General features: G+C 50.0%; 56 protein-coding genes and 1 pseudogene (1 of these 57 only partly in view). 17 read left to right on the top strand and 40 right to left on the bottom strand.

Translation table 11 applies throughout. The features are described 5' to 3' along the window. Window positions 1-1,567, top strand: partial view of a TonB-dependent receptor gene (locus M2133_RS11890; protein WP_277466361.1) — the 3' portion only. The gene continues 1,526 nt to the left of window position 1, outside the view; only the last 1,567 of its 3,093 coding nucleotides appear in the window; the start codon falls outside the window, past its left edge; it ends in the stop codon at window positions 1,565-1,567. Between the two features lie 28 nt (window positions 1,568-1,595). After that, complete coding sequence (locus M2133_RS11885; RefSeq protein WP_277466360.1) at window positions 1,596-3,068, top strand: RagB/SusD family nutrient uptake outer membrane protein; 1,473 nt, start codon at window positions 1,596-1,598, stop codon at window positions 3,066-3,068. A gap of 82 nt (window positions 3,069-3,150) precedes the next feature. Here M2133_RS11885 and M2133_RS11880 read toward each other — a convergent pair whose 3' ends face one another. The 10 genes from M2133_RS11880 to M2133_RS11835 all read right to left on the bottom strand — a co-directional run bounded on the left by M2133_RS11880 (window position 3,151) and on the right by M2133_RS11835 (window position 11,415). After that, window positions 3,151-3,519: a diacylglycerol kinase family protein gene (locus M2133_RS11880; RefSeq protein WP_277466359.1), complete on the bottom strand. Its 369-nt coding sequence runs from the start codon at window positions 3,517-3,519 to the stop codon at window positions 3,151-3,153. 786 nt (window positions 3,520-4,305) lie between these two features. Further along, window positions 4,306-5,415 (bottom strand): 4-phosphoerythronate dehydrogenase PdxB, encoded by a 1,110-nt coding sequence (gene pdxB / locus M2133_RS11875; RefSeq protein ID WP_277466358.1) that lies wholly within the window; start codon window positions 5,413-5,415, stop codon window positions 4,306-4,308. A 2-nt stretch (window positions 5,416-5,417) separates the two neighbouring features. Next, window positions 5,418-6,080: a ribonuclease H family protein gene (locus tag M2133_RS11870; RefSeq protein ID WP_277466357.1), complete on the bottom strand. Its 663-nt coding sequence runs from the start codon at window positions 6,078-6,080 to the stop codon at window positions 5,418-5,420. Then, entirely contained in the window at window positions 6,080-6,856 is a 777-nt protein-coding gene (locus M2133_RS11865; RefSeq protein ID WP_277466356.1) for a GDSL-type esterase/lipase family protein, read from the bottom strand. Before M2133_RS11865 ends, M2133_RS11870 begins: the two co-directional genes overlap by 1 nt. Window positions 6,857-6,881: 25 nt before the next feature. After that, a complete protein-coding gene (locus tag M2133_RS11860; RefSeq protein WP_277466355.1) occupies window positions 6,882-7,517 on the bottom strand; it encodes a DUF3256 family protein in 636 nt (211 codons plus the stop codon). Further along, window positions 7,514-7,801: a virulence protein gene (locus M2133_RS11855; protein WP_277466354.1), complete on the bottom strand. Its 288-nt coding sequence runs from the start codon at window positions 7,799-7,801 to the stop codon at window positions 7,514-7,516. Before M2133_RS11855 ends, M2133_RS11860 begins: the two co-directional genes overlap by 4 nt. Next, window positions 7,789-7,977, bottom strand: a complete 189-nt coding sequence (locus M2133_RS11850; RefSeq protein WP_277466353.1) for a hypothetical protein — start codon at window positions 7,975-7,977, stop codon at window positions 7,789-7,791. Before M2133_RS11850 ends, M2133_RS11855 begins: the two co-directional genes overlap by 13 nt. 43 nt (window positions 7,978-8,020) lie before the next feature. After that, the gene (locus M2133_RS11845; protein ID WP_277466352.1) at window positions 8,021-8,917 is read right to left on the bottom strand and encodes a DMT family transporter; all 897 of its coding nucleotides are present in this window, start codon (window positions 8,915-8,917) and stop codon (window positions 8,021-8,023) included. A gap of 90 nt (window positions 8,918-9,007) precedes the next feature. Then, window positions 9,008-9,772: a tRNA pseudouridine(38-40) synthase TruA gene (truA, locus tag M2133_RS11840; protein ID WP_277466351.1), complete on the bottom strand. Its 765-nt coding sequence runs from the start codon at window positions 9,770-9,772 to the stop codon at window positions 9,008-9,010. A 131-nt stretch (window positions 9,773-9,903) separates the two neighbouring features. Then, complete coding sequence (locus tag M2133_RS11835) at window positions 9,904-11,415, bottom strand: NAD(P)H-hydrate dehydratase (protein WP_277466350.1); 1,512 nt, start codon at window positions 11,413-11,415, stop codon at window positions 9,904-9,906. A 144-nt stretch (window positions 11,416-11,559) separates the two neighbouring features. Between M2133_RS11835 and hpt the strand changes: the two genes are divergently transcribed. From hpt to M2133_RS11780, 11 genes are all read left to right on the top strand, one after another. Further along, window positions 11,560-12,099: a hypoxanthine phosphoribosyltransferase gene (gene hpt, locus M2133_RS11830; protein ID WP_277466348.1), complete on the top strand. Its 540-nt coding sequence runs from the start codon at window positions 11,560-11,562 to the stop codon at window positions 12,097-12,099. 91 nt (window positions 12,100-12,190) lie between these two features. Next, entirely contained in the window at window positions 12,191-12,763 is a 573-nt protein-coding gene (locus M2133_RS11825) for an adenylate kinase (protein ID WP_277466347.1), read from the top strand. Window positions 12,764-13,000: 237 nt separating this feature from the next. After that, window positions 13,001-14,158 carry a GTPase ObgE gene (obgE, locus tag M2133_RS11820; protein WP_277466346.1) on the top strand — a complete coding sequence of 386 codons (1,158 nt, stop codon included), beginning with the start codon at window positions 13,001-13,003 and terminating at the stop codon, window positions 14,156-14,158. Further along, window positions 14,136-14,954, top strand: a complete 819-nt coding sequence (gene pgeF / locus M2133_RS11815) for a peptidoglycan editing factor PgeF (protein WP_277466345.1) — start codon at window positions 14,136-14,138, stop codon at window positions 14,952-14,954. The genes obgE and pgeF overlap by 23 nt, the downstream gene beginning before the upstream one ends. Window positions 14,955-15,046: 92 nt before the next feature. After that, window positions 15,047-15,736, top strand: coding sequence for a phenylalanine--tRNA ligase beta subunit-related protein (locus tag M2133_RS11810; protein WP_277466344.1), 690 nt, complete (start codon window positions 15,047-15,049; stop codon window positions 15,734-15,736). 122 nt (window positions 15,737-15,858) lie between these two features. Further along, window positions 15,859-16,059, top strand: coding sequence for a winged helix-turn-helix domain-containing protein (locus M2133_RS11805; RefSeq protein WP_277466343.1), 201 nt, complete (start codon window positions 15,859-15,861; stop codon window positions 16,057-16,059). A gap of 166 nt (window positions 16,060-16,225) precedes the next feature. After that, on the top strand, window positions 16,226-16,519 hold the full coding sequence (locus M2133_RS11800) for a hypothetical protein (protein WP_277466342.1): 294 nt from the start codon (window positions 16,226-16,228) through the stop codon (window positions 16,517-16,519). 5 nt (window positions 16,520-16,524) lie between these two features. After that, complete coding sequence (locus M2133_RS11795) at window positions 16,525-16,821, top strand: cell division protein ZapA (RefSeq protein WP_277466341.1); 297 nt, start codon at window positions 16,525-16,527, stop codon at window positions 16,819-16,821. Between the two features lie 105 nt (window positions 16,822-16,926). Beyond that, the gene (gene rny / locus M2133_RS11790) at window positions 16,927-18,462 is read left to right on the top strand and encodes a ribonuclease Y (protein WP_277466340.1); all 1,536 of its coding nucleotides are present in this window, start codon (window positions 16,927-16,929) and stop codon (window positions 18,460-18,462) included. 16 nt (window positions 18,463-18,478) lie between these two features. Then, window positions 18,479-19,291 carry a TrmH family RNA methyltransferase gene (locus tag M2133_RS11785; protein WP_277466339.1) on the top strand — a complete coding sequence of 271 codons (813 nt, stop codon included), beginning with the start codon at window positions 18,479-18,481 and terminating at the stop codon, window positions 19,289-19,291. Between the two features lie 12 nt (window positions 19,292-19,303). Next, a complete protein-coding gene (locus M2133_RS11780; protein WP_277466338.1) occupies window positions 19,304-19,678 on the top strand; it encodes a 2-amino-4-hydroxy-6-hydroxymethyldihydropteridine diphosphokinase in 375 nt (124 codons plus the stop codon). A 109-nt stretch (window positions 19,679-19,787) separates the two neighbouring features. On the opposite strand, the gene M2133_RS11775 is transcribed toward M2133_RS11780, so the two are convergent. From M2133_RS11775 to M2133_RS11735, 9 genes are all read right to left on the bottom strand, one after another. Beyond that, complete coding sequence (locus M2133_RS11775; protein ID WP_277466336.1) at window positions 19,788-20,906, bottom strand: glycosyltransferase family 1 protein; 1,119 nt, start codon at window positions 20,904-20,906, stop codon at window positions 19,788-19,790. Continuing rightward, the gene (locus tag M2133_RS11770) at window positions 20,899-22,170 is read right to left on the bottom strand and encodes a glycosyltransferase (RefSeq protein WP_277466335.1); all 1,272 of its coding nucleotides are present in this window, start codon (window positions 22,168-22,170) and stop codon (window positions 20,899-20,901) included. Before M2133_RS11770 ends, M2133_RS11775 begins: the two co-directional genes overlap by 8 nt. Then, on the bottom strand, window positions 22,167-23,258 hold the full coding sequence (wecB, locus tag M2133_RS11765) for a UDP-N-acetylglucosamine 2-epimerase (non-hydrolyzing) (protein WP_277466334.1): 1,092 nt from the start codon (window positions 23,256-23,258) through the stop codon (window positions 22,167-22,169). Before wecB ends, M2133_RS11770 begins: the two co-directional genes overlap by 4 nt. Then, window positions 23,255-24,556 carry a polysaccharide deacetylase family protein gene (locus M2133_RS11760; protein WP_277466333.1) on the bottom strand — a complete coding sequence of 434 codons (1,302 nt, stop codon included), beginning with the start codon at window positions 24,554-24,556 and terminating at the stop codon, window positions 23,255-23,257. The genes wecB and M2133_RS11760 overlap by 4 nt, the downstream gene beginning before the upstream one ends. Beyond that, window positions 24,553-25,497: a GNAT family N-acetyltransferase gene (locus M2133_RS11755; RefSeq protein WP_277466332.1), complete on the bottom strand. Its 945-nt coding sequence runs from the start codon at window positions 25,495-25,497 to the stop codon at window positions 24,553-24,555. Before M2133_RS11755 ends, M2133_RS11760 begins: the two co-directional genes overlap by 4 nt. After that, the gene (gene recA / locus M2133_RS11750) at window positions 25,494-26,516 is read right to left on the bottom strand and encodes a recombinase RecA (RefSeq protein ID WP_277466331.1); all 1,023 of its coding nucleotides are present in this window, start codon (window positions 26,514-26,516) and stop codon (window positions 25,494-25,496) included. The genes M2133_RS11755 and recA overlap by 4 nt, the downstream gene beginning before the upstream one ends. A 24-nt stretch (window positions 26,517-26,540) precedes the next feature. Further along, window positions 26,541-26,993 (bottom strand): thioredoxin-dependent thiol peroxidase, encoded by a 453-nt coding sequence (bcp, locus tag M2133_RS11745; RefSeq protein ID WP_277466330.1) that lies wholly within the window; start codon window positions 26,991-26,993, stop codon window positions 26,541-26,543. A 6-nt stretch (window positions 26,994-26,999) separates the two neighbouring features. After that, complete coding sequence (locus M2133_RS11740) at window positions 27,000-27,719, bottom strand: class I SAM-dependent methyltransferase (protein ID WP_277466329.1); 720 nt, start codon at window positions 27,717-27,719, stop codon at window positions 27,000-27,002. 116 nt (window positions 27,720-27,835) lie between these two features. Beyond that, window positions 27,836-29,032: a saccharopine dehydrogenase family protein gene (locus M2133_RS11735; protein WP_277466328.1), complete on the bottom strand. Its 1,197-nt coding sequence runs from the start codon at window positions 29,030-29,032 to the stop codon at window positions 27,836-27,838. 148 nt (window positions 29,033-29,180) lie between these two features. On the opposite strand from M2133_RS11735, the gene M2133_RS11730 reads away from it, so the two are divergent. Beyond that, a complete protein-coding gene (locus tag M2133_RS11730) occupies window positions 29,181-30,371 on the top strand; it encodes an SAM-dependent methyltransferase (protein ID WP_277466327.1) in 1,191 nt (396 codons plus the stop codon). Between the two features lie 125 nt (window positions 30,372-30,496). On the opposite strand, the gene M2133_RS11725 is transcribed toward M2133_RS11730, so the two are convergent. From M2133_RS11725 to M2133_RS11685, 9 genes are all read right to left on the bottom strand, one after another. Next, a complete protein-coding gene (locus M2133_RS11725; protein ID WP_277466326.1) occupies window positions 30,497-30,997 on the bottom strand; it encodes a hypothetical protein in 501 nt (166 codons plus the stop codon). A 49-nt stretch (window positions 30,998-31,046) separates the two neighbouring features. Continuing rightward, complete coding sequence (locus M2133_RS11720; protein ID WP_277466325.1) at window positions 31,047-31,430, bottom strand: hypothetical protein; 384 nt, start codon at window positions 31,428-31,430, stop codon at window positions 31,047-31,049. 47 nt (window positions 31,431-31,477) lie between these two features. Continuing rightward, on the bottom strand, window positions 31,478-32,029 hold the full coding sequence (locus M2133_RS11715; protein WP_277466324.1) for a sigma-70 family RNA polymerase sigma factor: 552 nt from the start codon (window positions 32,027-32,029) through the stop codon (window positions 31,478-31,480). A 47-nt stretch (window positions 32,030-32,076) separates the two neighbouring features. Next, window positions 32,077-32,883, bottom strand: coding sequence for a nucleoside triphosphate pyrophosphohydrolase (mazG, locus tag M2133_RS11710; RefSeq protein ID WP_277466323.1), 807 nt, complete (start codon window positions 32,881-32,883; stop codon window positions 32,077-32,079). Between the two features lie 114 nt (window positions 32,884-32,997). Further along, window positions 32,998-34,965: a cytochrome c biogenesis protein CcdA gene (locus M2133_RS11705; protein WP_277466322.1), complete on the bottom strand. Its 1,968-nt coding sequence runs from the start codon at window positions 34,963-34,965 to the stop codon at window positions 32,998-33,000. 99 nt (window positions 34,966-35,064) lie between these two features. Further along, complete coding sequence (locus M2133_RS11700; RefSeq protein WP_277466321.1) at window positions 35,065-35,934, bottom strand: nucleoside phosphorylase; 870 nt, start codon at window positions 35,932-35,934, stop codon at window positions 35,065-35,067. Window positions 35,935-35,941: 7 nt separating this feature from the next. Next, window positions 35,942-36,937 carry a flotillin-like protein FloA gene (gene floA, locus M2133_RS11695; RefSeq protein WP_277466320.1) on the bottom strand — a complete coding sequence of 332 codons (996 nt, stop codon included), beginning with the start codon at window positions 36,935-36,937 and terminating at the stop codon, window positions 35,942-35,944. Between the two features lie 30 nt (window positions 36,938-36,967). Beyond that, window positions 36,968-37,456: an NfeD family protein gene (locus M2133_RS11690; protein ID WP_277466319.1), complete on the bottom strand. Its 489-nt coding sequence runs from the start codon at window positions 37,454-37,456 to the stop codon at window positions 36,968-36,970. Between the two features lie 12 nt (window positions 37,457-37,468). Then, a complete protein-coding gene (locus M2133_RS11685) occupies window positions 37,469-38,917 on the bottom strand; it encodes a tetratricopeptide repeat protein (RefSeq protein WP_277466318.1) in 1,449 nt (482 codons plus the stop codon). A gap of 112 nt (window positions 38,918-39,029) precedes the next feature. Here M2133_RS11685 and M2133_RS11680 point away from each other — a divergent pair, with 112 nt between their 5' ends. Both M2133_RS11680 and M2133_RS11675 read left to right on the top strand, forming a co-directional pair. Beyond that, window positions 39,030-39,776 carry an ATP-binding protein gene (locus M2133_RS11680; RefSeq protein WP_277466317.1) on the top strand — a complete coding sequence of 249 codons (747 nt, stop codon included), beginning with the start codon at window positions 39,030-39,032 and terminating at the stop codon, window positions 39,774-39,776. Window positions 39,777-40,022: 246 nt separating this feature from the next. Further along, a complete protein-coding gene (locus M2133_RS11675; protein WP_277466406.1) occupies window positions 40,023-41,423 on the top strand; it encodes a C1 family peptidase in 1,401 nt (466 codons plus the stop codon). Between the two features lie 96 nt (window positions 41,424-41,519). Here M2133_RS11675 and M2133_RS11670 read toward each other — a convergent pair whose 3' ends face one another. The 11 genes from M2133_RS11670 to M2133_RS11620 form a co-directional block, all read right to left on the bottom strand. Further along, the gene (locus M2133_RS11670; protein WP_277466316.1) at window positions 41,520-43,007 is read right to left on the bottom strand and encodes a RagB/SusD family nutrient uptake outer membrane protein; all 1,488 of its coding nucleotides are present in this window, start codon (window positions 43,005-43,007) and stop codon (window positions 41,520-41,522) included. 10 nt (window positions 43,008-43,017) lie between these two features. Continuing rightward, entirely contained in the window at window positions 43,018-46,200 is a 3,183-nt protein-coding gene (locus M2133_RS11665; RefSeq protein WP_277466315.1) for a TonB-dependent receptor, read from the bottom strand. Between the two features lie 689 nt (window positions 46,201-46,889). Further along, window positions 46,890-47,834: a tRNA (adenosine(37)-N6)-dimethylallyltransferase MiaA gene (gene miaA / locus M2133_RS11660; RefSeq protein ID WP_277466314.1), complete on the bottom strand. Its 945-nt coding sequence runs from the start codon at window positions 47,832-47,834 to the stop codon at window positions 46,890-46,892. Next, a complete protein-coding gene (locus tag M2133_RS11655; RefSeq protein WP_277466313.1) occupies window positions 47,834-48,391 on the bottom strand; it encodes a hypothetical protein in 558 nt (185 codons plus the stop codon). The genes miaA and M2133_RS11655 overlap by 1 nt, the downstream gene beginning before the upstream one ends. A gap of 47 nt (window positions 48,392-48,438) precedes the next feature. Continuing rightward, a complete protein-coding gene (gene lpxA, locus M2133_RS11650; RefSeq protein WP_277466312.1) occupies window positions 48,439-49,227 on the bottom strand; it encodes an acyl-ACP--UDP-N-acetylglucosamine O-acyltransferase in 789 nt (262 codons plus the stop codon). Window positions 49,228-49,229: 2 nt separating this feature from the next. Further along, window positions 49,230-50,615: a bifunctional UDP-3-O-[3-hydroxymyristoyl] N-acetylglucosamine deacetylase/3-hydroxyacyl-ACP dehydratase gene (locus M2133_RS11645; protein WP_277466311.1), complete on the bottom strand. Its 1,386-nt coding sequence runs from the start codon at window positions 50,613-50,615 to the stop codon at window positions 49,230-49,232. 8 nt (window positions 50,616-50,623) lie between these two features. Continuing rightward, entirely contained in the window at window positions 50,624-51,667 is a 1,044-nt protein-coding gene (gene lpxD / locus M2133_RS11640; RefSeq protein WP_277466310.1) for a UDP-3-O-(3-hydroxymyristoyl)glucosamine N-acyltransferase, read from the bottom strand. Between the two features lie 89 nt (window positions 51,668-51,756). Next, complete coding sequence (pyrF, locus tag M2133_RS11635) at window positions 51,757-52,599, bottom strand: orotidine-5'-phosphate decarboxylase (RefSeq protein WP_277466309.1); 843 nt, start codon at window positions 52,597-52,599, stop codon at window positions 51,757-51,759. A gap of 24 nt (window positions 52,600-52,623) precedes the next feature. After that, window positions 52,624-53,709 (bottom strand): peptide chain release factor 1, encoded by a 1,086-nt coding sequence (gene prfA, locus M2133_RS11630; protein WP_277466308.1) that lies wholly within the window; start codon window positions 53,707-53,709, stop codon window positions 52,624-52,626. Beyond that, complete coding sequence (locus M2133_RS11625; RefSeq protein WP_277466307.1) at window positions 53,702-54,871, bottom strand: AIR synthase related protein; 1,170 nt, start codon at window positions 54,869-54,871, stop codon at window positions 53,702-53,704. Before M2133_RS11625 ends, prfA begins: the two co-directional genes overlap by 8 nt. A gap of 39 nt (window positions 54,872-54,910) precedes the next feature. Continuing rightward, window positions 54,911-55,828: a glucosaminidase domain-containing protein gene (locus M2133_RS11620; RefSeq protein WP_277466306.1), complete on the bottom strand. Its 918-nt coding sequence runs from the start codon at window positions 55,826-55,828 to the stop codon at window positions 54,911-54,913. Window positions 55,829-55,923: 95 nt separating this feature from the next. Between M2133_RS11620 and M2133_RS11615 the strand changes: the two genes are divergently transcribed. After that, a complete protein-coding gene (locus tag M2133_RS11615; protein ID WP_277466305.1) occupies window positions 55,924-56,388 on the top strand; it encodes a cytidine deaminase in 465 nt (154 codons plus the stop codon). Here the strand turns inward: M2133_RS11615 and M2133_RS11610 are convergent. Then, window positions 56,365-57,342, bottom strand: a pseudogene (locus M2133_RS11610) (tetratricopeptide repeat protein); the annotation flags it as partial. The gene M2133_RS11615 and the pseudogene M2133_RS11610 sit on opposite strands and share 24 nt — an antisense overlap. Window positions 57,343-57,429: the final 87 nt, after the last annotated feature.

The raw sequence follows: 57,429 nt of genomic DNA, 5'->3' as shown, positions 1-57,429 counted from the left end.
CGGTTATGGAGGAGAAGTATATAAAGAATCGAGACAGAATCTTTCGTATACGATCAACAACCTGTTGACTTACGATAAAACTTTCGGCGATCATCGCGTGAACGTATTACTGGGACAGGAGGCGTATTCCATGCATTACAAATATCTGCAAGCCGCCAAAAGAGGTCTCCCGTTCCTGGGACTGACCGAGATCGATTCGGCTTCCGAAATGAGTTCCATGCGTTCGTACTCCGACAAATACCGCCTGTTGAGCTGGTTGAGCCGTGTGGAATACGAATACAAAGACCGTTACTATGTGTCGGGTAGCTTCCGTACCGACGGTTCTTCCCGTTTCCATCCGGACAGCCGCTGGGGTGAATTCTGGTCGATAGGTGCCTCCTGGCGTATGTCGAATGAAGATTTCATGGACGCCTACCACTGGATCGACAACCTGAAACTGAAAGCCAGCTACGGTGCCGTGGGTAACGACCAGCTGAGCACGTATTATGCTTATCAGGGACTCTATGCTACCGGCAACAACGACTATAGCGATGCCGGTGTAAAGATCAGCCGCCTGGCGAATAAAGACCTGAAATGGGAAACCAACCTTCAGTTGAATGTCGGATTGGAATTCGCTTTGTTCAACAAGCTGAACGGTGAATTCGAATGGTTCAAGCGCAAATCCAAAGACCTGCTCTTCGGTATGCCGATGGCGCCGTCGACCGGTTTCAGCAGTATCGACCGTAACATTGGCGACGTGCAAAACCAGGGCGTTGAGTTCCAGCTGAGCTATACCCCGTTCCAATCCAAAGACTTCCGCTGGAGCATCGATCTGAACGGTACACACTACACGAACAAGATCACCAAACTGCCGCAGGATGAGATCAACTCCGGTTATTTCAAATGGCGGGAAGGCGAATCGCGCTACAACTTCTGGGGCATCGAATATGCAGGAGTCAATCCGGAAAACGGACGCGACCAGTATTGGAAGAATATTTATGAAACCGTTGGAGGAGAAGAAGTATTGGTTGGCCGGGAGAAAACGGAAGACTATAACGCCGTAACCAGCGACAAGCATAAAAAATACCTGGGCGACGCCATTCCAAAGATCTTCGGCGGATTGACAAACAACCTGTATTATAAAGGTATCGACCTGTCGTTTATGATCTATTACAGCATTGGCGGCAAACTCTACGACGGCGACTATTCTCAGATGATGGCCTACCGTACCGGTTACAGCATGCACCCCGATATGTTGGACGGTTGGAGTGAATCCAATACCAACGCTTCGCTGCCGCGTATCTCTACCCAGTATGCCAGTTATATGGGATCGTACACGAGCAAGTTCTTGTACGACAATACCTTCTTCCGCTTGCGCAACCTGACCGTGGGTTACACATTGCCCAAGTCGCTGACTTCACGTTTCGATGTCAACTCCCTGCGCCTGTTCGTTCAGGGCGATAATATCCTGACGTTAGGAAACGCACAGAAACGGGGAACCGACCCGGAACAATCTGTTTCCGGAACGACAGACAACCGCTTCCCGACCACCAAGTCGATCTCTTTCGGTATACAGATAAATCTATAAGACATTCATCCATAAAAGAATATAAGTTATGAAAAAGATAATATATTCACTTCGTTTGACCGGCCTCCTGGTATTGACCGCGCTCGTGGTCTCCTCATGCAGTGATTTCCTCGAGACCTCTCCTTCCACTTCGGTGGCCGACACCGACGTGTTCAACACCATCGCCGGGGCACAGGCTGCCCTGAACGGATCCTACTACCATATGCGCGCCTACAATAGCGGAGGTGCCAACCGGCAAGACGACTACGGTATTCCTTCCATCCAGATGATCTCGGACGCTTGCGGCGAAGATGTCATCATGTGGGGTGGATGGTACGTGTACAACTATAACTACTGGGGAGAAACCCGTGGCGATATCTACCGTTCCAGCCAGTTATGGCAATTCCTCTATCGGTTGATCAACAATGTCAACTCCATTTTAGCGTATACCGACAATTGCTCGGGCTCGGATCTCGAAAAGCAATACATCAAAGGACAGGCACACGCGATCCGCGGTTGGGCTTACTTCACTCTGGCACGCCTCTTTCAGCAAACCTATATCATTGCGAAAGATATGCCCGGCGTTCCTCTCTACCTGGAACCAACAACCGATCAGACCGAAGGCAAACCTCGTGGCACACTGGAAGATACTTACCGCCAAGTATTGGCCGACCTGACCGCTGCCGAAACCATGCTGGAAGGCTACAACCGCGGCAGCCGGATCAATACGTTCGACCAGTCGGTCGTACAGGGTGTCCTGGCACAGGTTTACCAGGTGATGCACAACTGGTCGAAATGTGAAGAATATGCCAAAAAGCTGTTAGCCAAGTATCCATTGACCACCAATGAAGAATACTTGGGAGGTTTCAGCGACGAGACCGTTCCGTCCTGGATCTGGGGGATGCGTCAGACCGAAGAGCAGAACATGGGCGACTACTCACCCTATGCGATGTGGGCTAACGGTTCGCGCAAATGTTTCTCGTTCGTCGGCTGGTTCTCTGCCGATAAGTTTGTGGAATTGTTCGACCAGGACGATATCCGCTATCAGTTCGAAGTCTGGTGGGATATCATCTATGCCTCTTACAAATTCCGTGATAAAGAGGATTGTCGGGGATCGATTGTTTTCATGCGTACGGAAGAGATGTTGCTCACCGCCGCCGAAGCTTGCGTTTACCTGGGCAAAGAAAACGAAGCGAAAGAACTCCTTTGGAGCCTTCAGGATATGCGTAATGCCAAACGCACAGAAGCATCCGGCGATGAATTGTTGAAAGGCATCTGGCTCGAACGCCGCAAAGAGATGTATGGCGAAGGTCATGCCCTGTTCGATCTGGTCCGCACACAGCAACCCCTGTTGCGTGAAGGCAACCACGATGCCTATGGCGGTAGCCACCAATTCCCGGCCCGTTCCTGGCGCTTTATCTTCCAACTCCCATCAAACGAGTTGAAGAACAACGACGCCTTAGTGGATGATATCTGGCCCGCCGGCGACCAGAATCCGTATAGCGGAGTCTACACGCCCTGATCAGTCAGAAAAAAACCATGAGGGTGTATCAAAAGGTTCCTAAAACTTAGGAACCTTTTGATACACCCTCATATTTTCTTTTTTACAATATCTTCGGAAGAAAAACAATCAACCCGACTACCGCCGCCATGATTGCCGCCAATAAGACCGCACCGGCCGCCAGGTCTTTGGCCTGTTTGATGTATTCATTGGGCGCCTCCGACACCGCATCACCCAGCGCTTCGATCGCCGAATTGAATGCCTCGGCAGCCAAAACCAAACCGATCACCCCCACAACGGCCACCCATTCCCAGGCAGCAATGCGCAGCCACCATCCGGCAATCAACACACAAACCGTCGCAAAAAGATGAATCCAACTATTCGGCTCATGCGTAAACAACCGCGCAATCCCCCGGAAAGCATATTTGAAGCTATTCAATCGCTTACGAAAAGTAAACCCATTGTTTTTCATAAAAATCATTTTTTACAAAGATAAAGAAAGCCGAACGCAGAACCAAGCTCGCTTGAGTTATGCTGAGGCGTATCCTATCTTCGATTCCATTTATGGAATCAAAGATAGTGAAAGCCGAATACAGATCCAAGCTTGCTTGGGTATGCCGAGGCGCATAAGCCAGACTTTCGCCGGGAGTATTCACTTGTTGATAACCGTCAACACATTTGTTGATAACTATCAACAGATCTGTTGACAATTATCAACAAATATGTTGATAGTTATCAACAAATACCTACTCTTTATAATGGATTGATTTACTGTTTCTTATACTTGCCTAAAATCAAGGGTAAAAAACTTCCGGTACTTTGCGCGCAAACTACTAATAGTTTGTCGACAAACTACCGGTAGTTGGTGCACAAACTACCGGTAGTTTCTGGAGAGAATATTAATGCTTCATTTTCAATGGTTTAGAAATTGCATTAAAGAAAATCTTCCGATTTTCTTCAGTAGTTAGTAGTGGGTAGTTAGTAGTTAGTAGGCGCGGAGCGGTAAATAGAAGGGAATTTGAAGATGGGCTGGTGATAGCAGATGGACATTCTTGGCTCCCCTTCTTAGAAAAGAAGGGGGTGGACCAGAGCCGTAGGCGATGGTGGGGTAGTTTGATCCTAATTTTGTATGAGATAGGTGTTTATCTTTTATTCCAGCATTCAAACTACCCCACCGCTGCAAGCAGCGGTCCCCCCCTTCTTTTCTAAGAAGGGGAGCGAGAATGTCCATCTGCTATCACCGGAAAATCTTCACTTCTCAAAAAACCCGAAACCCCAGCCTTTTCAAAACCCCTGCCTCCGTCGCTGTAGCATGAGTAACGGTATAGGCTTTGAATTCGCGGGGATGGTGGTAGTTGGCGCGGAAAGATTCAAACTGATCGGGCGCCTGACGCAGGGCGTGATCGACCGGGCGGGGATCGAAAACAGAAAGGATCGCCTGTTCCACCCGGTTTTCCGCATAAGCGTTCAGGTCGATCACCGGCTGGAGGGGCGCGGGTGGGGCCACCTTATCGAGGCCGTTGATGGTGATCCGGAAGAAACGGCTGATTTCTTCGAGACACATACGGGTGGCATTGGCTTTGCCGTCGGCGGAGAAGCCGGCGATATGCGGGGTGGCAACTGCCGTTTGCGCCAATAAAGGAAGGGAGATTCGGGGTTCACCTTCCCAGCAGTCGAGGATCAGGGCGCCGATCTTTCCGGTTGCCCTGCCTTGCAACAACGCGTCGGTATCGGTGACAGCCCCCCGGCAGGTATTGATCAGCCAGGGCTTGCGGGCAAACGAGTCGACCAATCCGGGATGGATCAGATGAGCGGTCGGGAACTGCCCTTCGCGTGTCAAAGGCGTATGCAGAGTGATAATATCCGCTTCCTGAGCGATCGTTTCCAGCGAGACGAAACCCTCCGGCCCTTCCTCTTTCGCCCGGGGCGGGTCATTGCGCAAGACACGCATTCCATACGCCGTACAGAGCTGTTCGACCCAACGGCCGACATGGCCTACGCCAACAATCCCAAGGGTTTTATCCGCCAGCGGTTCGCCCGTTTGCAGCGACAACAGGATCAGCGAAGCCAATACATATTCGGCAACCGAGCGTGCATTGCTGCCCGGCGCGTTCTTCCAGGTGATGCCCGCCTCTGCGCAATAGGCCGTATCGATATGATCGAAGCCGATCGTCGCCGTGGTGATCAGCCGCACCCGGCTGCCTTCCAACACCGCCCGACTACATTTATCTATGCTGCGCACAATCAACACATCCGCCTGGCGAACAGCCTCCGCAGTAAACTGCCCGGATGAGAGGTACGTCACTTCCCCTATCGATTCAATGACTCCCTTAAGAAAAGGGATGGTATTATCGGCTATAATCTTCATATTCATTTCCTCCCGAAATCCGCCGGGATCTCTCCCCATTCGGCGGTGTTCCATTTGAGAATCTTGTTTTTGTAGGTGTGGGTTTTGAGCCATTTCTCGGCGCGTTCGATCAGGTCGAAGATGGGTTCGTTCGCGGGGACACGCTCCAACAGGGTCTTGGCTTTCTTGTTCTTCACCCATTTGATGGCGTTCATGCTGTCGGAATAGACGGGCAGGTCGCTCTTTTTCTGCTGAAGTAAAGCCAGGCCATGCACCAAAGCCAGGAATTCACCCACGTTGTTCGTGCCTTTCTTGTACGGGCCGATGCGGAAAAGTTCTTGTTTGTTGGCGGTGTAGACGCCCCGGTACTCCATATCGCCGGGGTTACCGCTACAGGCGGCATCGACGGAGATGCTGTTCCATACAATGGAAGCCCCCCCACCCCCCGAAGGGGGGATTGAAGAGATGTCCGCACTTTTAAGCCTCTCCTTGGGGGAGGTGGGTGGGGCCGTCTTTAAATATTCGAAGTAGCCCGCCTCATAAGCATTTACCGCGGCTTCCCGGCTCTCGAACGATTTATATTTGGCGCCTTCGTAGCCTTCGACCTGCAGTTTGCAGTCCGTCCAGTTCTCATAGATACCCGGATTGACCCCGTTCCAGACGACGTAAAACTTTTTTTTTGCCATCAGTGATTGCCTGTTTTTAGGATGCGATAGATGGCTTTGCCCCAGAACTCACCCAGGCGGGCAGCTCCCGTTTCGTTGGGATGCAGGTAGAAAGTACCGGCATTGCCGTCTTCCGGGATCAGGAACTCCGCGTAATTCGCCTGAAAGAAATCGGAGGCTTCGGTATCTCCGATAAAGACATGGCCGGGATGGGTCTGCCCATACGCCTCGACCAGGGCTTCCAGTTGCGGGAAATAATTATTCAACCGCTCCAGTCCGGCTTTCAGATACATCGAACTATTATAGGTATTGGGGCTATACCAGATCGGTTTATGCAATACGATCTTCGCCTGCGGATACAGCCGGAGGAGTTCATCGAGGATCACCTGCATATTGGTATAATACTGTTGCGGGGAGACCGGCGAACCGTTGGGTCCTTTGATGGCGCTGTCGTTCGTGCCGAGCATGATCGAGAAGATCAGTTCCGCCCAGTCTTCATCGGCGAACGCATCGGCGGCTTCGCGTACCTTCGGGAACAAAGTTTGACTGGCGGGCAGGAAGTCCACGGTTGTCTTTCCGCTTACCCCCTGGTTGGAGTAACGCACGCTACCGATATCCGCCTGGTTCTTCAGCCAAAGGCAGGCTTTGACCGGGGGAGCCTGGTGTTTCGGCTTGTCGATCAGTACCCCTTGGGTAATGCTATTCCCGATATACACGATATTCAGATACTTTTTCGTCTCTTGGGCGGCTGCGGACAAACAACAGACAGCCAATAGGATCATACATAATTTGCGCATAACCAGCTCAGATTAAGGAAAGAAATTATTTCAAGCGATATTTATTCCAGGTGTAGACTTTCGGCTCTTCCCGAAGAAAAGAGGCGACCTTCGTCCGGGCTTCTTCCGACAGGTAAGAAGGCGTTGTATAGGTAGCCGACAAGGTGAGCGACTCCGGATTCAATTGGTAATGGATCAGTTCCATATCCAAGAGCGACAAGGCGTCGAGCCAGGCCGCACTTTGCCGATCGGCATCCGCGTGTAGGAACTCCTCCCGGGAGGCCGGCGTAAACAACTCCTCGGCATCCAATGGTTCCCATTCCGGCGAATAGAAATCCACCCGGCTATCCGCCACCGGACCATATACGGTCGTGACCACACAGATGATCGGCGTATTATTCACCAAGGGAAAGAGCTTCATCTCCAACGTGCTCCGCTCGGTCGTCTGCAACAACAGATAATCCGGCGTCAGCTTCTTCAGTTCGGAATGCCCCGCGATCATATTCTGCAAGCGGGCTTCCTTTCCGGAATTATACAAATCGACCAGGTCCTTGCGCCAAGCCGTCTCCAACTGCGGCAGATAACTATCCGGCATCCCCGAAAAGAGGGTGGCCATATCCTGGGCGTAAGTATTTAGAGAGACAAAATATGAAAGGAAAAAGACTAAAAGTGTATGTTTCATTTTTGTTTTCTTTTTACAGAAAGTGTAAAGTCTGACCAGTCTTCCATACGGAAAGCACGAATATCTCTGACTGAACTCACAAACCATTCAATCTCTTTTAAGGTGTTAATAGCATCGAAGAGATTAGACATATCCCGGTTTTGTGAAACATAAACACTACCTTGTATATTATAGAATTCATATTTTCTTAATATCTTACCAATCTCAAAGTATGCGTTATTGTAGGGTTCACCATAATGAACTTTCAGATCAGCAACAGCCATATCAAATGCTATAGCGTACATAGTTCTATCTTTTTGAAGTATTCTGCTTCTCCAAAGAAGATTCTTCCCTGATCGTCTTTTATAGCAATAACCAATCCCCTAAACGGATTCTGTTCCAAATCTATAACCACACCTTCTACCCACTCGTCCAATCCGGTAAGACGTGGATTTACTTTTGCTCTATCTCCTATTTTCATAAATAAACACGTTAATGTATGTACAAAGATAACGCATTCCCTCTTACCGTGTTCCCCAATAAATAAATAACATTCCTAAAAACACCAAAAAGAGGTCGAAAGCTTTGCGCTTCAGGTTCTTTTCGTGGAAGAAAAGGGCGCCGGCGGTGAAGGTGACGATCACATTGCTTCGGCGGATCATGGAGACGATGGAGATCATGGACTCGGGGAAACTCAAGGCGTAGAAATAGATCCAATCGGCCGCTAAGAGAAAGACGGAGATAAAGATGATATTCCAATGCCAGACAAAAGGCGTTGATTTTTTTCGCCGCGGATACCATAAGAATAACAAGATCACCGTCATCATCAGGCATTGATATACATTGAACCACACCTGTACGGTCATCACATCCAGGCTTTTCATCAGGTGTTTATCGTATAATCCACTAAGCGACCCGGTGATCACCGACATGATGGTAAAGAAGATCCATTTGTTATGCGCGAAATGGAGACCTTCCTTTTTGCCGGCATTCGACAACAGGAAGAAAGAGAGAAGAGCCAAAAGCACACCGATCCATTGGTAAAGGTTCAAGCGTTCGCCGAAAATCAACATTGCACCCACCAGCGTCAGGATCGGTTGTGTCGCTTTGATCGGTCCGGTGATGGTCAACGGCAGATGTTTGATCCCGAAATAGCCGAACAGCCAGGACGACAAGACAATCACCGCTTTCAGAAATACGGCAGCATGCACTTCGAATGAAACACGGGGCACCTCAAACATCGTCCCGTCCAGTACCGGTGTGAAATAAGACAATAGAATAAACGGCAACAAGATCAGGCTACTGATCAAGGTATTAAGAAACAATACCGGGATAACCGCGTTACCCGTCAGCGAGACTTTCTTATTGACATCATAACATCCAAGCAGGAAGGCGGAACAAAAAGCTAAGAGTAACCACATACACTTCGTGTAAATTGACAATTGACAGTTGACAATTGACAATTAATAGTTTTAGTTTATACTTTGTTATTAGAATTATGCATTCAATTGTCAACTGTCAATTGTCAATTCGAAAATATCGTTTGGATAAACGATATTTTCCAGGAAGAGGGCGTGTCCGGGAGCTGAAGTACCGGCTTCTCCCCGGTCTTTCGATTCGATAACGCGGCGGAAACCTTCCGGTGTGAGTTTGCCCCGGCCGACTTCGAGTATGGTGCCGACGATGGCGCGTACCATATTACGCAGGAAGCGGTCGGCAGTAATCGTAAAGACCCATATTTCTCCTTGCTTTTCCCAGCCGGCATGGGTGATGCGGCAATTATTGGTTTTCACATCCGTATGCAGTTTGCTGAAACTGGTAAAGTCGAGGTAGTCGTACAGGATCGGACAAACAGCGTTCATCGCTTCAAAGTCGAGCCGGCTATGCACCCGGTACACCCATTCGTAAGTGAACGGATCTTTCTTTTCCGTCAGGTAATAGCGATAGGTACGGGCAGTGGCGTCGAACCGGGCATGCGCGTCGGAACGTACCGGAACGATCCGGTACACCACAATATCTTTCGGCAGGATACGGTTCAGTTTATCGGCCAGAAACGCCGGATCGGCAATCGGCTCCTCCCAGTCGAAGTGGGCCACCATCAAGCGGGCATGGACCCCGGCATCCGTACGCCCGGCACCGGTCACCGGCACCTCCCGGCGCAGATAAGTAGCCAATGCCTCCTCCAGCGTTTGCTGCACGGTCACCCCGTTAGGTTGCACCTGCCACCCGCAATAATTCGCTCCGTTATAGGCCAGATAAATAAAGTATCGGTTCACAATTTCTTTTTTGCTGTTTAATACTGTTTTCACAGTGCAAAGGTAGAGAATTTATAGCGTTTATTTTTCTCCATTGTCTGAATCAGCAACCTGTATTGTTCGGGCAGGTGAACAGACGTGGGATGGGGTTGTTAATTGATCTGCTTGAAAGCTTTGCCGAGCATTTCGGTGATATCACCGGCCAGCATGCTTTCTTCGGAATAGAAGGCGGCGGCCAGGTCGCCGGCGACTCCGTGCAGGTAGACACCCAGGAGGGCGGCGTGTTCCGCCGGGTAGCCGTGGGCGAGCAGCCCCAATAGTACGCCCGTCAGTACGTCACCGCTGCCGGCGGTGGCCATGCCCGGGTTGCCGCTATTGTTGAAATAGACCTCGCCTCCGGGTGTGCACAAGGCCGTGTACGCACCTTTTAATATAATGTAAACATTCTTTTCTGTGGCAAAGGTGCGGGCTTTCTCCAGGCGTTCGTAGCCGCTCTGACTGTCGCCGGCGATGCGGTCGAACTCTTTCGGATGCGGGGTGAGTAGGGTTCCGGCTGGGATTTTGGCGAATAGATCGGGGTTGGACGATAAGATATTGATACCGTCGGCATCGATGACCAGGGCTTTTTCGGCGCGCTCGAGCACTTTCTCAAAAGCGATGCCGGTCTCGAAGCTGCTTCCCAGTCCGGGACCGATGGCAATGGCGGCATAGGGCGCCAACTCGGGCACCTGGGTGAAGCGTTCCATATGCAGATCAAAGCTCAACATCGCCTCGGGAAGGGCGGTCTGGAAGATTTGCTCTCCCCGCTGAGGGATATGGGCGGTCAACAGTCCGGCGCCACTCCGCAGGCAAGCCTTAGCCGACAACAGGGCGGCTCCCATCTTGCCTTTGCTGCCGGCAATCAGGAGGGCATGGCCGAAATTCCCTTTGTGGGCAAACCGCTCCCGGGGATGGATCAGGCCGACGATATCGTTTTCCGTAACCATCCGGTAGGGCGTCTGCATCTCTTCGGTGATCACCGGATGCAGGCCGATATCGATCACTTTCCATTCGCCGGTATAAGCGGCATTCTCGGGCAGGAGGAAAGCCAATTTGGGCGATCCGAAGGTCAGGGTGAGATCCGCCTGGATAATGGCATCCGCATGGTTGGCTTGGTTGTCTTCGCCGAAGAGTCCGGACGGAATGTCAATGGATACCACGGTGGCTTCCGTTTGGTTGATGTATTGCACTACGGCAGCGTAACCGCCTTCCAGCGGACGGTTGAGTCCCGATCCGAAGAGCCCGTCGATCACCACATCCCATTTGCCCAGGGTGGGCGGGATAAACTCGCCGGAAACTTCCGTAAAGTCCACATTGCTCTCGTTGATCAGCCGGAGCCGATTCTGCTCACACTCGGGTGAGAGTTGGCGGGTGGGGTTGAACAGGTAAGCTTCGACCGTATACGAATCTTCGGCCAACAGGCGGGCGATCGCCAACGCGTCGGCGCCGTTATTGCCTTGTCCGGCAAAAACAATCAGGCGGGTCTGCCGGGAATAGCGGCGACAAAACTCCTGTACAAACGCAGTGGATGCACGTTCTACCAGATCGATGGAAGCTATCGGTTCGTTCTCAATGGTGTATTTGTCCAGCTCTTTCTGTTGCCGGGTAGTGAATATCTTTATCATGGAAGTTCAAAATTAATGGGTACATCTATTTTGCACACAAACGTACAAAAAACTATCAAGGCGTAGCCCGGAAACCTGAACCTTTTTTAGGCTTACCCGGAAAAAAAGCTTTACCTTTGCCGATCAATAATAAATTACGAGTTTATGGATCGGATTCGTTTATGGGATAAGGAATTTGAACTGTTTATCCCAGAGCAGAAAATACAAAATGCCATTGCGGAAATGGCCCAAAGAATCAAAACAGATATTGCGGACAGCAACCCTTTGTTTGTCAGTATACTCAACGGAGCGTTTATGTTTACTTCCGATCTGATGCGCGAACTGAATGGTCCTTACGAATTGACTTTTGCCCGTTATTCCTCTTATCGGGGAACTTCGACGACCGGAAGCGTTCAGGAGATCATGCCGGTGAAGGTGGATGTGAAAGACCGGATGGTATTCCTTCTGGAAGATATCATCGATACGGGCACCACGATGCAATATGTGATGAATAAGTTGCGCGAGCAAGGCGCACGGGAAGTCCGCCTGGCTACGATGCTTTATAAACCTGAGGCTATGAGATGTAACTTGGTTCCAGACTATGTTGGTCTGGAGATCCCAACAGATTTTATCGTCGGATACGGATTGGATTACGACGAGTTGGGACGGGCTTATCGGGATATTTATAAACTTAAATCGGAGTAGCTGGTAGTTAGTAGTTGGTAGTTAGTAATCGCAATGCAGGATTTTCTACTAACTACCAACTACCAACTACTAACTACTAAATATTAAAAATATGTTGAATATAGTAATTTTTGGTGCTCCCGGATCAGGGAAGGGAACCCAGAGCGAGCGATTAATTAAGGAATTTGGATTGGACCACATCTCTACGGGCGATGTATTGCGCAAAGAGATCAAAGAAGGCAGCGAGCTGGGCCGGGTAGCAAGCGAATATATCAATAAAGGCCAATTGGTTCCGGATGAACTGATTGTCGATATGCTGGCCAAGGTGTTGGATGAGAAAGAGAATGCCAAAGGAGTGATCTTCGATGGCTTCCCCCGTACGATCCCGCAGGCCGTTGCCCTGAAGAAGATGCTGAATGAGCGCGGAACGGATGTTTCGGTCATGCTCAACCTGCATGTCGAAGAAGACGAACTGATCCACCGGTTGTTGGAACGCGGAAAGGTATCCGGCCGTTCGGACGACAACCTGGAAACGATCAAGTCGCGCCTCGAAGTGTATCACAAACAGACGGCTCCCCTGGCGGATTTCTATATCCAGGAAGGCAAGCACGTCTCTATCGTCGGCAACGGTACGATCGATGATATCTTCGACAAGATCAAGAAAGCGTTAGAAGACATTAAATAGTTCTCTCACTACCCCGTCAGGGGTAGAATATGGATAACCCCGGGTGCAACCCGGGGGAAGGGCTCACCCCCTCTCTCTGAACCCCGTAGCGGGTTCAACCCCTTTCGGGGTTGCTTTGAGTGAGATGGATCCCCCCCCCCGGGTTGCACCCGGGGTTATCCATATTAAAGCCCTTCCGGGCTTCCCCAGTTCACGATATCCTTATCATTAACAATTAATAATTTAACAATTAGGAAAATGGCTGAATCAAACTTTGTAGATTACGTAAAGATCTATACACGTTCCGGAAAGGGGGGGAGGGGCTCTTCCCATTTCCGCCGGGAGAAATATATTCCCAAAGGTGGCCCTGACGGAGGTGACGGAGGGCGAGGAGGCCATGTGTGGTTGCGTGGAAACCGGAACTACTGGACACTCCTTCACCTGAAGTACGAACGGCATATCATGGCGACCAATGGCGGTGGCGGTGGTGCCAAGCGCAGCACGGGCAAGGACGGTGAAGACCGGGTGATCGACGTGCCGTGCGGTACGGCGGTCTACGATGCGGAGACCGGTGAGTTTATCTGCGACGTGACCGAAGACGGGCAGATGGTTATGCTGCTCAAAGGCGGACGAGGCGGACAGGGCAACTGGCATTTCAAGACTTCGACCAATCAAGCTCCCCGCTATTCGCAACCCGGCGAGCCGGCACAGGAACGGACCGTGATCATGCAGCTCAAGCTTCTGGCCGATGTCGGTCTTGTGGGATTCCCCAATGCCGGGAAATCGACCTTGCTCTCCGTCGTTTCGGCAGCCAAACCGAAGATCGGCAATTATCCGTTTACCACGCTGGAACCCAACCTGGGAATTGTCAGCTACCGCGACAACCGCTCGTTTGTCATGGCCGATATCCCCGGTATTATCGAAGGTGCCAGCGAAGGCAAAGGGCTGGGGCTTCGTTTCCTCAGGCATATCGAGCGCAACTCGCTCCTGTTGTTTATGATCCCCGCCGACTCGGACGATATCCGGAAGGAATATGAGATCCTGCACAATGAACTGGTCAAATACAATCCGGACCTATTGACCAAGAGTCGCGTACTGGCGATCACCAAGAGCGATATGCTCGATGATGAGTTGATCGATGCCTTGACGGAAGAATTACCCGAAGGCATTCCTTATATCTTTATCTCCGCGGTGGCGCAGACGGGGCTGGTGGCCTTGAAAGACCTCTTGTGGCGCGAACTGAATACGGAAACCTTCCACGAGGTGGAACGTATTGTGCAGAAGAGTATCGATGTGAACGCCCTGCAGTTCGACGATGATTTTGTTGTTCCGGTCATGGAAGAAGACGATGACGACTGGGATGAAGAAGAGTATGAAGCATACGACTGGGACGATGAAGAGGATCCGACACCATAATGCATTACAAGTATTTGAATCTCCTTTATTAAGTACTTCTGACGGCCTGGTTCATTTCGTTACGACCCGTAGCGGTGGCGTGAGCCAGGGCGAGTATGCCTCATTGAATCTCGGCGAATACTGTGGCGATGAGGCGGCAGCCGTGGCGGAAAACCGGAAACGGTTATGTCGTGCGTTGTGCATTGCGGAAGACGCTCTTTTTGTGCCTTACCAAACCCATGAAAGCCGGATACGGCTGATCGATTCCTCCTTTTTAGCTTTATCGAAAGAGCAACAGCGCGCAGCTTTGCAGGGCGTGGATGCTTTGATTACCCGGGAACCGGATGTTTGCATTGCGGTGACTACGGCGGATTGCGTGCCTCTCCTGTTGTATGCTCCGGAGAAGAAGGTGATTGCGGCGGTGCATGCCGGCTGGCGGGGCACGGTCTTGCAGATTGCTGCCCAAACGGTTGCGTATATGGTCGAGCGCTTCGACTGTGACGTGCGGCAGTTGCGCGCCTTTATAGGTCCGGCTATCGGTTTGGCCGATTATGAAGTAGGCGATGAGCTGGTCGATGCCTTCCGCCGGATCGAACCGGAAGTGGAGCGGGTGATCAAAGAAGATCCATTGACCGGGAAACCCCATGCCGACCTCTGGGAAGCGAACCGTTTGCAGCTCTTACGATCCGGTTTATTTGCGGAGCATATCGAAGTGTCCGGCCTTTCCACCTATTCCCATCCCGAAGATTTCTTTTCCGCCCGGCGGCAAGGGGTACGAAGCGGGCGAATGCTGACGGGAGCCGTGTTACAGAATTGAGAATTAAGAATTAAGAATCGGAGATCGCTTAGCGAAGCGTAAAGCAATGAAGAGCTCTCTCCATTATCCATTATCAATTATCCATTAAAAGAATGCTTTCCATTTCTCTTTCCAACGAAATACTGAGTATTTGTCCGGGTTTGCATGTACTGGCGCTTTCGGCAGAGGTCCGGAATGCAGAGCCGAACGCGAAGATGTGGGCGCAGATCGACCGGCTTGCCGAAGAGATCCGATCGACTTCTGCGATCGAAGAGGTGAATAAATGGGCTCCCATCCGGGCAACCCGTCAGGCGTATAAAGCTTTGGGCAAGGATCCGAACCGTTACCGCCCTTCCTCCGAGGCGTTACACCGGCGCATTCATCGGCAACTTCCGCTTTATCGAATCGATGTATTGGTGGATCTGATCAATTGGGTCTCTATCCGGAGCGGTTATTCGATCGGTGGTTTCGATCAGGATAAGATTGTCGGCGACCTGGTCTTGGGCGTCGGACGCGAAGCCGAACCCTACGAAGCGATCGGGCGCGGATTGATGAATATTGAAGGCTTGCCCGTCTACCGCGATGCAGTAGGCGGAGTGGGGACGCCGACCAGCGACGAAGAGCGCACGAAGATCGATATACATACCCATAAACTGTTAATGATAATTAATGGCTACTCCGGACCGGACGGACTGGAAGAAACCGGCCGCTTTGCCGCCAATTTGTTAAGGACATTTGCGTTAGCCGATCCTCTGGAAGCTGTCTATCTTACGGCTGACGGTTCGCGTAATATAGCTTTATAAAGTGATAAATTTTGTTATCGAATCAAAAAATAACCAACAAACATGCTAAATAACATGATTTTCTTTGCTTGTAAGTTTAAGAATGTCTACTTTTGTGTTGTTAAACATATTTATTAAGCAAAATGATTGAATTAATCGGAACAAATGCCGGCCTTGTTTGGAATACTTTGAACGAAGGTGGCAAGCAAAATGTAAAAGCAGTAAAGAAAGCAACCAAAATCAAAGCTGACAAAGATTTGTATGCCGCTCTGGGCTGGTTGGCAAAAGAAGGTAAACTGTCTTTCGAAGAGGTTGAAGGTGAGTTATTCGTTGCTTTGGTGTAATCGAGCGACGAACGAAAAAATCAGATGAGGGCTGTTCTATCCATTGAACGGCCTTTGTTTTTTAATAGCCTTTGTTTTATCGATATGGCCTTGCTTTTAAAATAATCCGGGCGTTTATTGCTTTATTCAATTCAAAGTTCTACTTTTGTATAGAATTTGGCAGGAAATGACCGAAGAACATAATAAACTGTTAGCTGTATTTGAAGTCCGGGTTCGTGATTTGATGGCGTTGTGTGACAAACAAGAGCGGAAAATTAGCGAACTGCATCGTGTGTTGGAAGAGAAAGACACCGAGTTGGATAAGGCGAAACAGGTGATCGACGAACTGAATGTCAAATGCGACAACATGCTGACGGCTCGAGCTGTTTTTATGAATGAAGGGGACATCAAGAGTGCGCGGACGCGGTTGTCTAAGTTAGTGCGGGAAGTAGATAAGTGCATTGCACTATTAAACGAATAGAAGCGATGGACGAAAAATTTCTTATACATGTAGAAATAGGTGATAAAACGTATGCTCTCCGGATTAAGCGGAGTGAAGAGGAGCAGGTTCGCCAGGCGGCCAAGCAATTAAGAAAAACGCTCCTTCAATACCGGCAGAAGTTTTCTCAATCCGAGCTCGAGATAAAAGATTTGTTAGCCATGGTTGCTTTGCAGTACGCAGTTCAGACGCTGCAACTGAAAGATCAGGATAGTGTTACGCCTATCGCGGATAAATTGCAACAACTGACCAGCGAATTGGAAGTGTATTTGGAAGGTAAATAGATTCTTTTTTGAAAGAATGGTTTCCGCACTGCTTTACATGGGTTTCCCATGGTAGAGGTAGTGCTTTTTTTATTTAAATATAAACTGAAAATTAATTGTTGTAAAATGGAAATGTCTATAATAATAGCAATAGTCACCTTTATCTTAGGAGGGATGCTGGCGTGGTTGGTTATGCGTTTCTTACTCAAATCCAAGTATAAAAATATACTTGCCGAGGCAGAGAAAGAAGCGGAAGTAATGAAAAAGAATAAGTTGCTCGAAGTGAAGGAAAAGTTCCTGCATCTGAAAGCGGACCTGGAGAAACAGGTCTCTCAACGGAATGCCAAGATACAGTCTGTCGAAGCGAAGTTGAAACAACGGGAATTGACGATCAATCAGCGTCAGGAAGACCTGCAGCGCAAGAACAGTGAAGTGGAAGCGGTCAAAGAAAACCTGTCGAACCAGATTGAACTGATCGAGAAGAAGAAACAAGAATTGGATCGGATCCACCAACGCGAGGTCGAACACCTCGAAGCCATCTCCGGTCTCTCCGCCGAAGATGCGAAAGAACGTTTGATCGAGTCGTTGAAAGACGAAGCCAAGACCGATGCCGCCTCGTATATCAACGAGATCATCGAAGAGGCGAAGCTCTCTGCCAATAAAGAAGCGAAGAAGATCGTGATCCAATCGATCCAACGGGTAGCGACGGAGACGGCTATCGAGAATTCGATCACCGTATTCCATATCGACTCGGATGAAATCAAAGGACGCATCATTGGTCGCGAAGGCCGTAATATCCGTGCGTTGGAAGCGGCTACCGGTATCGAGATCGTTGTCGATGATACCCCGGAAGCGATCGTTCTTTCCGGCTTTGACCCCGTTCGCCGCGAGATTGCCCGTTTGGCATTGCATCAACTGGTACAAGACGGACGTATCCATCCGGCGCGTATCGAAGAGGTGGTGAATAAAGTGCGTAAGCAAGTCGAAGAAGAGATTATTGAAACCGGTAAGCGGACGGCGATCGATATGGGTGTGCATGGTTTGCACCCGGAACTGATCCGTTTGATCGGTAAGATGAAATACCGTTCCTCTTACGGGCAGAATCTGTTGCAGCATGCCCGCGAAACGGCTAACCTTTGTGCCGTGATGGCTTCCGAACTGGGCTTGAACCCGAAGAAAGCCAAGCGTGCCGGTCTGTTGCACGACATCGGTAAGGTACCTGATGACGAGCCGGAATTGCCACATGCCATCCTGGGTATGAAGTTGTGCGAGAAATACAAAGAGAAACCCGATATCTGCAATGCCGTAGGTGCTCACCACGACGAAACAGAGATGCAAACCCTGTTGGCACCGATCGTACAGGTCTGCGACGCCATCTCCGGAGCCCGTCCGGGTGCCCGCCGCGAGATTGTAGAAGCCTATATCAAACGTTTGAACGACCTGGAACAATTAGCTCTGGCTTATCCGGGTGTTGTCAAGACGTATGCGATCCAGGCTGGCCGCGAACTGCGTGTGATCGTCGGAGCGGATAAGATCGATGATAAGGATACGGAAAGCCTGTCGAACGAGATCGCGAAAAAGATCCAGGATGAGATGACTTATCCGGGCCAGGTGAAGATCACGGTCATCCGTGAGACCCGTGCCGTCAGCTACGCGAAATAAATAAACCGAACAGCCGATGATCACCCCTATTTCCAGTCCGAAGAATCCGCTGATCAAAGAGATCGCGCTTATGCAAAGTAAGGCGAAAGAGCGGAAACGTGCCGGGATGATCGTGATCGAAGGAAAAAAAGAGATAAGCCTGGCCGTAAGTGCCGGGCTTTCTTTTGTAAAGATACTCTATTGTCCGCAAATCATTGCTTTGGAAGAAGCCCGAACACTGATTGGTGCGGCATGGGAGCGGGCGGAAATCTTCGAAGTCTCCGAAGCAGCCTTCTCCAAAATCTCTTACCGGGAGACGACCGGCGGGGTAGTGGTGCTGGCTACCGAGCCTTCGAAACAATTGGCCGACCTGCCGGTGAACGAACAATCTGTTTATATCATTCTGGAGGCGGTAGAGAAACCCGGCAACCTGGGTGCGATCTGCCGGGTGGCCGATGCGGCGAAGGTCGACGGTTTGATTATCAGCGATCCGCATACGGATATCTACAATCCGAACGCCATCCGTTCGAGCCTGGGCTGTGTCTTTACGGTCGACGTGGTGCAGGCCTCTTTCGAAGATACGTATGCCTGGTTGAAACGAAATGCTGTCCGCAGCTTTGCCGCCGAACTTCAAGCGTCGGAGTTCTATCATGAGACCGATCTCTCGGGACGCATCGCTTTGGTCTTCGGCACGGAAGCCACCGGGCTGACCGAGAAGTGGATTACGGGTGCCGACCGGCGCATCAAGATCCCGATGGGTGGAGTGATCGATTCGTTGAATGTCACCACCTCAGTAGCTATCCTTACCTTCGAAGCCATGCGCAGAAGGAACTTCGGAAATAATGATTAATGTTAAGGATTAATGGGAGAGAATCGCATTGTTCTTTCTTTCGGCTCCAATAGCGATAAGGAACGGAATATGGACCGGGCGATGACGCTTTTGAACCGGGCGTTCGACTCTATTCTTTTCTCCGAACGGCTCGAAACAGCTCCTTATGGTAGCTTGGCCGGTTCGGCTCCTTTTTTGAATCAACTCGCACTGGCTTATACGCCGCTCGCCGCCGAAGAGATCGTGGCGCGTTTGAAAACCATAGAAAAAGAGATCGGCCGCCGACCCGAAGATAAGTCCGGTGGCCTGATTCCCATCGATATTGATCTCTTGCAGTGGAACGATCTGATTCTCAAGCCTGAAGACCTGAAAAGAAACTATATACAAATCCTCCTACCTACGTTGTAAAAAAAGGCCGGCAGCCTTTTCAAAAAGGCCGCCGGAGTTTTCCAAAAGGCCGCCGGCCTTTTTCAAAAGGCTGCCGGCCTTTTTTTCGTTTCCAGAACGATGTATCTATTTACAGTAAATCTTTCAAGCGCTCTGCCTGATGTCGGTTCGAATAGTTGGGGAAAAGCAGTTGCTCCCGCTCGGCGATTCGTGCGGTGTTCATGGGCATTTGCATCAATTGCTCACAGGCGAGGATCATCTCCCCGGGTGTGTTGGCGATGGTGCATAAGTCGTCGAGGCCGCTGCCGGTGAGCATCAGGGAGTTGACCAATACGTGGCGGCCGCTGAAGAGGCTGTTCAGTAGCTTGAGTTTGAGGCCGGTATCCTGGAAGGTGATCAGTGTTTGGATCTGGGCGTTGCGCACCAGGTAGTCCATCTCGTCCTGGTCGGGGTTGGCTTTGATCTCGATATGGGCATAGGGCGCGGCGGCTTCGCGCAGATGGCGCGAAGGGTTCATGCCGGCGATGACGCACCGGTGCGGCAACTTGCTGAATACCTCGCGGATGAGGTAAAGCGCCGCAAATTCATTCTCGACAACGGAGAGGTTACCGTGATAGAGGATGAAATCGGATTGCCCGGGTTCGATCGTCACCCGGTCGTTGGCGTGGAAACTGGGCATATACTCCACTTCGACCTCGGGGAACTGCTTTTTCAGGTAGTCGGTATCGGCAGTCGAAACGACCAGCATCCGGTCGGCATGACGCAGTACCTTTTCGTACCGGTGGTAGCGCCAGGCTTCGACGCGGAGAAACGTTTTTTTGATCCATCCGCGGCTGGCTTTCGACAGGTGGTAGTAGTAATCGTGCTCGATATTGCTCTCCCGGTAGATCTTCAAGCGGTTTTTGAGCCGCTCGTCGTCCAGGTAGTAACAGGTATGCAGGGCTTCGAAAAGGATGGGGTAGTCGTTTTGCAACAGGTTGCTTATCAACGCGGGATCTTTCCGGCTATACACATTATAGGGCAGGAGGGAGAGATTTGTCCATAGGCCTGTCTTCCGTTTGTAGTAATACACTTTCACGCAGAACGCCTCCAGTTCGGGCGCCTCTCCGCGACCATAGTCGAAACAGTGGAGAATGATCTGCACGCCTGCCGCATGCAGGGCTTTCAGTTTGTAGTACACATCGATAATGCCGCCGTAGTTTGGCGGGGAAGGCACGTTGAACGAGATGATATGGATCGATTTATGCATGGGGTTCCGCTTTGTTTTCGGGTTTATCGGTCAACCGGTCGAAGAGCGTGGCGAACTGTCCGGCCTGTTCCTTGCGCGAATAGCGTTGCACTACCTCTTTGTCGACCGAAGAATGGGTATAACCGTTTATTTTCCAGGCTTTGTAATGGTGTTTCAGGAATTCGCATACCTCTTCCACATGGGTGGCTGCCAGTCCGGCGTGCGACTCCTCTAAAGCTTCTGCCAGGTAGCTTTCATCACTGCGGACGCATAGGATCGGCTTCTCCACGGCCAGCGATTCGAAGAACTTGGTGGTCATCGTGCCTTTCGGGCCGTTGCCCGTCGCTTTGTTGGTCAATAATAACAGGATGGAGCTATTGTTCAGGATATGCGGGATTTTCGCTCCGGAGACATAGCCTTTGAAGTTCATATATGATAAGACATTCTGCTTCTCTGCTTCACCGGTAATGATCTTCCACGAAGCTTCGTCGACATACCAATGCACCTGGCAATCGGGCGGGTAGATCACTTTCTCTTTGATCAGGATCGACAGCGCTTCCAGGAAGAGCGACGGGTCGCGCAGGGCGGGGCTGAGCAGGCGGCCGGTATAGGTGATGATAAAGTGGCGGGTCGGTGTCGTCTCCGGGTAGAACAACTCCGGATCGAAGCCATTGTAGATCAGTTCGACGTTCGGATTGTACCGCTTTAGCATCTGCACGTGCCAGGGTGAGATGGTGGTTACGCCTTGCGCCTTTTTCAATACCCTGTTGCGCACGCGAAGTCGCTTCTTGAGGAAGAGCGGGGTGCACATCCGTCCGATCCCTCCTTTGGGCGCCATGTCCGAGAGGAACTCTTCGCCGGCATATTGCTCCACAATATCGCGCAGGTCGACAACCAAGGGCACCTTCAGCCGGTTCGCGATCTTCCGGGCGGCAGCGAGGGGAAAGGTGTTGAAGCTGCTGCACAAGACGAGGTCGAACGATTCTTCCCGGCAGATCCGCAGGGCGGCTTTATACATCTTCCGGTCTTTGTAGCCCGACAGGAAGTCGCGCAGCATGGTGAAAAACCATTGTCTCCGACGGGCTTTCTCTTTTCTTGCCGTGTAGAAGTTCACCTGTTCCACCCGGCAGAGGTTAGTCAGGAAATGAAAGGCGTGTTCGTCTTCCACCGTCTCCGTGAGCACGGTCGGCTCCCAACCAAACACCCGGAGGTACTTACACAAATAACCCATACGTGGCCCGAAAGCCGGAGGGAACAGGTCGCACAAAATCAATACTTTCTTCATAACAACCGAATGATTGCACCGGCGGCATCACCGCTTCCATATTCCAGGATCTCTTCTCTGTCTTCCGGTATATTATTCATACAAAAAAGGATATCCTCGGTTTGATAACCCGCTACCTGGTTCCAACCCGACTTGATCGTTTCCACCCACTCCGTTTCTTCGCGCAAGGTGATGCAAGGAGTGCGGTGGAAATAGGCTTCTTTCTGTACCCCTCCGGAATCGGTCAGGATCGTTGCCGCATGCTTCTCGAGCATCACCATGTCGAGGAACGACAGGGGAGCGGTCAGGAGAATGCCGGGATGGGCTTCAAGGGAAGCCATCCATCCGTATTGCTCCAGACACGACCGGGTGCGGGGATGTAGAGGGATCACCACCGGGCGATCCGTCTGTCCGATACCTTTGAGGGCTTCCACGATGGAGCCCAACCGTTCCGGCTGGTCTGTATTTTCGGCGCGGTGCACCGTGCAGAGATGAAAAGACTTGCTATTGAGTTGCAGGCGATCGAGGATCGTGGAAGAGCTGTTGGCTATATCGGCGAAAAGGAGGGCCGCGTCGTACATGACATCGCCCACATGGTGTACCCCTTTGTGTATGCCTTCCTGTTCCAGGTGGCGGATCGCGGCAAAGGTGGGACAACAGAGCAAGGTAGAGATATGATCGGTCAATACCCGGTTGATCTCTTCCGGCATCCGGCGGTTGAAGCTGCGCAGGCCGGCTTCGATGTGCACTACCGGGATATGTAGTTTGGCGGCGGCGAGCGCTCCGGCCAGGGTCGAATTGGTATCGCCGAAGACCAGGACGTAGTCGGGGCAGGTCTCCATCAGGATCTTCTCGATCGCGATAAGCATCTGCCCGGTCATCTCGCCATGGGTGCCGTTGCCGCAGTTGAGCTGCCAGGTTGGTTGGGCGATTCCCATTTCCTGAAAGAAGATATCGCTCATATTGGCGTCGTAATGCTGGCCGGTATGAAGCAGCTGTTCTTCGATAAAGGGATGTTTCCCTTCCGAATTATATTGTTGTATCGCACGGCTGACCATAGCCGCTTTGACAAATTGGGGGCGGGCTCCTACTATCGTAATTATTTTCATTCGCGTATGAGTTCGTTTAACAAGAGGGTGTAAAGCTTTCGCTGATAGCTTTCGGGCTTTTCGATCAATGAGGTGTTGTGCCACAATAAGGTGACCTCTCCTCCGACCTGTCGGATCTGCTCGAACAGTTCGAGACAATAGATCGTTGCTTCTTCGTCGCCTAAAGCCATATATTTCGGATCGTCGAGCGTACAATCCATAAGGATCAGCGGATGCAGGGTCAGTGGCGATAATCGTCGGGTGACTGGATTGATGGCCTGTACGGGGTAGGAGGTGCCCAAGCGGAAACCGGCGATATCGGCGTACCCCATCGTGTAATCGTCGGTGATCTTAGCGGCTTCCAGCGATTCGATGTCTTCCGGTTGGCGCAAGGCCAGGAAATGATGCCGGTTGCAGGTGATCGGATGACCGACAGCACGTTCCAATCGTTTCTTTTCCCGAAGAATATAGTGTGGTTCTCGTCCGGCCTGGTAACTGCTGTGCAGGCCGATCGTCCCGTTTTGTCTTTTGATGGCATCCAACAGGGATTGCATATCCCGGCTTTTCAGGTTGTAATGGGGTTTATCCTGCGGACTGCTTCCGCCGGCTTTCAGAAAATAGAAAGCTTGTGCCTTTGCGTTGTCGCTGATGGAGGTCAGTGCGTTGTTTTGTTCGAACAGGAAAGGAAAGGTATAAAAAGGATCGTTCTCCAACGGACCGAATTTAGCCCGAATGGCTCCGGTCAGACTCCGGTTGTCCCGGAAATGGCGCACCAGACCTTTCCAGGAACGGTAGAGGAAAGGGGCATCGATATCATGCGTCAGGTTGATCTTCCGAATACCTTTGGGAATCTCGGGGATATTCCGGTTGGTTTCCCTGAGCCAGCGGCGCAATAATAGGCGGTATTCGTCGATGACGGGACGATGGATAAAGCCGGCCCGGTAAGGAAGCGACTCGTTTCCGGGGAAGCGTCCGTGTTCGTCCCGGCTGTTTCGCTTTAACATCTCTTCGTAACGGCTGATCAGGAAATAGCTACTGGCGATCAGGTCGGCGTGCGTCACTAAGGTGTCGCCAATCTTTTCGATCCTGGGCACCCCGAACAATAGCGGGATCCCTTCTATCTCATGCAAGGGCAGCGGCGGCAAAGAGGCGGGCGTGCCATACGTCTGTTCGTCGAAGAAACCGGAAGGAATGATGACAGTTGTATATTTATGGAATAAACTGCGGTCGGAGGTATATCCAATCGTAGCACACAAGTCGGGCGAGAGATCATCGCCCAGCAAGAAGCGGATAATATAATCTAAAGTTTTATTCATCATAGCAGGCGTTTACATTTCAACCATGCTCTATGTATTAAACTGAGATTCCCTTTGCTTATTGTAAAGTAAGGCATTTGTATGGCTCCGAACTCCCGGAAGAAACGCTCGACGCCGGGCAGCATAGAGCCCTCGAAGTCGAACCGTTCGCTCTTTCCCGCCGTATACCGGATGGCTTCCCACATCAATAAACTATGGGCGCCGGACTTGCGGTAAGCCGGATCGCCACCCCCGGCGAGGTAATACGCTGAGCTTTCCTGCCAGACCACAAAAATAGCTGCGTGGAGATTGCCGTCCGGATCGTAGCCTCCCCACAATTCTCCCTGTCCTCTTTCTTTGCATCCGGCGATGATTCTCCGCAAGACCTTCTCGTTTTTGACGGAAAGCCCCTGCCGTTTGAACGTTTTCCGGAAGACGGACAGAAAATCATCTACGGGAATAGCAGTTTCTACCCGGATCGCATATTTCTCCCGGGCTTTGAGGATATTCCGGCGGGTATGCCCGCTCATCTCTTCCCATAGCTTGTTCGGATCGCTGAGGTCGGGCAGGAGATAGGTGTAGCGCGTAGTCTGCCGGTAGCCTTCCCAGTAGAAAGGAAGCCAGTCGGTCACGTCGTAATGGAAGTATTGAAAGAAATGGGGGTATTTTCTTAGTTGTTCGGCAAAGGTTTTGCACAAAATCTGGCGCTGGGTCAGCGCTGAGGTGTATTTGGTGTCTTCGGAAAGCGGGGCAAACCAGGGACCCATCGTCTGCGTGAAAGGAGGCATCGATACAACCCCTTTGTGTGGAGTGTAAAGGGGCAGTGTGGCCTGCACCTGCCCTTTCTCTTCTATCCACAAGACATCCCAGTTGCTCTCACCGCACACCATGTCCAACCACCAGTCGCGCGAGAAGAGCGGGATGGATTTGTCGTTGAGGCATAGTGTGCGGTATTGAGACTTCATTTCTTCAGTGCTTCCATAATCAATCCGGTAATCTCTTCGGCTAATTCCGGATTATCATTTACACATTGTTTCGCAGCGTCACGGCCTTGCCCCAGCTTGGTATCATTATAGCTAAACCAGGAGCCGCTTTTCTTGACAATATTCAAGTCTACCCCCAGATCGATAATCTCTCCGGAATGGGAAATGCCTTCGCCAAACATAATATCGAATTCCGCTTTGCGGAAAGGAGGCGCCACTTTGTTTTTTACCACCTTGACGCGCACCTGATTCCCTTTCACCTCATCTCCGTCTTTCAAAGAAGAGATCCGGCGAATGTCCAAGCGGACAGATGCGTAGAACTTCAATGCATTACCACCGGTTGTCGTTTCGGGATTGCCGAACATCACACCGATCTTATCGCGTAACTGATTGATAAAGATACAAGTCGTATTGGTCTTGTTGATTGCTGCCGTCAATTTGCGAAGGGCTTGCGACATCAATCGGGCTTGCAGCCCCATCTTGCTTTCACCCATTTCGCCTTCGAGCTCCGCCTTGGGCGTCAAAGCGGCAACAGAGTCGATCACCACGATGTCAACCGCGGAAGAACGGATCAATTGCTCGGTGATCTCCAGGGCTTGCTCTCCGCTGTCGGGCTGGGAGATATACAGGTTGTCGATATCCACGCCCAGTTTGGCGGCATAGAAACGATCGAAAGCATGTTCCGCATCGATAAAGGCGGCAATGCCTCCTGCTTTCTGGGCTTCCGCTATCGCGTGGATTGCTAAGGTGGTTTTACCGGAAGATTCCGGTCCGTAGATCTCAATCACCCGTCCGCGCGGGTAACCTCCGACGCCCAGCGCGGCATTGAGCCCGATGGAGCCGCTGGGGATGACTTCAACCTGTTCGACGATCTCGTCGCCCATTTTCATGATGGATCCTTTGCCGTAGCTCTTTTCTATTTTGTCCATTGCTGCACGTAGCGCTTTCAGTTTGTCTGCGTTAGCGCCCTGCGGTTCCAGATTTTTCTCTTCTTTTGCCATTTTGTTGTCTTTTTTTCTGAATTATTACTTAGTTAAGATCTGATTCGCATGATCTTTTGTTTTCACTTCTTTGGGACCGATGATCTTTTCGATCACGCCCTCTTCGTTGATGATAAAGGTCGTCCGGTTGGTTCCCATATACTTCCGTCCATACATGCTTTTCTCTGCCCAAACGCCGAATTGCTGCTGTAAGGTCGTCTCCGTATCGGCAATCAGGTTGAAAGGCAATTCATGTTGATCGATGAACTTCTGATGTGATTGGGCACTGTCTTTGCTCACACCGACCACTTCATATCCGGCTTTCTTCAGTTCCTGATAGCCGTCGCGCAGGCTGCAGGCTTCAGCCGTACATCCGCTGGTATTGTCTTTCGGGTAGAAATAGAGTGCCAGCTTCTTCCCTTTGAAGTCGCTCAGTTTTATTTCATTCCCCTTTTGATCTTTCCCTAATATCTCGGGGGCTTTATCTCCTATATTCATAGTCTTTTATTTTTTTGAGAGAATAACCACATCCTGAAAGTCCAAAGCGTCAGCGTTTGCCGACCATGCTCCATAATGGATGGCATCCGCTTTTAGCCCTTTTTCTTCCAGGAATGTATATAAAAGCTCTTCTTCCAATGCAATATTGGCTTCTTTTACTCTTTTATCGATCAGGCTGTATCCTTCGTATGCATGTTTGAAATCAAAGAAGGTTTGCTTTGCCGCCATTTTTTCTTTGACTTCTTTATTGAGTAAAAAGAAGGTAGCCAGGCATTTCCCGTCGGTTTTCAATACGGAAGAGATCTGTTCGAGATAGTTCAGAATATCTTCAGGCATCATGTGCGTGAAAACAGAGGTCAATACGATGCAGTCGAAAGAGTTGTTCTCATAAGGAAACTTGAAGTGCCTGGCTTGATTCTCGGTCTTTAAATTATACAAATCATTTTTCAGATCGATATGGAGGAAATGGAAGTTGGGGTATTTACTACTGATCTTCTTCTCGCACCAGTCGATTCCTTTTTTGACAATATCAAAACCTTCATACGATCCTTGTCGATCCAGGTAAGTCGTTAAGGCAACCGCCAACCGCCCAATGCCGCATCCGACATCCAATACACGGCTGTCGGGACGTAATCCGGCGTGTTTCTTTAAAAGCTCCATAAGGTGTAAGCCTTGCTTCTCAAAGTCGCCTGCTCCTATAAAGATCATCCCGCGAGGAGGGATCATCTCTTTTCGTCTTCCCGTTATACTGTCATACGTATCTATGGGAAGATAATAAAGCCGTCGTGCGACAAAGCGCATGGAAGGAGATAAGCTGTAATAAATGTTTCTCAATAGACCCATTAGAGTTCCAGATCGATATTAAATTGTTCATGCCAGGGCAGTCCCTGTTCGTTCAATTCGGCCATAAACGGATCCGGATCGAACTCTTCCGTATTCCATACACCCGGTTTCTTCCAGATGCCCTGCAGGAAAAGTTTGGCGCCGATCATGGCCGGCACGCCGGTCGTGTAGCTGACCGCCTGTGCACCTGTCTCTTCGAAGGCTGCCCGGTGGCTGGCGTTGTTGTAAACGTAGTAGGTCAGGACCTTTTTGTCTTTACTGATCCCGCGGATGCGGCAACCGATCGAAGTCTCCCCTTCGTAGTTCTCTCCCAGCGATCCCGGATCGGGCAATACGGCTTTGAGGAACTGGATGGGTACGATCTCTACGCCGTTGTACAGAATCGGTTTGATGCTATCCATGCCGATGTTTTGGATGACCCGCAGATGCGTCAGGTATTCTTGTCCGAACGTCATCCAGAAACGGGCGCGTTTGATGGTCGGGAAGTTCTTGACCAGACTTTCCAACTCCTCATGATACATCAGATAAGATTCGCGCGGACCGATATTCGGATAGTTCAACGGTTGGTGAACAGACAGCGGGTCGGTTTCTTTCCACTGTCCGTCTTCAAAGTATTTGCCGCGTTGGGTGATCTCCCGGATATTGATTTCCGGATTGAAGTTGGTGGCAAAGGCTTTGTGATGATCTCCTGCGTTGCAGTCGACAATATCGAGATACTGGATCTCATCAAAATGGTGCTTGGCTGCATGCGCCGTGAAGATACTGGTCACGCCCGGATCGAATCCGCATCCGAGGATCGCCGTCAAGCCCGCTTTCTCGAAACGGTCTTTGTAGGCCCACTGCCAGCTGTATTCGTATTTGGCTTCATCCAGCGGTTCATAGTTTGCCGTGTCGAGGTAGCTGACACCATATTCCAGACAGGCGTCCATAATGGACAGGTCTTGATAAGGCAGGGCCAGGTTGACAACCAGATCCGGTTCATACGCTTTGAAAAGAGTCACCAGTTCTATTACATTGTCTGCATCGACCTGAGCCGTCTGTACTTTCATATTCGGAATGTCTGCAGCAATCTGATCCGCTTTGCTTTTGGTTCGAGTAGCGATCATAATGTCGGTGAAAACATCCGGATTCATTGCCATCTTTTTTACCGCAACGGTGCTCACGCCCCCTGCGCCGATAACTAATACTTTTCCCATTTATTCAATAGAATTAATCTTGTTATTAATTGTTTACTTAGTCTTGTAACCAAGGAACAAATATAACAGTATTCTTTGAATATCCGTGAGAGTTCGAAGTGAAAAACCGTTCATTCATTACTTTACAAAAACTCACTATCTTTGCGGCATGAAGTTAGATTTGCAGACGAAAGCGTTTATACGGGAGCATGGCGGAGATGATCTTTCCCGGTTACTGCTGAGCGCATCGCGTTATCCGGAGGTAGATATGCCTTTTGTGGTCGATCAGATCGCGGCTCGCCGACAGATTCGCGATAAATTGCCTTCGTGGTATGCGTTTGAAGATCTGATCTATCCTTCCCGGTTGGCGGCCGAACAATGTTCGTCGGAGCAGACGGCACGTTATAAGCAAAGGTTGGTAAATGCAGAGGATCTTGTTTGTGATCTGACCGGAGGATTAGGAGTCGATAGCCATTCTTTTTCCCAAAAAGCAAAAGAAGTTCTCTATATCGAACGGTTTGAAAACTATGCGGAAGCGGCTCGGCATAATATGGCAGTATTGGGAGCCCGGAATATTCAGGTTCGGCAAGGGGATACTACGGAAATGATTGCCGCTTTGCCCGATCCGGATGTCTTTTATATCGATCCGGCGCGCCGGGGGGAATCCAATAAGCGATTGTTCGCATTGGAAGATTGCGAACCGGATCTGTTAACGCTTCTTCCGGACCTGTTGAAGAAGGCACCCCAAGTGATTGCCAAGATCTCGCCGATGGCGGATATCGACCATACTTTGAAGTTATTACCTCAAACCGCAGCCGTTCATGTCTTGTCGGTCAGGAACGAATGCAAAGAATTGCTTTTTGTGATCGAACGCGAGCCGCAAACCGCGGCCGTTCCGGTTTCTTGTATGGATTTCAATGCGGTGGGCGAGGAGCGTACCTTCCGGTTTATGCGCGAGGAAGAACAAGGTGCCCAACCCGTCTATGCAAATACCTTGCGGACGTATCTGTATGAACCGAATGCTTCCGTGATGAAAGCGGGCGCCTTTAAAAGCATTGCCGTTCAGTATGATATGGAAAAGTTGGGCATGCATAGCCATTTGTACACTTCCGACCGCTTGATCGATGATTTCCCGGGACGGACTTTCGAGATCCGGGAAGTAATCCCTTTTCAGCATAAAACCCTTAAAACCCTATCCCGCCGATACCCCAAAGCAAATATCACCGTCCGCAACTTCCCTCTGACGGTGGAAGAACTGCGTCGGCGAACCGGTATCCGGGAAGGCGGCGATGTCTACCTATTTGCCACCCTCTTGGCCGATGGTCAGAAAGTTATTCTGGAAGGACAAAAGAAAGGATAGGATTGGGAGCGGAAATGCGAGGGGCTAAAAAAATCAAAGGGGAACCGACATCACGTCGCCACCCCTCCCTTAACTTAAACGCCAAAACTAAATCTAAACAAAAAACACAAATAATGATAATTTCTTTATTTCTTCTTTTGATTCTCCGGGTTACCTTGCGGTCTTCCGCTGTTCCCATGTTGTCCGGAATTTCCTCTCATAAACTGACGGGCAAATTTGAATTCGGCGTCTCTGTATTTATAGAGTTTCTCCGGTGAGAGAATCTTTTTAAACTTTTCATAATACTCTTTATCCAACTCGGCTTCTCTGATGCTTACCTCCAGACAGGTGTCAATTGCCTTGGTGTATTCTTCCGCTGTCGGATTTTCTTTTCTGTTTACTTCTCTGGATAGACTACGACATTCTCTGCCTATTTCAAACCTTTTGCGTCGTAACTCATCACACAGAGGAATAAATTCGGCCGCTTCTTCAGGGGTTAATCCGATCTCCGCGGTAATGAAAGCGTTTCGTTTTGCTTCGAAGGCTTCCCGGTCAAAATTTCTCTCCCTTTTGTTTTCCTGGGCGTTCGCGCCTAAAGAGATTAACATTGAAACCGCGACAAATGTAATAAAAAATATTTTATCCATACAAGTTTATTTACAAAATATATATAAAAACCATCGAGTTATTTGCATTTTATTCAGAAAAAGCCATTTCTTCTGCTAAAATATAGTTTGCATACTGATTTTCCAGATATTCTAAATACTCTTCATCCTCGTCGTAGAAGTCAGTAGACACTTCGGTATGTACCAAAAGCGGCTCTTGGGTTTGCCCGCTCTCGTCAGTATTTGTAATGCCGATAAGTGCCCTGAAGAACAGGAGAAGCCCGACGAAAACTGCGGCCATATACAGCCAGGGGCGGATACGGTCGGCCATGGAGACGACTTTCGCCGGCTCGCGGGCCGGTTGCTCGGGGAGGTTACTCATGATCTGCGTCGTGAGGTTCTCAAAGTATCCTTCAGGTACTTTGAACGGATTCTCTCCCTTGAATTCTTCCAGATTGGATTGTCTCTTTTTCATAAACACTTACTTTTACTGTAGCTTAGACGATACGAACTCTAAATGGTTTAAAGATCTTTTGTTAAAAACTCCTCGACTTTTTTTACCGCATGGTGATAAGAGGCTTTCAAGGCTCCGACGGAGGTCCCCAATATGTCAGACATCTCATCGTATTTCATTTCATCAAAGTATTTCAAGTTGAATACAATGCGTTGTTTCTCCGGTAAGGAGAGAATCGCCTGCTGTAATTTCATCTGGGCTTCCTCGCCATCGAAATACTCATCGCCTTTCAGCCGTTCCAACAGGAAGACATCCGTATCGTCCATGGATATATTGTTCATGGCACGTTGCTTGTTCAGGAATGTGATGCATTCATTGAATGCAATCTTATACAACCAGGTTGACATCTTGGCCTCTCCCCGAAAGTAGTCGATGTTTGTCCACGCTTTCAGGAAAGTGTTCTGGAGTATATCGTTCGCATCATCATGATCCAAAACCATTTTACGGATCTGCCAATAGAGCTTTTCGCCATACATGCTCACAATCTTCGTAAACGCGCTCCGTTGTTTTTCCGGATCGCGCAACTGCTTCACAATGTCATCTTCGGTATATTGCTGCATTTTCTCTAATTTGGCATAAATATATAGAAAAAATTATGAATTATGAATTATGAGTTATGAGAATGAGGCTCTTTTTCATTTCTTTTGGCTTCATTCCATATCCGGTCCATTTCTTCGAGCGTCATTTCTTTGAGTGAGCGTCCCTGCTGCTTGGCATAGGCTTCCAGATAATTGAATCGGCGGATGAATTTCTGGTTGGTACGTTCCAACGCATTATCCGGATTGATCTTGTAGAGGCGGGCGGCATTGATCAGGCTGAAAAACAGATCGCCGAATTCGTCTTCCATCCGGTCGTCTTCCATCCGGTTGATCTCGGTCTGAAGTTCGCTCAGCTCTTCCCGTACCTTATCCCATACCTGTTCGCGTTCTTCCCAGTCGAAGCCGACATTGCGCGCTTTGTCCTGGATCCGGTGCGCTTTGACGATGGAGGGGAGCCCGGCCGGTACGCCTTGCAGTACGGTTTTACTGCCTCCTTTTTCTTTGAGTTTGATCTGTTCCCAGCTTTGTTCGACCTGCTGCGGGGTATTGGCTTCGGCGGTGCCGAACACATGGGGGTGGCGGAAGATCAGCTTGTCGCAGATCGCGTTACACACCTCTTTGATATCGAATGCTTCTTTCTCTTCCCCGATCTTGGCATAGAATACAATATGCAATAAGAGGTCGCCCAGTTCTTCTTTGATCCCGTTATTATCGTCGCGGATTAGGGCGTCGCAGAGTTCGTAGGTTTCTTCGATGGTGTTGGAGCGCAGGCTTTCGTTGGTCTGTTTGCGGTCCCAGGGGCATTTCTCCCGGAGCTCATCCATCACATCCAATAGGCGGCCGAAGGCTTGTAGTCGTTCTTCTTTGTTAGTCATTTATCATTGTTTTTTGGGCTTCCTATGAGCTCTTATGAGCTCTTATGAGTTCCTATGAATTCATAAGAACTCATAAGAACTCATAGGAGTTCATAAGAACAGTCCTTAACCCCCTTATTTCTTATACTGCTTCAGCCCCTCTTGCAAGAACTGAATGTATTTCGATACATCTTCATTGTAGGCATAGGAGGGACCTAACGGCTTTCCTTCGTTGTCGAGCAGGACGTAGAAGGGTTGGGCGTTCGCCCCAAACTTACTGCGTTGCAGGTAGCTCCATTTGTCGCCTACGGTTTTCAATTTCCGCGTCTTACCATATTCTTCGATCTCTATCGTTTCCGGCAGGCGGGTCTTGTCGTCCACAAACAGGGTGATCAGGACATAGTCGTTCTCCAGTATCTGTTTGACTTTCGGATCGGTCCACACGGCATTCTCCATCTTCCGGCAGTTCACGCAGCCGTAACCGGAGAAGTCGATCATCACCGGTTTATTCATCCGTTTGGCATACGCCATGCCGGATTCGAAGTCGTCGGAATAGGCATGTACTTCATCGTCGTAAAGATTGAAATCCTGAGTATAGAGCGGAGGAGCAAAAGCACTGATGGCTTTCAATGGCGCCCCCCAGAGTCCCGGAACCATATAGATGGCAAAAGCAAAAGAGACGATCGCCATAAACAGGCGGGGTACGCTGACAAACTTCAGGTCGCTATCGTGGCTGAACTTGATCTTGCCGATCAGGTAGAAGCCCAAGAGCGCAAAGATCACAATCCAGAGCACCAGGAATACTTCCCGGTCGAGGATGCGCCAGCCATACGCCAGGTCGGCAACGGAAAGGAACTTCAAGGCTAACGCCAGTTCCAGGAATCCCAGTACCACCTTCACGGAATTCAACCATCCACCGGATTTGGGCATGTTCTGAAGCATATTCGGGAAGATCGCAAAGACACTGAAAGGAATAGCCAATGCCAGAGCGAAGCCGAACATACCGATCGCCGGGCCAAACAACGAGCCCATAGAAGCCGCCTGCACCAGTAACGTGCCAATAATCGGTCCGGTACAGGAGAAAGAAACCAGTACCAGGGTGAAAGCCATAAAGAATATGCTCAACAGACCGGTCGTCGAGTCCGCTTTCTCATCCAGCTTGTTCGTCCACGATGCCGGCAATACCATTTCGAAGGCGCCGAAGAACGAGATGGCAAAAACAACCAATAACAAGCAGAACAATATATTGAAGACCGCATTGGTCGACAGGTCGTTCAGGGCGCTGGCACCGAAGATACCGGTGATCAATAGTCCCATCACCAGGTAGATCACAATGATCGAAACGCCGTAGGTCAGCGCATCGCGGATCGCTTTTTTGCGGTCTTTCGTCCGTTTGAGGAAGAAGCTGACCGTCATGGGAATCATCGGCCATACGCAGGGTGTCAACAGGGCAATCAGTCCGCCGACAAATCCTGCCAAAAGAATAAAGATCCAGGACGTATCGGCAGCGGAGACTACCGCATCGCCATAAGCTTTCATCTCGTCGATCACCGGTTCCCAGAGCACACGGTTGTCGGTCAGCCCTGTCGCTGCAGCGGGTGGCGTAGCCAAGGTCAGCGGTTGGATATCGACCGGTTGGCTGGCGGCCGGAGCATCGCCGAAATCAAATTCGATCCGGTCGGGTGGGGTACAGGTCTCGTCGTTGCAAGCCATATACTCCAATTCACCAGCGATCTTGAAGGCATTGGCGTCGGTCACCTTGAACGCCTGCCGGAAGCTGACCGTTCCGCCAAACCAGCGCAGGTTCATGGCGAACTGTTCGTCGTACACGGATATGGGTTCGACCGAAGCGGTCGGTGTGCCGATCAGTTCGGCACCGTTTACGGTCTCGAAGGTGAATGAGGTGGAGACGGGCCCGCCTTCGGGCAGGTTCATGTCGTAGAGGTGCCAACCCGGTTCGCAGGTCGCCGTGAATACAATTGCTTTTTCCACTGTGCCGTTATCTTCGAGGTTGATTTTCCACGTGACGGCTTCGAATATCTGCGCCTGCGCCGCTACGGTCCATAGGGTGAGGCTAATAATAATGTAAAGGAACTTTTTCATGTCCGATAAAATCTTTTCAGTGATTCGTTTAGTATGACGTTTTTAGGCTGCAAAGATATAAATAAAATGAAGAATGAGGAGTGCTCATTCTTCATTCTCTTATATTCTTTCCAACACCGTTTCGATCAGCCCGGTCAGGCTGTCTTTGTAGTTGGTGTTCATCTCTTTGGCTACGCGACCGGCGATAATGCAGCAGACCGTCAGGGCGCGGTGTCCCATCAGGGCGGACAGTCCGGCCAGGGCGGCACTTTCCATCTCGAAGTTCGTGATCCGGCAGCCGTCGTATTGGAAGGCTTCGATTTTGCGGTTCAATTCGGGATCGGCCAGGGGGAGACGCAGGAAACGCCCCTGGGCACCATAAAATCCGTTGGTCGCGATCGTACAGCCCCGGATGATATCCGACCGGGTGATCTGCTCGGTCAGCTCAGGGTCGGCAGGAATAACATAGGGCGAAAGGCCTTCGATCGACCAATTGAGCTGGTGGCAAAGGGCTGTTTCGAAGTCCATATCCCGCACATCCTCGTTCTCGCCATAGAAATAGATCACGCCATCGAATCCGATCGCCCGTTCGGCAGCGACATAGGTGCCGATAGGCACGGTGGGCTGCAGGCCACCGGAGGTGCCGATACGCACCAGCGTCAGTTGGCGGAACTCCGGACGGATCGTCCGCGTTTCAAAGTCGATATTGGCTAAGGCATCCAGTTCGGTCAGGACGATATCGATATTGTCTCCGCCGATACCGTGCGAGACGACCGTGATGCGTTTGCCTTTGTAGTTCCCGGTGATCGTGTGGAACTCCCGGCTTGACACATCACATTCGACGGTATCGAAGTAGGAGGCAATCGCAGTCACCCGGGCCGGATCACCAACAAGAATGATCCGGTCGGAAAGGTTTTCCGGTTTCAGATGCAGATGGAATGCACTGCCATCTGCATTGACCGGCATTTCAGAAGCGGGGATCGTACGCATCGTTTCTTTATTTAGATAAAGGTTTCGACTGCGTGCCTGTCGTCGGCTTGGCGATCGATTCGCGCATATCCGTATCGGCTTCGATATTCTTCATGCGGTAGTAATCCATGATACCCAGGTTGCCCGTACGGAAGGCTTCGGCCATCGCTTTGGGGATCTCCGCTTCGGCTTCGATCACCTTGGCGCGGGCTTCCTGTGCCTTGGCTTTCATCTCTTGCTCCATGGCAACAGCCATCGCGCGACGCTCTTCGGCTTTTGCCTGGGCGATGTTCTTGTCGGCTTGCGCCTGGTCCATCTGCAGGACGGCACCGATGTTTTTACCTATGTCGATATCGGCGATATCAATGGAAAGGATCTCGAAAGCCGTTCCGGCATCCAATCCTTTGCGCAGTACCAGTTTGGAGATCGAGTCCGGGTTTTCCAATACGGTCTCATGATTTTCGGCCGATCCGATAGAAGAAACAATCCCTTCGCCGACGCGGGCCAGGATGGTTTCTTCGCCGGCTCCCCCGACCAACTGGCGGATATTCGCCCGTACGGTCACACGCGCTTTGGCGATCAGCTGGATACCGTTCTTCGAAACGGCAGTCACGGGAGGCGTATCGATCACTTTCGGATTTACCGACATCTGAACGGCTTCGAACACATCACGGCCGGCCAGGTCGATCGCCGTAGCCATCTGGAAGGTCAGGTCGATATTCGCTTTCGAAGCGGAAACAAGTGCATGCACCACCCGTTCCACATGGCCACCGGCCAGGTAGTGGGCTTCCAGTTCATCACGGGTAAGCATCTTCAGCCCTGCTTTATGGGCTTCGATCATCGCGCGGGTAATCACCGAAGGTGGCACATTACGGATGCGCATCAGGAACAACTGCAAAAGAGAGATGTTCACGCCGGATACTTTGGCCGAGATCCACAACAGGAAAGGCACGTAGTAGAAGAACAGGATCAGCAGGAATACCGCTGCCGCCAGAAGAAGAAAAGGCATATAACTTATTTCCATTTGTAAAAGAATTAAGTGGCCGAGGCCGGTTTATAGATTGTTTGCGTTTGTTTCACTTTGGGGTACGACCACCACATTGTAGCCGTCCACCCGTACGACTACCACGGGGGTCTGCTCGTCGATAAACTCCTCGCGGGATTTGGCTTCCACCGTAATACCTTTGATACTGGCTTTTCCGATCGGTGCCAGGCGCGACAGGGTGATGCCTTCGTCGCCAACGGCGATGCCCAGTTCGCGGCTCGACGGCAGTTTGGAATCCACATCGGTATGCAAGGCGACCCGGCGGAAAGAGTTCTTCCGCAAGAGGAAGAAAAAGATCAAACCGAACAGGACGACTGAGGTGACCAGGGTGATGTGCCCGGCCGTCGCACTTATCGTATAGGCATAAATCGCTCCACCGACGGCAAACAAGGCTCCGCCGATGCCGGCGAACGTGATGCCGGGAAGCAAGAATATCTCCACCAGAACCAGCGTAATGGCCAATCCCATCAGGAAAGCGATAATGATAATGTTCAGCATATCTTTTCTTTGTTATCTGATGTTGTTTTTTCTCAAATAGACAATCTCCGCGTTACGGGCTTTCTTCTCCAATTCGTAGAGTTGAGAGAGGAGGGCGTCGGCCTTCTGCTCGTTTTGCAGGATCTGCGGACGCAACTGATCGCGCCGCGTATTGTTTCCTTCGTGGAAGGACTGGCGCAACTGGGCCATTTCTTTGTTGATCGCTTCGATCTGTTTGTTTATCTCAACGACTTTGCTGTAGATGTTGCGTGCTTCCGGGCTTTTAATCTCGTCGAGCGTGAAGTACACCCGGTCGTTACTGATCACAAACTCAAAGTCTTTCTGAACCTGGGTCTCTCCGAAAGGAATCACTTCGTGTGCCAACTGAATCTGCTGACTATAGTCTTCGCCTTCTTTCCAGGTCGCGGAGATGGGGTAGAGCATTGCCCGGGCGCGTTTCGTTTCGATCTCTTCGGCGTCGATCCGCGAGCGGTTGAGGTTGGGGATAAACAGGTAGACGCAGACCTGGTCGTCGGTCTGGTAGCGGTCGGAAACGAACCAGCCCAGTTTCTTCACATCGTCGAACACGATCATATAATCGTTGGCGGGTGAGTTATAAGGCATACCCAGTTGCTCCGGGGTGAGGTAGGTATCCGAATTGGTGTTGTAGCGTGTGACGAACAAGTCGTATCCTCCCAGCGAGTTGCCTCCGGTCGAGCCGTAATACAAGGTCACGCCATCGGAAAGCACGAACGGGAAGTTGTCTTCGCCCGCTTTCTCGGCGTTGATTGTCAGGGGTTTCTCGTCGCCCCAGTGATCCAACAGGTGGGATTGGGTGAACAGGCGGTAACCGTTCTCGGGTGTTTCCTGGGCGTAGAAGATCTTGTCTCCTTTCTGGTTCATATAGACGGTAGAAGAGGAGGCGGTGCCGGTCTGGAAGAAGTCGCGGAAAGGCGTCAGCGTCCCACTCTCTTCGCTTAAGACGTAAGCCGAGAGGAAGTCGTTTTTATTGACGATCATACTGTCGATCACCTGCACGTCTTCCACTCTTTCTAGCATCCGTTGGGCGTTTTCGGCCTGCTCTTTGCGTCGTTGGAAAGGTTCTATGTCTTGTTTCTTTTTCGTCAATAGGGTGATGTACTCGTCGAAGTGCTCGGCCGATTCGTCGAAGCGGTATAACTGGTAATACACTTCGGCCAGGTAGCGATAAGACTCCTGCACCTTCCGGTTCACACCGACCTTGAGGTATTTCTCGGCACCTTCCAGATCGCCGGTCTCAAAACAGCACACACCATACCAGTGATTATATGAACCGTTGTTGGGAGCTTGTTTGACCAAACGTTCGAAAGCCGGTTTTGCTTCGGCATATTGTCCTTCGTTGTATAGTTTCTTTGCCTGATCCAGACTTTGGGCCTGCAACCCTCCTCCACATATCCATAAAATCCCTAAAATAGAAATTATCTTTTTAGTAAAGCGTTTCATCGTAACCTACTTGTGTTGTAATGGTTTTCAGTTCAAAGATAATAATATTTTGTTTGAACCGTACGTTCGGTATAATAATTCTCTAATTTTGTCCGTGAATAGACGAGTAGGCATGGCAAAGGAGACAGTAGAGCAGAGGCAGTTGAGAAAGATCGAAGAGAAGGTGATCCGGGCGATCCGCAAGTACGATCTGATCGCCGATGGCGACCGGATCCTGATCGGTCTGTCGGGTGGAAAGGACTCGTTGGCGTTGGTTGAATTGTTGGCCCGGCGTTCCCGGATCTTCCGTCCCCGCTTCGAATTGGTGGTGGCGCATGTGGAGATGACCAATATCCCGTATCAGTCGGATATCGACTATCTCGCCGACTTTGTCCAGTCGCACGGCCTGTCTTTGATCCGGCGGCAGACCAGCTTCGACCCGTCGACCGACAAACGCAAATCGCCTTGCTTCCTCTGTTCCTGGATGCGCCGGAAAGCCCTGTTTGATATCGCCAAAGAAGAAAACTGCAACAAGATCGCGTTGGGGCATCACCAGGATGATATCCTGGAGACCCTGTTGATGAATCTTACCTTCCAGGGTGCGTTCGGAACCATGCCGCCCCGGTTGAAGATGGACAAGTTTGCGATGGAAATCATCCGTCCCCTCTGCCTGGTTCCTGAAAAAGAGCTGGCAGCACTGGCTGTCGCGCACGACTACCGCAAGCAAATAAAGAACTGCCCCTATGAATCCGGCTCCAGCCGTTCGGATATGAAACGCATCCTGGGCGAGCTCGAAGCCCTTAATCCGGAAGCCCGCTACAGCCTCTGGAACAGCATGACCCATATCCAGACCAATTACCTGCCTTCCGCCGAGAATTAATCGGTTTATGCCATAGAATTAGTCCGTTTATGCGGTAGAATTAATACGCTCACAGTTGGGGAACGAATATTCCCCAGCTGTGGAATTAATATTCCCCAATTGGGGAACCAATATTCCCCAGCTGTGAGCGTATTAATTCTACCGCATAGACGGATTAGTTCTACCGGTAGAAACGCTTAAAGTTCCTGAGCCTTTGATGAAAATTACCTATCTTTGCCCCATACAATATTAATAACGCTAAACATGATGAAACGAAACAAAGGAACCCTCGCCTTCTTGGCCTTAAGTCTGGTGCTATCTGTCTCCGCACAGAAAAACAACGGAGGTATCTCGCCCCAGATGTTACAACAAATCCAAAGTGCTTACCAGGAAACGCCGGCCGACAAGGCCATCCGCAACGCGATCAGCCTGAATGATATCAACCGCCTGGCGGTCAACTGGGACAGCAAGAATGATTTCGACACCTACTTCTCGCATCGGGTGAACAGTAAAGGCATCACCAACCAAAAGTCGTCCGGACGCTGCTGGCTCTTTACCGGCTTGAACGTCTTCCGTGCCAAAGCGATTGCCAAATACGATATGGGTGAGTTTAAGTTTTCGACCAACTACTCTTTCTTCTGGGATCAACTGGAGAAGTCGAACCTCTTCCTGCAGGGCATAATTGATACCCGGGACCGGGCGATGGACGACCGCCAGGTGGAATGGCTGTTTAAGAACGTGATCAACGACGGCGGGCAGTTCACCGGCGTATTCGATATCCTGACCAAATACGGAGTTGTGCCGGCCGAAGCGATGATCGAAACCAACAGCAGCGAGAGCACCGGACGTATGTCGAACCTGATCGGCTTGAAGCTCAAAGAATTCGCGCTCCAGCTTCGCGAAGCGGCTGCCGCAGGCAAGAAAACGGCCGAACTGGAAAAACAAAAGACCGAAATGCTGGCAACGATCTACCGGATGCTGGTATTGAACCTGGGCGAACCGCCGACGCAGTTTACCTGGACCCGCAAGAACGCCAAAGGCGAACCCGTAGAGACCAAAGAGTATACACCCCAGACTTTCTTCGATGAATTTATCGGCGGAGATATCGAGAACGGTTATGTCATGCTGATGAACGACCCGACGCGTGAGTTCTATCAACTCTACGAGATCGATTTCGACCGTCACCGCTACGACGGCAAGAACTGGACCTACGTGAACCTGCCCATCGAAGAGATCAAAGAAATGGCGATCGCTTCGATCAAAGACAGCACGATGATGTATTACTCCTGTGATGTGGGTAAATTCTTCGACCGCGACCGCGGCGTACTGGATGTGGATTATTACGATTACGGTTCACTCTTGGGCACCACCTTCGGTATGAATAAGGAACAGCGCATCCGTACCTTCGCCAGTGGCTCTTCGCACGCCATGACATTGATGGCTGTCGACCTCGATGCCAATGGCAAGCCAAAGAAATGGATGGTCGAAAACAGCTGGGGTCCCGGTGCCAACAACGGCCACCTGATCATCACCGACGAATGGTTCGACGAATACAGCTTCCGCCTGGTGATCGAAAACAAATACATCACCCCCAAAGTAAAAGAAGTGCTTAAGCAAAAGCCCATCCGCCTGCCCGCCTGGGATCCGATGTTCCAGGATGAGGAATAGGAGGATGTATCTAAAGTTTTTGTACGACAAGAAGAATCAGATAAAAAAAGGGAGAGGATAATGATCCTCTCCCTTTTTTAATGTTATGCATACGAATTATTTGGTATCATTCTGAACCATATTCGGATTGGCATCAAGCTCTTGCTTCGGAATCAGGAAGGTCATACGCCAGTCATTGGGCTCCAAACGACCTACGCCATTCCAGAATGTTTCGTTATGGCCTTTGTTCGTTCTATCCATTGGGATACCCATACGTTTGATATCTAACCAACGGAATCCTTCACCCCAAAGGTCGCAACGACGTTCCAGCAGGATATGCTGCAACAAGGCGTCGCCGGTAACAGTCGGTTTAACCGCTTCCGGGTCACGGTTGCTGGTCAGTGCAAAGATCACCTCCTGAGCTTCAGCATCCCGTCCCAGACGTGCCAATGCTTCGGCTTCGATCAGGTACATCTCACCGGCTTTCATATACAGATAATCGGTATCCCAATCTCCATATCCGGAGAATTTGTAACCTACATATTTGTGTTTACCACCGGCAAAATAAGACTTCATAACTGCTTCAGAGAAGAATTTTTCCGGTTGGAACAATTGCTTACGCAGGTCAGTATCTGCCATATGTTCCACCATTTCGGTGCTACCCAGTTTGTGGCTACCCAAGGTTGCATATCCACCAAACAAGGGGTCAATATGTGAGCAGAAAGAAGCATAACTGGTTTGTTGTTCCGAAATAAGCAGGGCGCCCCACATCCATTCCTGGTCGGTAGAGTCGGTCCATCCGCCTTTGTAATTATTCGTCAGTTTGTAGTTCTGCCGTGCTTTATTAGCCATATCCGCAGCCGTACTCCAATCGCCCATTGTCAAAGCAATACGTGCTTTAATACCCTGTGCAACAGGTAAGGTGATATAAGATTTATTCCCCCACGTTGTCGTGGATTGAGAAAGAGCAGCAATCGCGGCATCTATATCTTTCACAATCTGGTCGTAAACTTCTTTCACCGTAGAGCGAGGCAAGCGTTCGCCACTATCATCCAGTACCAAGGGAAGACCTAAATGCGTATTCGCACCACCCGGTTCGTACCGTTTCGCATACATTTGCACCAATTGATAATAAGAGAATGCCCGGAAAGCATGAGCCTGTCCTTTGATTGACAATCCTTTGGATTCATTCAAGGCAAAGTCGCCTGCATTTTCCACATTCAGGATAATCAGATTGGCATTATCAATCACATCATAATAATAAGCCCAGATATACTCCAGATCAGAGTTGGTCGCATTCGTGCTGACGAGGTATTGATACCAGCTAACGAACCAGCCGTACCCTCTTTCCGTTTGCAAAAGGTCATCCGCCATAAAGTCCATCACGATATCCACTGCTTTTTGACCAAAGCGTCCGTGGTTACCATAATACATATAGGTTGAACGGATCATACCGTTTAATGCCGTTTCAGCCCCCACTACAGTCGAGAACATATCATCGTCGCTCACACTGGTCGTCGGGTTTTTTTCCAGGTAATCTTCACTACATCCTGTTCCTAATAACAGGAGTGTACAAGCCAGAATGGAAGAAAATATTTTTTTCATATTACTTTTTTTAGAATGTTACATTTACTCCTAAACTCAGATATTTTACAGGAGAATAAGTTTGATCACTTGCTCCGCTTTGGAATTGCTGCGGGTTATACCCTTTGCGTTCGGAGAATACATATAGGTTGTCGGCCGTGAAAGTCAGGCGGCAAGCTTTCATATCCATTTTTTTCAGAAGACTTTTCGGAAGGTTGTATCCCAAAGTAATATTTCTGATAGACAAGAAGCTCAGGTCTGTCTGGAAACGGGTAGACGTGGTCGCTGCGGCTGTATAGTTATTCTGTATACGGGGTACATCCGTTATATCACCCGGTTTCTGCCAACGATCTTTGATCTCGCTACTCCAGTGTGTTCCGAAAGAACCCGAATGCATCAAGGTCTGGAATGTACCGTCATATCCGGTTCCACCAATCTGATAGCTCAAGAAAACAGAAAGGTCAAAACCTTTGTAACGGAAGGTATTTGTGATACCTCCATAGACATCTGCCCAGGGGTCACCAATCGCATAATAAGTAGCGTCATTCTGATTGTTGGTTGTTGTTCTGCCGGTCACATTGCCATCCGCATCTTTTTCATCCATATAGAACAATGCATCTCCGTTTTCCGGATCTACACCTGCATATTCACGAATCCAGTAAGTGTTATAAGCCAGACCTTCCCGTTGGATACGAGATCCACTGATGATGTCCGGAGCTTCGCCGGTTGCGTCTTTCGGCAGTTTGGTAATCTTGTTTTTCAGGAAAGTAGCATTGATATCGAATGTCCATTTAAAGTCTGACTTTTTAAAGATATCAAATCCTAAAGCCACTTCTACCCCGCGGTTGTACATGGTTCCGATGTTCTGCCAGCTATATTCGATACCGGTAGATTGTGGGTTCGGAACGGAGAACAACAGGTTGCTGGACGTACGGTTGAAGAAGTCGATCTCACCTTTAATGAAATCAAGCATTCCGAATTCAACCCCGACGTTCAGGTTAGAGCTCTTTTCCCATTGCAACTCTTTATTGGCCAACTGAGAGTGAATAGCTCCATTGGCATTCGCATTGTTTACGTTGTCATTGCTGGGGTTTGAGAAACCATACAGACTCTGCCATCCGTAATAGTTGGCTGATCCGTCGGTATTTAAGATCATATCATTTCCTTGCTGACCAAATGAAGCTTTCACTTTCATATTGTCAAGCCAGCTGACATCCTGCATAAAGCTTTCCTCGCTCATTCTCCAGGAACCTCCCAAAGACCAGAAAGAACCCCAACGATTGTCTTTGTAGAAACGAGACGAACCGTCGCGACGGAATGATCCGGAAATGTAATATTTATCAGCATAGTCATAATTCAGCTGCATGAAGTATCCTTCCAAAGAATATTTATGCGCATACGAAGTAGAACCTTCAGCCGTTGAACCGGCTACCAATTCCGTTGAAGGGATCGTAAAGCCTACGCGTGTTGCTTCCAGGTAATTGAGCGTATACCAATAGTTTTCATGACCGAGCAATGCTGAAACATTGTGTAGTCCGAATGTTTTATTCCAGGTCAGGATCTCATTCACCGTATAAGAGTGACGTTTTCTGTATGCTTTGGTTGAACGTCCTTTTACTGATTCTGCATCTCCGTATTGGTTGTTCTGATACGTGGTCAGGAAATCATTGGAAATATCCGTACTTCCGGATACTTTCAATCGGAAATCTTTCAGGAATTTAATCTCCGCACTTCCTCGTCCGGTCAGCATATTCCGTTTCGTTGAACGCTCATCCAAAGGCAATGTAACCATCAGGTTGGAGTTGGGTGCATACTGACGGGTATGACCAGCCCATGCATAACTGGAAGAACCTCCCCCCATATCATACATATCATTTCCTTCTTTATCTTTTACGACATTACCGTTGGCATCATACTGATAGATCGGATAGATCGGTGCCATTACACGACCATAGTAGAATGGGTTGGTCGTATACGAACCTTCAGCCAGGAAGCCATAAGAGCGGGAAGAAGAAGCCGAAACACTGGCATCCAATTTTAACCAATCGTTTACCTCTCCGGTAACACCGGCTCTCGCACCCAGGCGGTCGTAGTTAGAGTTCTTAACCACCCCGTCTTCATCGTTATAAGAAACAGAAGCATAGAACGTCGCCCGATCCGTACCTCCATTAATGGCCACATTGTATTCCTGACGAAGGGCTGTACGATACAAAGCCTCGTTCCAATCGTCCTGATACAACAACTTCGCGCTCGGATTTAATTTACCATCCGTGCCGATCAGCTGATCATTTGCTACATTATAACTATTGTATCCTCCTAATTTAGCAACAATACCATTGTTTGTGTTTCCACTGGCGATTGCAGCCGCTTCAGCCGGAGAATAATTGTTCGCATTGACCAAAGCATTGCGCCAGCCTTCCCACATTAATTCGTAGTATTCCTGCGTATTTACACGGTCGTATTCAGGGATACTGCGGGAAACCATAGCAAAGTTAGCTTTCGCTTGTACATTTAATTGCCCTTTTTGTCCTTTCTTCGTTGTGATCAGGATCACCCCGTTTGCTCCACGTGCTCCGTACAGCGCAGCCGAAGCAGCATCTTTCAATACGGTGATGCTTTCAATGTCATCGGTAACGATCGTGCTGAGGTCGCCATCATAAGCGGCACCATCCAATACATATAAAGGTGAGCTGGAGGCGTTGATTGACCCTACACCACGGATACGGATCGTTGCGTTAGATCCCGGCATACCCGTACTGGCGGTCACCTGGATACCCGGAGCCGATCCTTCCAATGCTTTCGTGAAAGATGTGGCCTGAAGATTTTCCAGTTTCTCACTTTTAATACTGGCAGCCGATCCGGTAAAGGATGACTTCTTAGCCGTACCATAAGCGACAACCATTACTTCATCCAATACCTGCGTATCCGATTCTAAAACAATACGCAGATTTTGTTGGACAGCAACTTCTTTGGTTACCATACCAACATAAGAAACCACTAAAGTCTTAGCATTTGTCGGTACAGTCAACTCGAACGCACCATCAAAGTTAGTCACTGTTCCGGTCGTAGTTCCCTTCACACTGATTGAGGCTCCGATTACAGGTTCACCATCCTCCGCAGAGACAACAGTTCCCGTGATCCTTGTTGTTTGAGCCGATAATAATCCTATGCTCATTATTGCGCATAGCATCGACAGAATTAACTTTTTCATCATAAACACTCTCTTTTATATTAAACTTCTACAAAAAATTCAAGTGAGACGGATATTCACATTTGGCTATGTAAGCTAAATCAAGTGTCTTACTCCTAACATGTACACTTGTGAACGCAAATGTATAAAAAAATACAACAATAAAAAAAAAAGAAGATTTTAACATAATAAATAGGGCAAAATACATCCGAGAAAACGACAAAAGGTGCTTGAACACTTCTAAACTTATGGCAAAACGCCATAAAAGGACAGGAAGGACGGTTGTCCCTTCTTTTGACTTTTTGGGGTTGTTTTACTTTTTTTTGCGGTTCGTGATGCATACTACCACATAAAAGTTTACAGCCCGGTCTTCACCTTTCACCCGGTCGCCAGATCCCTGTATTGATCAGCGTTTCGGGTGAAAGATAAAATAATACCTTAAAAATAACGACAGCTTCCCGAAAAAGGCCGGCAGCCTTTTGAAAAACTCCGGCGGCCTTTTGGAAAACTCCGGCAGCCTTTTGGAAAACCCTGCCGGCCTTTTCCGGAAAACCTCCATCCTCCGCCAAGCCTTCACCCGAAACGCTGATCAATACAGGGATCTGGCGACCGGGTGAAAGGTGAAGACCGGGGTGAAAACTTTTATGTGTAGACTGCCCAAAATAACTACCGGTAGTTTGTCGACAAAATACCGGTAGTTTGTCGACAAACTATTAGTAGTTTGCGCGCAAAGTACCGGTAGTTTGAAAAAGGGGGGTGTGATAGCGGAAGGGGTGGATCGTGTCGAGGATTTCTTTTTCCTGGTCGGGGTGGAACCAGTGGATTTCGGGGTCGCGCTTGAACCAGGTCATTTGTTTGCGGGCATAGACCCGGCTGTTGCGTTTGATTTTTTCTATGGCGAGTTCGAGCGGCCATTCGCCGTCGAAGTAACGGAATAATTCTTTATATCCTACGGTGTTGAGGGAGTTGAGGTGGCGGAAGGGATACACGCGCCGGGCTTCTTCCACGAGGCCGTCCCGGATCATCTGGTCGACGCGTTGATTGATCCGGTCGCATAGTTCTTCGCGGTCGCGCGTCAGCCCGATCTTCAGGATACGGAAAGGACGTTCCTTTCGGCTGTTCGTGCGGAAAGAGGAGTAGGGCTTGCCGGTCATGCGGCAGATCTCGACGGCATGAATGACGCGTTTGTAATTGTTGCGGTCTACTTCTTTGTAGTGGATGGGATCGGCTTCTTTCAGTTCGGCCAGGATCGGGGCGAGCCCTTCGTGTGCGAACTGGCTGTAGAGGGCTTCTCTGATTTCGGGCGTTACGGTCGGGATCTCGTCGATACCTTTGCATACGGCATCGATATACAGCATAGAACCGCCCGTCATCAGGATGACAGGCGTTGTCTGGTGTAGATCGGCTAAAAGGGAGATGACATCTTCTTCAAACTGGCTGGCGCTGTAGTAGTCGTCGACAGCGAGCGTACCGATCAGGTAATGCTTCACCCGGTTGAGCTGTTCCGCCGTAGGGGCGGCTGTGCCGATGGGCAGTTCCCGGTAGAGCTGGCGTGAGTCGGATGAGATAATCGGCGAACCGAGGCTTTCGGCCAGGCGCAGACTCAATTCGGTCTTGCCCACACCGGTAGGACCCAATAGAACGACCAGCGTGTTCATCAGAACTTATCGTCGGCAAACATATCGTCGGCGATGCTGTCCAGCCCTTCGAAGCCGGATTCATCGAGTTCGTCCAGGTCGTATTCCGAATCGCCGTAGAACTCCTCACCGATCGTGGTGGTGGTCAGTTTGGCGTCGAACTCTTCGAAATTCATCTGTTGCGCAGGTGCTTCGCCGATGGCTTTACTCACCACGGGCTCGGCAATATCCTGCCCCGGGATGATTTCGCGCAATTCCATAAAGAAAGCTCTTTCGGTCATCAGTTCGAATACGAAAAGCATCTTCTGGCGTTCGTCCTCGAGCAACTCTTCCAGGCGCGTCTCTTCCATGATGTAGGTGTCGACCTCCGGGTTGGGGTCCATCTCTACACGTGTGATCTCGGTCTTTTTGCTCCAGTCGTCGTCGCAGATAAAGAAAGAGGTCAGTTCGTCTTTGGTATAGTTCACCGAGTCGAGCAGTGTATTATGTAAATCTAAGAAGGTGGCTTCGGCATCGATCTTGATCTCGCGCTTGAAGTCGTCCACTTCGTCTGATAGGATAAGAAATCTGAAAACCATAAGGCTATGCGTTATTTAAGTCAATGAGCAAAAATAATAAATTTTCTTTAAAGTTCATCGATCGATCCGCGGACAATGCCTCTGTCGGACGACTTGATGAAGTCGAGGATCAGATCCCGTTCCGGGCTGGGGGCGTATTCCGTTTCTATGGCTTTGATTGCCTGGGTATTGTTCAGCCCGCGGGTGTAAAGCGTACGATAGATATCCTGGATCAGGAATACCTGGTCGTTCGTAAAGCCACGCCGGCGCAAGCCGACGATGTTGATGCCGCAATACACAATGGGATCACGCCCGATCAGGGTATAGGGCGGAATATCTTTGCCGATCCGTGAGCCACCCTGCACCATGACATGTTTGGAGATCCGTACGAACTGATGCGCCAGACTGCCTCCGCTGACGATCGCATAGTCGTCGACTTCGACTTCTCCGGCCAGCTGGGTCGAGTTACCGATAATGATATGATCTTTCAGGATACAGTCGTGGGCGATATGCGAGTAGGCCATGATCAGGCAATGGCTGCCTACGACGGTTTTGCCTTTCGCTGCCGTGCCCCGGTTGACGGTTACGCATTCACGTATGGTCGTATGATCTCCAATCTCTGCTGTCGTATCTTCACCTTTGAACTTGAGGTCTTGCGGAATGCCGCCGATGACCGCTCCCGGAAATATCTGACAGTGTTTGCCGATACGGGATCCTTCCAGAATGACCGCATGGGGGAGGATATGGCAATGATCGCCGATAACAACATTCTTTTCGACCACCACGAAAGGATCAATAGTCACGTTCTGACCGATTTTAGCCTCGGGGTGGATGACGGCTAATGGAGAGATATTCATTTTTATTTGTTTTTTATGATTTGTGCCATAAATTCTGCTTCACATACCAGCTTTTCGCCTACAAAGATATATCCTTTCATGGAAGAAATGCCCCGACGGATCGGAGAAAGTAATTCCAACCGGAGCACAAGCGTATCGCCGGGTACCACTTTCTGGCGGAACTTCACCCCGTCGATCTTCATAAAGTAGGTCGAGTAGCGTTCCGGATCCTCTATCGAGTTCAATACCAGTAATCCGCCGGTCTGTGCCATGGCTTCGACCAGCAGTACGCCCGGCATGACCGGTTCCTGCGGGAAATGCCCGGTAAAGAAAGGCTCGTTTGTCGTGATATTCTTGATCCCGACAATATGATTCGCTCCCATCTCGATGATCTTATCGACCAACAGGAACGGGTAGCGGTGGGGCAGAAGTTCACGGATACGGATATTATCCAATACCGGAACGTCGTTCGGATTATATAGAGGAGCCTGCACCTCATTCTGTTTGATGTCTTTGCGGATCAGGCGAGCCAGTTGATTGTTGATTTTGTGCCCCGGGCGGGTAGCGATCACCCGTCCCCGGATCGGCTTGCCGATCAAAGCCAGGTCGCCGATCACGTCGATGAGTTTATGACGTGCCGGTTCATTATCGAATACCAGTGGGTTATTATTGATATACCCCAGGTCTTGTACGTCCTTATGCGGGATACCGATCATATCGGCCAGTTGGTTGAGCGACTCCTGCGGGATCTTCTTGTCGTAGATCACGATGGCATTGTCGAGATCGCCCCCTTTGATCAGGTTGTTCTGCAGAAGCATTTCCACTTCTCTGACAAAGACAAACGTGCGTGAGGCAGCGATCTCCGTCGCGAATTCACTCAGGTCGTTTAATGTGGCAAATTGATTGGACAATACGGGAGAGTCGAAAGAGATCAGGACGTTCAGGCTGAATTTGTCATCAGGCAGTATGATCAATGACGAACCGGTTTTCTCGTCCGTCACTTCCATCTTATGCTTGACAATATAATAGTCTTTGGGAGCAGCCTGTTTCACTACGCCTACTTGCTGAATCGCTTCGGTATAATAGATAGAGCTACCATCGAGGATCGGGAATTCAGGCGCGTTGACTTCGATCAGGCAATTATCGATCTCAAAAGCATACAGAGCAGCCATGGCGTGTTCGATCGTACTGACATACACCTCGTTCTTGGCCACTACCGTTCCTCTTTGGGTTTGTGTCACATTTTCAGCGACCGCTTCGATCACGGGCTCGCCTTCGAGATCCACTCTTTTGATCTTGTAACCGTGGTTTTCCGGAGCCGGATGGAATGTGATCTGTATATCTAAGCCTGAATGTAAACCTTTCCCCGAGAGGGAGAAGCTCTCTGCCAGCGTTTTTTGCTTTTGCATGTCTGTCATTATTCTTTGCTGATTTGTTTTTTCAATTCTTCTATTTCCCGTTGCATCTGTCCCATGGAACGATATATGTCGGGCAGGCGATTGAATATCGCACTGGATCGCATGAAGTTCTTTGCCTGAATCGCCGGCGCTCCTAATAACGTGGTTTCTTCTTTTACACTGCTGATCACACCCGCTTGTGCACCGAATGTCACATTGTCGGCCACGGTGATATGTCCCGCCAGACCCACCTGGCCGCCAAACATACAATGCTTGCCTACTTTCACCGATCCGGCAATACCCACCTGGGCAGCCATAACGGTATTCTCACCGACTTCCACATTGTGGGCAATCTGCACGAGGTTATCCAGTTTCACTCCTTTGCGGATAGTTGTTGAACCCATCACTGCCCGGTCTATGGCCGTATTGGCACCGATCTCCACATCATCTTCAATCACTACATTCCCCATCTGAGGGATTTTGCTGTAGCTCTCCCCTTCGGGAGCGAAGCCGAAACCATCGGAGCCGATCACCGCGCCGGAGTGCAGGATACAACGCTGCCCGATCCGACATCCTTCGTAGATGGAAACATGGGGGTAGATGATCGTACCGTCGCCCACCGTAACAAAATCGCCCACATAAGCGTAGGGATAGATCATGCAATTTTTGCCGATCGTGGTGCCTTCACCGATATAAGCCAGGTTCCCGATATAACAATCTTCACCTACCCGGGCCGATGCCGAGACGAACGCCGTCGGGTCGATGCCTTTCTTTTTCGGTTTGGCCTGTTCCACCATATTGAGCAACATCGCCAAAGCGGCATACGCGTTGGGCACACGGATCAAGGTCGTCGAAACGGGCTTCTCCGGTTTGAAGTCGGTATTGACTAAAGCCGCGCTGGCTTTTGTCTCGTAGATATAATGTTCGTATTTGGGGTTGGCCAGGAAAGTGAGTGATCCGGGTGTCCCCTCTTCAATCTTAGAGAAAGTACTGATTTTTATGGTCGGATCACCGTCAACTGCTCCGTTCAGGAAGTCAGCAATTTGTTGGGCTGTAAACTCCATTCGTTCTTCTAAATTATTAGTCTGTCAGTAATTACGTGGTTATCGGTCGGATACCAATGTGCAAAAATGGTAAAAAAACTTGGTAATCCCTATGATTTGTGTGGAATAATTCCTTTGTCGAACAGATAGAGCACCATTTCCTGTTGCACCTCACGCGCCGCTTCTCCGGCAACAGCCGCGAAGTTTGTCGTGTGATCCGCGTAGATAATGGCGCGGGAGGAATTGACTAACAAGCCGCACTGCTCGTTCATGCCGTAGCGGGCGACCTCTTCCAGGCTTCCGCCTTGTGCCCCTACACCCGGAACCAACAAAAAATGATGCGGCGCATATTTGCGTATATCTAAAAACATCTCGCCCTGGGTGGCGCCTACCACGTACATCATCTGCTCGTCGGTTGCCCACTCCTGCGATTTCTTCAATACCTTCTCAAAGAGCCGTTCTCCGTTTGCATCTTCGGTAAACTGAAAGTCTTTCGATCCTTTGTTGGAGGTCAACGCCAACAGGATCACCCAGCTTTCCGGATAGAGTAGGAAAGGCTTCACGCTGTCTTCCCCCATATAAGGAGCCACCGTCACCGCATCGACCTTGATATGATCGAAGAAAGAACGGGCGTACATCTCGGAAGTATTCCCGATATCGCCTCTTTTGGCGTCGGCAATGATAAACTGATCCGGATAGTTCTCACGGATATAGGTGACCGTACGTTCAAAAGCCGACATGCCTTCCATACCCAGGCTTTCGTAAAACGCCAGGTTGGGTTTGTAGGCCACGCAGTATTTCGCTGTCGCGTCGATAATGGCTTTGTTGAAGGTGAAGATCGGGTCTTCGCCATCCAACAGATGCGGCGGGATCTTCTTTATATCGGTATCTAATCCGACGCAGAGGAAGGATTGTTTTCTTTTTATATTATCAAATAGTTGTTGCTTATTCATATCTGTTTGTTTTAGGATAAGAGATTATAATTCGGCTTCTTTCAAGCGCTCTGCATTCTCGGCGATGATCAGGTGGTCGATACAGTCCTGAACGTCTCCGTCCATAAAAGCGGAAAGATTATATATGGTGTAATTGATACGATGGTCCGTAATCCTGCCTTGCGGGTAGTTGTAGGTACGGATCTTCGCGGAGCGGTCGCCGGTGGAAACCATTGTTTTGCGTTTGGAAGAGATCTGCTCGAGGTGCTCCTGCAGTTTCATGTCGTACAGGCGGGTACGAAGCATCTGCAACGCCATTTCTTTATTGGCGAGCTGCGAACGGGAGACCTGACATTGGATCTGTATGCCGGTGGGTTTGTGGTAGAGTTGAACCTTTGTCTCCACCTTGTTGACGTTCTGGCCTCCCGCGCCACTCGAGCGGGCGGTCTGAAACTCCAGGTCGGCAGGGTTGATCTCCACATCCACCTCTTCGGCTTCGGGCAAGACGGCTACGGATGCGGCCGAGGTATGTACGCGCCCTTGGGTTTCCGTTGCCGGGATGCGCTGTACACGGTGTACGCCACTTTCATACTTCATCGTCCCGTACACATTATCACCGGTAACGGTGAAGATCACTTCTTTAAATCCTCCGGCAGTCCCTTCGCTGCTGCTGGTCACTTCCGTTTTCCAACCTTTCGACTCGCAGTATTTGATATACATCCGGTACAGGTCGCCGGCAAAGATTGCCGCTTCGTCGCCACCGGTGCCACCGCGAATCTCCACGATGGCGTTCTTGCCGTCTTCCGGATCAGCGGGGATCAGTAGTATCTTGATTTCTTCTTCCAGTTCAGGGATACGGGCCGTACAGTTTTCCAACTCTTCCCGCGCCATCTCGCGCATCTCCGGATCTTTCTCCGTGTCGAGCAACTGGCGGGCTTCATCTATCCCGTTCAGGGTATTGACGTATGCTTGTCGCGCGTTAACGATCTTTTCCAGATCGCGGTATTCTTTGTTCAATTTGACATACCGTTTCATATCGGCAATCACTGCCGGGTCGGTGATCAAAGTCCCGACTTCTTCAAAACGGCTAACCAGTCCGTCCAACCTATTCAGTAAACTATTCTCACTCATAGATGAACGTTCCTTTTTCGCTTTCGATGATCAGTTCATTCTTCGGCGCATCTTCTACAAAGCCGACGATCTGTGCGTCGATGTTAAAGCTTTGCGCGATGCGGATCACCTCTTCGGCGTGTTCGGGTGCCAGGTAGACTTCCATGCGATGGCCCATATTGAACACCTTATACATCTCTTTCCAATCGGTGCCGCTCTCTTTCTGGATAATGCGGAAAAGCGGTGGGATGGGGAAGAGGTTGTTCTTCGTGATGCGTTTGTTCTGTACGAAGTGCATCACTTTCGTTTGCGCGCCGCCGGAGCAATGTACCATACCATGTACTTCAGGACGTAATTTATCCAATACTTGCTTGATCACCGGAGCATAGGTGCGGGTAGGCGAGAGTACCATCTTCCCGGCAGTGATGCCGAGCTCTTCGATCGGGTCGGTCAGCTTCAGTCCGCCGGCATAGATCAGTTTCTCGGGGATGGTCGCGTCGTAACTCTCCGGAAACTTCGCCGCCAGGTATTTGGCGAATACATCGTGGCGGGCGGAGGTCAGGCCGTTGCTGCCCATGCCGCTATTGTATTCCTGTTCGTAGGTGGCTTTGCCGTAAGAGGCCATACCGACGATCACATCGCCGGCTTGTATGCGTTGGTTGTCGATCACATCGGCTCTTTTCATCCGGCAGGTGACCGTACTGTCTACGATGATGGTGCGTACCAGGTCGCCCACATCCGCCGTCTCGCCACCGGTGGCATAACAGCCGAAGCCTAACGCGCGCAGCTCGGCCAATAGTTCGTCCGTACCGTTGATAATCGTCGAGATCACCTCACCCGGGATCAGGTGTTTGTTGCGCCCGATGGTCGAGGAAACCAGGATATTATCCGTCGCGCCGACACAAAGCAGGTCGTCGATATTCATGATCAACGCATCCTGCGCGATGCCTTTCCATACGGAGAGGTCGCCGGTCTCTTTCCAGTACATATACGCCAGGGAGGATTTCGTGCCCGCCCCGTCGGCATGCATGATATTGCAGTATTCCGGATCGCCACCCAGTATATCGGGAATGATTTTGCAAAAGGCATTGGGGAAAACCCCTTTGTCAATATGCTTTATCGCATTATGCACATCTTCTTTGGAAGCGGATACTCCGCGTTGATTATAACGTTGGTCGCTCATGCTCTTACTGTTAATTTGGGGTACAAAGATAGTAAATATTTAGCGAAGTTTAAGTACGTCTCCTTCGACCGGTATATACTCCGGATCTTTTTTGTTCATCTTGTAGAGGCTTTTGATCTGAACACCATACTGCTGGGCGATACTGTGCATGGACTCGCCGATCTTTACCACATGGTCGTAATACGGTTTGTCCGCTTTTTTCTTTTTCTTTTGCAGATAGATGATATCGCCCGGCTGCAGGGGGAAGTCTTCCGGCACCTCGTTGAACTTTATCAGTTTCTTCGGTTTGAAGTCCAGATCGCGAGCGATCCGGTCGAAGTTATCGTTCGGCAGCGCCAGTATGTAGATCAGGCCATGTGTTTTGTAAATCGTCCGTTTGACCATCGGTGCGGTCACCGGTCCCTGCTTTTTGTTGTTATTCGCTTTCTTCCCTTTTCCACTGTCGAAGCGATAGAGTTCATAATCTTCGATCATCTTGATCAACTTATTGGCATACGCTTTATCCGTAGCGTAGCCGCATTTCTGCAGGCCTCGTGCCCAACCTTTATAGTCGGTGATATGCAGTTTGAACAGGCTGGCATAGCGCGAACGTTCGACCAGGAAGCGGGAGTGATCGTCGTACGAGTCTTCCACTTTCCGGTATTTGCGGAAACATTCGCCCCGCTCATCGTCGTCGTGATAGGTCCTGCCGCCTTTCCAGTCGGAATGGCATTTGATCCCGAAGTGGTTATTCGACGCTTTAGCCAGTTTGCTTTGGCCGGCGCCCGACTCCAGGATACCCTGTGCCAGGGTGATGCTGGCCGGAATGCCGTATTTCTTCTGGTGCTGAACGGCCAGATTATTATACTGATCGATGTATTTGAGATACGAACTGTTTTTGCGCTGTGCCTCGGCGGGAAGCACGGTCAAAATGAAAAAAAAGAGTGTCAACAGACTGCCTTGAACGTATATTTTCATGATTTAGAAGCCCTGTAGCTTAATTATTCTATGCAAAGATATGATTTAGTTAAATAATTCTTTATATTTGCTATAATTAATAATCCTTATCCCCCATGAAAGAAATAAAAATTGAAACAAAGATCGAGGTCATTTCCATCGAAGAACTCTCACCTCTGGATGCTGAGCTAATGAATAAAGCGGTTAGTGCGGCTAAAGATGCTTATGCGCCTTATTCCGGATTCCATGTCGGCGTCGCTCTTATGTTGACCAACGGAAAAATCATTGTCGGAAACAATCAGGAGAACGCTGCTTATCCCTCCGGGCTTTGTGCCGAGCGGGTCGCGCTCTTTACTGCCGGTGCGCAATATCCCAATATCCCGGTACGCGATATCGCTATTGCCGCAATAAAAGACGGTGAGGTGCGATCGCATATCTCTCCTTGCGGCGCTTGCCGTCAGGTGATGTTCGAATCGGAAAACCGGGGTAAGGTGCCTATGCGCATTCTGCTTTGCGGCAATGAAGAGATACAGGTCATCTCTTCCGCCCGTGATCTGTTACCGCTGGCTTTCACCCTTTAAATCATCTGCGATATCCTGATGCTTTTGGGCTAATTCTTTTTCTCCCAGATGCAGGAATGCCTCGGCGAGGTATTCGTGTGCTGCTATATGTTTATTTTTTAAGGCAACGGCTTTCAATAAGTCATTGACTGCCTCTTCGTACTGTTGCATCCCGAGGTGGCATTTGCCCCGGTTGTATCGGGCTTTGAACGATTGCGGGCTCAGCTTGACGGCTTTGTTCAGGCAAGATAACGCTTCGTAATCCTCATCCATATCCAATAGGGTGACTCCTTTTCTGACCCAGGCATCGGTATAGGAGGGGTTGAGCTTCAGCGCTTTATCGAAATTGCGCAAGGCGGCTCTCGCATCCCTCGCTTTGGTGATACACTCATTGCCCATCAGGTAGTATTCGTGGGCGTATTCTTTTTGTATTTCTCTGACACCATGCAATTCTTCCTGTAGCGATTTGATCTTCGCCTGCTGGGTATTGATCTGTTGAAGTTTTATCCGGATCAGGCGCTGCACGGCGGGTGTCAATAGATTCTTTTGGGTGACGGCCGCGGAAAAGGCCTCGACCGCCTCCGGGAATTCTCCTTTGTTGAAATATTCCGCCGCCCGGGCATAGTTCAGTTCGGCTTCACTCTCTTTCAAGGTGTTGGCAATCAGGCGGGGGTTGTTGAACTCCTGGCTGAAGCCGACGATCTCTTTGCGCACAAAGATATCATGCAGGGAGATCTTCCCTTTCAATACCAACCCTTCCAGCGAGGTGCAACGGCTGAGTGCGACATAGGTCTGTCCGCCGGCAAAGACGCCACCGGTCAGATCGACCACGACCCGGTTGAAGGTCAACCCCTGACTCTTATGTACGGTGATCGCCCAGGCCAGCCGGATGGGCAGTTGCGTGAAGGTGCCGACAATCTCTTCTTCGATCCGTTTCTCCTTTTCGTTGTATTTGTATTTATAGTTCCGCCAGGAACCTCAAAAAAATCTCTCGAAAGCCTCTATTTATAAGGCTTCTTCGGGGGATTTTTCGTTTTAGGGATAAAAAAAGGGATAAAAATC

This window comes from Parabacteroides sp. PF5-6 (assembly GCF_029504695.1).
Taxonomy (GTDB): domain Bacteria; phylum Bacteroidota; class Bacteroidia; order Bacteroidales; family Tannerellaceae; genus QVMG01.
The sequence above is the reverse complement of the archived record's forward strand: the minus strand, read 5'-3'. Positions and strand labels throughout refer to the sequence as shown.

Excerpts from the sequence above, each read along its gene's own strand:
- M2133_RS11715 (WP_277466324.1), bottom strand. The coding sequence starts at position 32,029 with ATGCAGCAATATACCGAAGATGACATTGTGAAGCAGTTGCGCGATCCG.
- M2133_RS11755 (WP_277466332.1), bottom strand. The coding sequence starts at position 25,497 with ATGAAGTCTCAATACCGCACACTATGCCTCAACGACAAATCCATCCCG.
- M2133_RS11785 (WP_277466339.1), top strand. The coding sequence starts at position 18,479 with ATGATCACCCCTATTTCCAGTCCGAAGAATCCGCTGATCAAAGAGATC.
- M2133_RS11775 (WP_277466336.1), bottom strand. The coding sequence starts at position 20,906 with ATGCATAAATCGATCCATATCATCTCGTTCAACGTGCCTTCCCCGCCA.
- M2133_RS11655 (WP_277466313.1), bottom strand. The coding sequence starts at position 48,391 with ATGGTTTTCAGATTTCTTATCCTATCAGACGAAGTGGACGACTTCAAG.
- M2133_RS11800 (WP_277466342.1), top strand. The coding sequence starts at position 16,226 with ATGACCGAAGAACATAATAAACTGTTAGCTGTATTTGAAGTCCGGGTT.
- M2133_RS11690 (WP_277466319.1), bottom strand. The coding sequence starts at position 37,456 with ATGCTGAACATTATCATTATCGCTTTCCTGATGGGATTGGCCATTACG.
- M2133_RS11720 (WP_277466325.1), bottom strand. The coding sequence starts at position 31,430 with ATGAAAAAGAGACAATCCAATCTGGAAGAATTCAAGGGAGAGAATCCG.
- M2133_RS11865 (WP_277466356.1), bottom strand. The coding sequence starts at position 6,856 with ATGCGCAAATTATGTATGATCCTATTGGCTGTCTGTTGTTTGTCCGCA.
- M2133_RS11730 (WP_277466327.1), top strand. The coding sequence starts at position 29,181 with ATGAAGTTAGATTTGCAGACGAAAGCGTTTATACGGGAGCATGGCGGA.
- M2133_RS11620 (WP_277466306.1), bottom strand. The coding sequence starts at position 55,828 with ATGAAAATATACGTTCAAGGCAGTCTGTTGACACTCTTTTTTTTCATT.
- rny (WP_277466340.1), top strand. The coding sequence starts at position 16,927 with ATGGAAATGTCTATAATAATAGCAATAGTCACCTTTATCTTAGGAGGG.
- miaA (WP_277466314.1), bottom strand. The coding sequence starts at position 47,834 with ATGAACACGCTGGTCGTTCTATTGGGTCCTACCGGTGTGGGCAAGACC.
- M2133_RS11855 (WP_277466354.1), bottom strand. The coding sequence starts at position 7,801 with ATGTACGCTATAGCATTTGATATGGCTGTTGCTGATCTGAAAGTTCAT.
- M2133_RS11735 (WP_277466328.1), bottom strand. The coding sequence starts at position 29,032 with ATGGGAAAAGTATTAGTTATCGGCGCAGGGGGCGTGAGCACCGTTGCG.
- M2133_RS11845 (WP_277466352.1), bottom strand. The coding sequence starts at position 8,917 with ATGTGGTTACTCTTAGCTTTTTGTTCCGCCTTCCTGCTTGGATGTTAT.
- M2133_RS11665 (WP_277466315.1), bottom strand. The coding sequence starts at position 46,200 with ATGATGAAAAAGTTAATTCTGTCGATGCTATGCGCAATAATGAGCATA.
- M2133_RS11885 (WP_277466360.1), top strand. The coding sequence starts at position 1,596 with ATGAAAAAGATAATATATTCACTTCGTTTGACCGGCCTCCTGGTATTG.
- M2133_RS11625 (WP_277466307.1), bottom strand. The coding sequence starts at position 54,871 with ATGAGCGACCAACGTTATAATCAACGCGGAGTATCCGCTTCCAAAGAA.
- bcp (WP_277466330.1), bottom strand. The coding sequence starts at position 26,993 with ATGAATATAGGAGATAAAGCCCCCGAGATATTAGGGAAAGATCAAAAG.
- M2133_RS11615 (WP_277466305.1), top strand. The coding sequence starts at position 55,924 with ATGAAAGAAATAAAAATTGAAACAAAGATCGAGGTCATTTCCATCGAA.
- M2133_RS11810 (WP_277466344.1), top strand. The coding sequence starts at position 15,047 with ATGCTTTCCATTTCTCTTTCCAACGAAATACTGAGTATTTGTCCGGGT.
- obgE (WP_277466346.1), top strand. The coding sequence starts at position 13,001 with ATGGCTGAATCAAACTTTGTAGATTACGTAAAGATCTATACACGTTCC.
- M2133_RS11760 (WP_277466333.1), bottom strand. The coding sequence starts at position 24,556 with ATGATGAATAAAACTTTAGATTATATTATCCGCTTCTTGCTGGGCGAT.
- pgeF (WP_277466345.1), top strand. The coding sequence starts at position 14,136 with ATGAAGAGGATCCGACACCATAATGCATTACAAGTATTTGAATCTCCT.
- pyrF (WP_277466309.1), bottom strand. The coding sequence starts at position 52,599 with ATGAATAAGCAACAACTATTTGATAATATAAAAAGAAAACAATCCTTC.
- pdxB (WP_277466358.1), bottom strand. The coding sequence starts at position 5,415 with ATGAAGATTATAGCCGATAATACCATCCCTTTTCTTAAGGGAGTCATT.
- hpt (WP_277466348.1), top strand. The coding sequence starts at position 11,560 with ATGGATCGGATTCGTTTATGGGATAAGGAATTTGAACTGTTTATCCCA.
- M2133_RS11805 (WP_277466343.1), top strand. The coding sequence starts at position 15,859 with ATGATTGAATTAATCGGAACAAATGCCGGCCTTGTTTGGAATACTTTG.
- M2133_RS11700 (WP_277466321.1), bottom strand. The coding sequence starts at position 35,934 with ATGCGTACGATCCCCGCTTCTGAAATGCCGGTCAATGCAGATGGCAGT.
- M2133_RS11870 (WP_277466357.1), bottom strand. The coding sequence starts at position 6,080 with ATGGCAAAAAAAAAGTTTTACGTCGTCTGGAACGGGGTCAATCCGGGT.
- M2133_RS11825 (WP_277466347.1), top strand. The coding sequence starts at position 12,191 with ATGTTGAATATAGTAATTTTTGGTGCTCCCGGATCAGGGAAGGGAACC.
- M2133_RS11725 (WP_277466326.1), bottom strand. The coding sequence starts at position 30,997 with ATGGATAAAATATTTTTTATTACATTTGTCGCGGTTTCAATGTTAATC.
- M2133_RS11685 (WP_277466318.1), bottom strand. The coding sequence starts at position 38,917 with ATGAAACGCTTTACTAAAAAGATAATTTCTATTTTAGGGATTTTATGG.
- prfA (WP_277466308.1), bottom strand. The coding sequence starts at position 53,709 with ATGAGTGAGAATAGTTTACTGAATAGGTTGGACGGACTGGTTAGCCGT.
- M2133_RS11780 (WP_277466338.1), top strand. The coding sequence starts at position 19,304 with ATGGGAGAGAATCGCATTGTTCTTTCTTTCGGCTCCAATAGCGATAAG.
- recA (WP_277466331.1), bottom strand. The coding sequence starts at position 26,516 with ATGGCAAAAGAAGAGAAAAATCTGGAACCGCAGGGCGCTAACGCAGAC.
- M2133_RS11860 (WP_277466355.1), bottom strand. The coding sequence starts at position 7,517 with ATGAAACATACACTTTTAGTCTTTTTCCTTTCATATTTTGTCTCTCTA.
- M2133_RS11645 (WP_277466311.1), bottom strand. The coding sequence starts at position 50,615 with ATGCAAAAGCAAAAAACGCTGGCAGAGAGCTTCTCCCTCTCGGGGAAA.
- M2133_RS11740 (WP_277466329.1), bottom strand. The coding sequence starts at position 27,719 with ATGATCCCTCCTCGCGGGATGATCTTTATAGGAGCAGGCGACTTTGAG.
- lpxA (WP_277466312.1), bottom strand. The coding sequence starts at position 49,227 with ATGAATATCTCTCCATTAGCCGTCATCCACCCCGAGGCTAAAATCGGT.
- M2133_RS11835 (WP_277466350.1), bottom strand. The coding sequence starts at position 11,415 with ATGATAAAGATATTCACTACCCGGCAACAGAAAGAGCTGGACAAATAC.
- M2133_RS11705 (WP_277466322.1), bottom strand. The coding sequence starts at position 34,965 with ATGAAAAAGTTCCTTTACATTATTATTAGCCTCACCCTATGGACCGTA.
- M2133_RS11680 (WP_277466317.1), top strand. The coding sequence starts at position 39,030 with ATGGCAAAGGAGACAGTAGAGCAGAGGCAGTTGAGAAAGATCGAAGAG.
- M2133_RS11675 (WP_277466406.1), top strand. The coding sequence starts at position 40,023 with ATGAAACGAAACAAAGGAACCCTCGCCTTCTTGGCCTTAAGTCTGGTG.
- M2133_RS11880 (WP_277466359.1), bottom strand. The coding sequence starts at position 3,519 with ATGAAAAACAATGGGTTTACTTTTCGTAAGCGATTGAATAGCTTCAAA.
- M2133_RS11770 (WP_277466335.1), bottom strand. The coding sequence starts at position 22,170 with ATGAAGAAAGTATTGATTTTGTGCGACCTGTTCCCTCCGGCTTTCGGG.
- lpxD (WP_277466310.1), bottom strand. The coding sequence starts at position 51,667 with ATGGAGTTTACAGCCCAACAAATTGCTGACTTCCTGAACGGAGCAGTT.
- floA (WP_277466320.1), bottom strand. The coding sequence starts at position 36,937 with ATGGAAATAAGTTATATGCCTTTTCTTCTTCTGGCGGCAGCGGTATTC.
- M2133_RS11670 (WP_277466316.1), bottom strand. The coding sequence starts at position 43,007 with ATGAAAAAAATATTTTCTTCCATTCTGGCTTGTACACTCCTGTTATTA.
- M2133_RS11850 (WP_277466353.1), bottom strand. The coding sequence starts at position 7,977 with ATGAAAATAGGAGATAGAGCAAAAGTAAATCCACGTCTTACCGGATTG.
- M2133_RS11795 (WP_277466341.1), top strand. The coding sequence starts at position 16,525 with ATGGACGAAAAATTTCTTATACATGTAGAAATAGGTGATAAAACGTAT.
- mazG (WP_277466323.1), bottom strand. The coding sequence starts at position 32,883 with ATGACTAACAAAGAAGAACGACTACAAGCCTTCGGCCGCCTATTGGAT.
- wecB (WP_277466334.1), bottom strand. The coding sequence starts at position 23,258 with ATGAAAATAATTACGATAGTAGGAGCCCGCCCCCAATTTGTCAAAGCG.